Raw genomic sequence first — 57,671 nt, forward strand, 5'->3', positions numbered from 1 at the left:
GCGCGCTCGAAGTGCCGCTGTTCCTGCTCGCCGAACGCAAGCCCGGCGGCGCGGCGATCGGCGCGCAACTCTCCCGCGTGACCGAACCGCGCGACGACGACACCGCGCCCCATCGAGAACCCGCCGCGTCGCCGGGCTTGCGTTCGGCGAGCAGGAACAGCGGCCCTTCGAGCGCGCCGAGTTCCGCGAGCGCGCGCCGCCGCGTGGCGAGCCACGAACCGGCCGGCCGCACCCACGACGGTTCGTAGTGGACCAGCCCGAGCTCCTGCGTGATCGCGCCGTGGCGGGCAAACGCGTCAGCCGCGAGCGCGCGCCGCTCGGCCGGCTGCGCGACCTGCACGAGGCGCCGCCACTGGTCGATCAGCGCGGCGAGCCCCGCGTCGATCTGCTTGCCGATGCTGACGGGCCAGATGCGCGTGAACACGAGATACACGACGACGTTGCCGAGCAGGATGCCGATCGTGCGATCGCGCGCGATCGTCAGGTCGAAGCCGGGGCCGGCGCCCTGGATCACGCACAGGAAAAACGCGAACGCGATCTGGAAGCCGGCATACGCGATGCGCGGCGAGCCGAACGCGACCCACGCGGCGAGCCACCCGCCGGCGAACACCAGCGCCATCAGGTGCCCGACCGACGACAGCGACGGCACGACGAAGACCAGCGCCGCCGTGCCGAGCAGCGCGCCGACGATGCAGCCGAAGATCCGCAGCGTGAGCTTCTCGACCGTCTCGGCCGTCGAGCCGAGCGACACGATGTAGCAGGTGACGACGCAGGTATGGATGCCCGACCAGTCGAGCTGCGAATACAGCAGGTAGCAGAAGATCGCCGCGGCGGTCGTCTTCAGCGCGTAGCGGATGTGGTCGGGATTGGTGCGCGCGTCGGGCAGGAAGAAGCCGCCGCGCGGTGCGGCTGCGGGGGCGTCGGGGGTAGTTGCCGAAGCCGTCGAAGCGACATCGGTCGTTGCGGCTGGTTCCGCGAAATGCGTGATCGCCGCCTGGAGATCCGTTGCAGCAACGCGCGCGAGCGGCGGTAGCGTCTCGGTCGGCGGGAGCGCGAGCGTCACGTCGACCGGGTAGCCGCCCTGGTCGAGGATGTCGGCCATCTCGTCGAGCGTCGCGGCGATCGGCGTGGTGTACGCGTCGGGCAGCCGCGCGCCTGGTTCGCGATCGGCCAGTGCGACGCCGACGAGCAGCGCGGTGCTCGAAGCCACGGCCTGCCGCAACGCCGCGAAGTCGGCGGCGGACGACGAGCCTTCGAGTTTCGACAGCTTGAGCCACGTGAGCAGCTGCTTGTCGCCTTCGTGCAGGCTGGCGTTGAATGCGTCGCGCGCCGCATCGTCACCGCGCAGCCGCTGCGCGGCGAGCCGCAAGCGCTTCGCGAGTTGCGCGTGCGCGAGTTTGCGCGGCGACGGCGCGATCAGCAGGTTGACGACGATCGCGACACCGACCGGGATCGCGATCGTCAGCCAGATGTACAGCAGCGCGCGCGTTGCAGCTTCGCCGAACGGCGCGAGGCCGAGCTGGTCGAGCCCGAAGCCGACGATCATCGCGAGGATCGCGCCCACCGGGCGCAGCTTGCTGGCCGACGTCAGATAGAGGAGGCCGACCGACAGCACGGCCATGCACGCGACCCGCAGGATCGAATAGTCGATGCTGAAGATCGCGATGCCGAGCACGAGCCCGATCACGATCGTGACGATCACCAGCAACGCGGCCGCGAGCACGACGCTCGTCACGCGGTCGGCGCGGATCATGAAGAACACGACGTACGCGGACAGCGCGGCTTCGGGCGTGCCGTAGGCGGCCGTCACGAGCGCGGTCAGCGCGCAGATCAGTGCGACCCGCACGGCAATCGACATGCGCCCCGGAAACGGCGCGAGCAGTCGCAGGACTTCGCGCGGGCCCGGCGAGCGAACCTCAGCGGCAGGCAGTGCCATGCCGGACCTCGACGATCGCGCTGGCGCCGACGCGCACGAGCTTGCCGTCGGGTTCGTCGAGCTTCACGCGCACCGGGAAGCGCTGCGCGACGTGTACCCAGTTCACCGAGTTCTGCACGATCGGGAGCGTGCGCGGCAAGTTGATGCGGGCGCTGTCGGCGATGCCTGCGCCGACGCCGACGACCTTGCCGGTCAGCGGGCGGCTGCGGTCGATCATCGAATAGACGGTCGCGCAGTCGCCGACCTCGATGCGGCTCAGTGACGTCTCGCGGAAGTTGCCGACGGCGAACCATTCGCTCGCGTCGATCAGCGTGAAGATCGACTGGTTCGGCGCAAGGGTTTCGCCGGCGAGCACGCTCAGGCCCGTGACGAGGCCGTCGTGCGGCGCGCGCACGACGGTGTCTTCGAGCGCGTGCTGCGCGCGGGCCAGCGCGGCTTCGCGCGCATGCAGCGTCGCGATCGCGTCGGCTTCGTCGCCGATCGTCTGTGAGGACGCGCGCTGCTGTTCCTGCGCCTGCGTGAGCGACACGGCCGCGTCGCGCTGGCGGACCTTCGCCTGGTCGAACTGCTGCGCGCTGACGTAGCCCTGGGCGGCGAGCGGCGCGAGGCGGTTCACGTCGCGGGTCGCGAGGTCGGCGTTTTGCGTCGCGCGCTTGACCTGCTCGGCGGCCACGGCCGCGTTCGAGCGCTCGCCGATCAGCGAACGGCGGCGCGTGTCGAGCGATGCGCGCGCGAGTTCGAGGTCGGCCTGCGCCTGCGCAACCGTCAGCCGGTACGGCACGGGATCGATGACGTACAGCAGGTCGCCCTTCGCGACGCGCTGGTTTTCATGCACCGCGAGCTGCACGATGCGGCCGCCGACCGGCGACGCGACGTGCACGACGTCCGCGTCGATCGACGCGTCGTCGGTGGACGGGTAGGCCGTCGTGCGGTAGTACGCGTACACGAGTGCCGCGATGCCGAGCGCGACGATCGCCAGTGCGATCACGCGGCCTTTGATGGAGGGGCGGGCGATACCGGCGGCCTTCATGCGAACGGCCCCGTGCCGGTGAGCCACACGATCACCGCGACCACGAGCCCGATCGCCGTGCAGACGGCCAGCTGGTAAGGGACCGTCGCGGCCCAGCCGGTCGCGACGAATACGCGGTGCGCGACGATCGCGCCGACGACGCCGACGATCGCGCTGACGAGCCAAAGCGGGAAATATGCGCCGAACAGGACGTACGACGGTGCGCCGCGCGATGCGCAGCCCGCGAGCGGCAGGGCTGGCACCAGGACGGCGGCGACGCGCAAGGGCGCGCGCGGCGTTGTTGTTCTCATGGTGTGACGAGCTCGACGTTGGGGGTGGGTGCCGGGCGCGGCGCAATGCGGATCGTCGCGACCGGCCGGGCCGCGACGACGATTCCGGGATATGGAGCCGATAATAAATCAGCGCGATGCGGACCGCCAGCCACCCGCCCCATGCACCTTGGGGGATTGCCGGTCGAGGGGCGTGTCCGCACGTTCGGCACCGCGTTTCTGCAATGATGGTCGGACCGTCGTGATTCTGCCAGCGCAAGCTCAAGTAGGGTTGCTAACGGACTGTAAAGGATCGTCAGACGAACGAAGGGCGGCCGATTTGTCCTGTCGACAGTGCGGAATCGGGCCGGAAACGATCGATTGCTGTGCGAACGCAGAGGAATACGGGGCCGGCGGATCGGCGGGGCGATGTTGAAGAGTGGGCCGACCGGATTGCGCGTGAAGCGCGGCAGCGTGTCGCGATCGGTGACGCAGATCCACCACCGGCGTTCGGCCTGAGCGGTCTGCTCGTTTGCTCGCCCGCGAGCGCGACGACGCGCGGTGCCGTCAGGCAAGACGCGGACGTTCCCATCGATCATCCGACCGCCGTTCTCGACGTGGCTGACCTGGATGTGCAAGCGCAGCGTGCGCTGCACGTCGGGAACGAGGCGTTTCAGGAAAGCATCGACGGCGCTCGTGTCGGACAGGTCGATGAAGCCGCGGTAGAGCGTCGCGCCGGGCGGCGTCGAAGCCCGGCCGGCGACCGGTCGTCACAGCCGCGATCTGTGTACCATCGTACGTACGGCGCGACGCGCGGCACGGAGCCTCACGGCCTCGTGCAACACGCAACGCGGACGCGGTATCGGTATCGCAACGAAGGTGAGCGTTCCATGCGAAGTTTCTTTGTCCGGTTCATTGCAATCGGCGTGCTGTTCCATCTGTACGTCGGGATTCGAATCATTCCCGATGCATTCACGTCGCCGGTCGCGCGGACGATCGCGGCGCTCGTGCTGGCGAGCTTCGTCGTGCTGATCCCGGTCGGGATGTTCTCGCGCCGCTTCGACGAAGGCTGGGCCGCGACGCTGGCCGGCTGGGCCGGCTCGCTCGTGATGGGCTTCTTCTCGTCGCTGCTCCTGCTGACGTTCCTCCGCGAATTCGTGCTGCTCGGCGTGTCCGGATGGCGGCATCTCGGGCACGACGGTGCGTGGCCCGGCGCGGCGACCGACACGGCGATCGGCGTGCTGGCCGGTGCGGTGTTCGTCACCGTGATCGGGTTCGTCGGTGCGCGCCGCACGGCGGCGGTCAAGCGCGTGTCGATCCCGGTCGCGGAGCTGCCGGCCGGGCTCGACGGGCTGACGATCGTGCAACTGTCCGACATCCACGTCGGGCCGACGATCAAGCGGCCGTACGTCGAACGGATCGTGCGCGCGGTCAACGCGCTCGATGCCGACCTCGTCGTCGTGACGGGCGACGTGGTCGACGGCTCGGTCAAGCGCCTGCGCGACCATACGGCGCCGCTCGGCCGCATGCAGTCGCGGCACGGCAGCTTCCTGGTGACGGGCAACCACGAGTATTACGCGGGCGCGCATGCGTGGATCGACGAGTTCCGGCGCATCGGGCTCACGGTGCTGCTCAACGAGCACGTGCTGATAGAACACGACGGTGCGCATGCGGTGCTCGCGGGTGTCACCGATTTCACGGCGGGCGGGTTCGATCCCGCCCATCGCAGCGACCCCGAGCAGGCGCTGGCCGGTGCGCCGCGCGACGTCGGTACGAAGATCCTGCTCGCGCACCAGCCGCGCAGCGCGGAAGCGGCGAACCGCGCCGGCTTTACCGTGCAGTTGTCGGGACATACGCACGGCGGCCAGTTTCTGCCATGGCCTCCGTTCGTGCGGCTGCAACAGCCCGTGATCGGCGGGCTGAGCCGCATCGGCAATCTGTGGCTCTATACGAGCCGCGGCACCGGATACTGGGGGCCGCCGAACCGCTTCGGCGTGCCGTCCGAGATCACGCTGATCCGGCTGACGCGCGGCGGGTAGCGCACGTTCCCCCCGTTCGGGAAAGGCCGGCGCCGGCCCGTCATTGGCGGCACCGGCCCTGGCTCGCGGCCATCACTCGATGCGGGCGATGTCGTCGAAATCGAAGCGCGGGCCGAGCGGGAACAGGCCGGCCGGATCGCCGTGGCCGAGATTCACGAGGAAATTGCTTTGGATCGCGGTGCCGGCGAAGAACGCGGCGTCGACCAGCGTGCCGTCGAAGCCGGACATCCGGCCCGCGTCGAGGCCGGGTACGCGCGGCTACCGCTCATCTGCGGATGACAGCGCATGGCAGTGTGCGACGCCGTTGGCTAGTATGCAGGCATGCCTCCGTTCGCTCCGTTCATCGCCCGTTGCTCCCGACATGTCGACACCCGATCTCTTCGCTGACACGCCCGCACCCGACGTGGACTGGTACCCGGACTGGCTGGCGCCGTCCGATGCCGATCGCGTGCTGGCCGCGTTGATCGGGGAAGTCGCGTGGCAGCAGGACACGATCCGCACGCCGCGCGGGCGCATACCGTTGCCGCGGCTGACCGCATGGCAGGGCGAGCCGGATGCCGTCTACGTGTATTCCGGGATCCGCAACGTGCCGGCGCCGTGGACGCCGGCCGTGCTCGACTTGAAGCGCGCGGTCGAGGCGACGTCCGGCGCGCGTTTCAACAGCGTGTTGCTCAATCGCTACCGCAACGGGCAGGACAGCCTCGGCTGGCATGCGGACAACGAACCCGAACTCGGCGATGCGCCGGTGATCGCATCGGTGAGCCTCGGCGCGATGCGCGTGTTCGACCTTCGCCATCGCCAGACCGGTGTCACGCATGCGTATCGCCTCGGGCATGGCAGCCTCCTCGTGATGCGGGGCCGCACGCAGGCCGAATGGCAGCATCGCGTGCCGAAGGCGCCGGGTGTACAGGGCGAGCGCGTGAACCTGACGTTTCGGCGCGTGATGCCGGTCGGTATGGGCCGGTAACAACCGGCGTCGCCGAGGTGCCCGGATCGCCGGGCGATTCGCGCCCCGTTTTCGCGATTCATGCGCGATCGATACGGGCAAGCGGTCGCATGTGCGGCACGTTGCCGCACGAGTGGTGAGCCGTGCGCGTTGAAACGGCGCAGAGGCCCGTGCCATATGGGTTTCAGGAAAATTTGATCGACCGACCGGTTCCGATAGATGAGTGAAACCTCTGATGGTGCGTCGCAACAATCCTTGACTAGACTGTCGAATGGCAGAAGCGCGTCGCATCCCGGCGCGATCCTTTCGACATGCCCCAAGCGTTGCCGATGCGGTGCGCAAGGGGGCAGGAGCAAAACGCGTGACCGTATTCGACCCTTCCTTCGAACCCTCGCTGCACGTCTTTGAACAAGACGGCGGATGGCAATGGGCGCTGACGGTGAAGCGGGCGACCGGCGTGGGCGTGAAAGTCGTTGCGTTCAGCCGGGAAGGCTTTCGCGGCGAATCCGAGGCCTACGCCGCCGGCCAGCTTGCCCGCGCCGAGTATGACGCCGCCGTGACGGCCTGACGCCGTCGCGGCGATCCCGCCGCCCGAGGTTCGTCTTCATCGCTTGCCGCCCGCCGCCGGGTGGGGCTTCCCGATCGTTTTCAGTTTTCCGTCGCCTGTCGCGCTTCGCGCGACCGTGCGTGCGGCGCGCTTGCGCGCCCGTCCGCCCGAACTCGCCGCGCCAAATGGTCCGTACCATTCGACACGTGTGTGCCATACGCCCCGCTTAACGTCGTTGCACGGCGTCGGTCGCGCCGGCGATGCGGCTTCGCGCCGTGATTTGAATGCCGGACGCCGGACGCCGACCCATCGACAAGAATGCAGGTCATGTGCTACGACAGAACCGACTACAACCGCCATGCGCGCGGTGGATCGCGCACGGCGCGGGCGCCGGAACGGGGATTCACGCTGATCGAGGTGCTGATCGCGCTGGCGATCGTCGCCGTGGCGCTGGGCGCCGTGATGCGCGCGATCGGCGCGCTCGCGTCGGATACCGACATGGCGCGCATGCGCCTGCTCGCGTTATGGAGCGCCGACAACGCGCTCGGCGAGATCCGCATCGCCTCGACCTGGCCGTCCGTCGGCACCAATACGTTTGCCTGCCCGCAGGGGCGCTACCGGTTCGTGTGCCGCCAGTCGGTGGCCGCGCTGCCGAGCCCGCTCGTGCGTCGCGTGACGGTGAGCGTGTATCCGTCCGCGTCGAGCCGCAGCGTGCTCGCCGAAGTCGTCACGGTGATCCAGAATGAAGCGCGCCACTGACCCGCGCGCGGCGGCGCGTGCCCGTGCCCGCGGCTTCACGCTGATCGAGATGCTGGTCGCGATCGCGCTGCTCGCCGTGATCGCGCTGCTGTCGTGGCGCGGCCTCGACGCGACGATCCGCGGCCGCGACGATATCGCGTCGAATCTGGCGCAAACGCGTCTGCTGGGCCGCTACTTCTCTCAACTCCAGTTCGACCTGATGAACCTCGTCACGCCCGACGAAGTGTTCGGGCCGCCGCTGCGGATCCGTCCGGGCGAGCTCGTGATGGTGCGCCATCTCGGCGTCGGCGGCGGGCCGACGCAGATGCAGGTCGTGCGCTACCAGCTCAAGGGGCGCGAGCTCGTGCGCAGCGCGTCGCAGCCGCTCGCGTCGCTGGCCGAGGTGGACGACGCGCTGCATCACATGGATGCGTTCGCGCGTGTGGTGGTCAGCAACGATGCGCGCTCGATGCAGCTTTCCGTGTGGATTCCGCCCGGCGGATGGACGACGAGCCAGGCCGACATCGAACAGTCCTATGCGCAGTTTCTCGCGCAGCACGGCATCAGCAACTTCACGTCGATCGGCGTGCCGGTGCCGCGCGGGGTTCGCTTCTCGGTGACGATGGGCGCGCCGGCGGTCGAATACGTGCGGACGATTCCGATCGGCCAATGACGGCGGCGTGCGCGACGCCGGCTCGGCGGGTGTTCCGTCCCCCGGACAAAATGGTCCGTAACTTTCGTCATACGTCTGTTATTGGCCGTCCGTTAGTCTCGTGACGAGCATGGCTGCCGCGACCGGTTCCATCGAACCGGATCAGCGGCGGCATCGGCAAACGGGAAGGGGGCGAACGTGACGGTCGAGCACCGGCATGATGCACACGCGGGCACGTCGGGAATCGACGCGCGCGGAGAACGGCAATCGGCGGCGATCCTGAGCCGCGCACAAAACTGGCACAGCGCCGGGCGATTCGACGACGCCGCGCGCGAATATCTCGCGGTGCTCGAGAAGGAGCCGGACAATCCCCAGGCATTGCACCTGTACGGCATCCTGCAGTTCCAGCGCGGTGCGGCGGACGATGCCGAAGCGTTGCTGCGCCAGTCGATCGCGATCGCACCCGGCACGCGCGTGCTATCGGATCTCGGCGCGATCGCCGGCGAGCGCGGCCGCATCGGCGAGGCGCTCGAGCATTTCGCGGCCGCGCTGCGAACGACGCCCGACGACGTGCAGACGCTCGTGCGCCGCGGCAACACGCTGCTCGGGCTGCGCCGCCATGACGACGCGCTGGCGTCGTTCGACCGCGCGCTCGCGGTATCGCCGCTGGTGCTCGATGCGCTATGCAATCGCGGCAGCGCGCTGCGTGCGCTGCGTCGCTTCGACGAGGCGCTCGATACCTACGATCGCGCGCTGATGGTCGACCCGCGTTCGTTCGAATCGTGGTTCAACCGCGGCCTCGTACTGCGCGAGATGCAGCGGCCGGCCGATGCGCTGCAGTGCTTCGAGCGCGCCAACGCGATCCGGCCCGGCATGGCCGCGATCATGGCCGAGCGCGGCCGCACGCTGATCGATCTCGATCGGCCGGGCGAGGCGCTCGACGCATTCAACGAAGCGATCGCGGCCGATCCCGGGCGGATCGACGTGCTGTACAACAGCGCGGTCGCGCTCGAGCGGCTCGGCCGCGCGGACGAAGCGCTCGCCCGCTGCGAGCGCGTGCTGGGTTTCGATCCGGATCATGTCCGCGCCCATGCGAGCCGCGGCAACGCATTGCTGCAGCTCAAGCGCCACGACGACGCGCTGGCTGCCTATGCGCGTGCGCTGGCGCTCGATCCGCACTCGGCGGAGACCTTGTGCAATCGCGGCACCGCGTTGCGTTACCTGAAGCGTTACGACGACGCGCTGGCCAGCTACGACGCCGCGCTTGCGCGCGACGCGCGGTTCGCCGAAGCGTGGACCAACCGCAGCAGCGTGCTGCAGGACCTGCATCGCTACGACGAAGCGATGGCGTCGCTCGACCGCGCGCTTGCGCTGCGCCCCGATCACGCGACGAACTGGCTCAACCGCGGCAACCTCCATTTCGAAACGGCGCGCACGGACGATGCGCTTGCCGCGTACGACCGCGCGATCGCGCTGCAACCCGACTACGCCGAAGCGCATTTCGCGCGCGCGTCGCTGTATCTGATCGACGGCGATTTCGTGCGCGGCTGGCCCGAGTACGAATGGCGGATGCGCGATGCGCAGCTTGCGCGGCACTACCGGCCGTTCACGCAGCCGGCGTGGCAGGGCGACACGCCGCTCGACGGCCGGACCGTGCTGATTCATGCGGAGCAGGGGTTCGGCGACACGCTGCAGTTCTGCCGCTATGTGCCCCTGGTGGCGGAACGTGGCGCGCGGGTCGTGTTCGAGGTGCAGCCGCAGTTGCGCGCGCTGATGGCGTCGCTGCCTGGCACGGCCCACGTGATCGCGCGCGGCGACCCGTTGCCGGCGTTCGACTGCCAGACGCCGTTGTTGAGCCTGCCGCATGCGTTTCGCACGGAAGAAGCGACGATTCCGCAACCGGGCGCCTATCTGCATGCCGACCCGCAGCGCACGCGCCAGTGGGACGCGCTGCTCGGCGCGCGTCGGCGGCCACGGATCGGGATTGCCTGGGCCGGCAATCCGGAGCACCGGAACGATCACAACCGGTCGATCGATTTCTCGCGGCTCGCGCCGCTGTTCGATCTCGACGTCGACTGGATCAGCCTGCAAAAGCCTGTGCGCGAACGCGACGCGGCGCTGCTCGCGGCCGCGCCGGTGCGCCGCGTCGACGACGAACTCGGCGACTTCGCGGACACGGCCGCGCTGATCGGCGCACTGGATCTCGTGATCGCAGTCGATTCCGCCGTCGCGCATCTGGCGGGTGCGCTGGGCCACGCGGTCTGGGTGCTGCTGCCCGATCCGGCGGAGTGGCGCTGGATGCGCACGCGCGGCGACAGCCCGTGGTATCCGTCCGCGCGGCTGTTCCGGCAGGCGGCGCCGGGTGACTGGACGGGCGCGATCGATGCGGTGCGTGCCGCGATCGAGACGATGACACGTTAGACACGACACGCGATACCAACAGCGACAAGTGGGGGCCACACGATGACACCGAACGGGGAAGGGACGACACTCGCGAGCGCGCCGGTCGCGCCGGATCGCCGTCCGCCCGATACCGCGCAACTCGAACGGCTGCTCTTGCGCGCGCGCAAGGCGCACCACGAGGGCGCGCTGCAGCATGCGGAACACGCGTATACGGAATTGCTGACGCTCGATCCCGAGCATCCGGAGGCGCTGCACCTGCTCGGCGCGGTGCGCTTTCAGCAAGGGCGGCTCGGCGATGCCGAGCCGCTGATGCGGCGCTCGATCGAGCACCGGCCGGTGCCGCTCGCGCTCGCGAATTACGCGGCGGTGCTGACCGGGCTCGGGCGCGAGCACGACGCGCTCGCGCGTCTCGATGAAGCACTTGCGATCAACCCGGTTCATCAGCGCGTGCTGTTTCAGCGCGCGGGCCTGCTGGGGCAACTCGCCCGGTACGACGACGCATGCGCGGTCTACGATCGGCTGCTCGAGCTGACGCCCGGTTTTGCCGACGGCTATGTGAAGCGCAGCGACATGCTGCGCGCGCTCGGCCGTCATGACGAAGCGCTTGCCGATTGCGATCGATCGATCGCGCTGGCCGGGCGTTCGTTCGATGCGATGCGCGGGCGCGGCCTCGCGTTGCGCGAACTCGGCCGCTTCCGCGATGCGGTCGACAGCTATGGCCATGCGCTCGCGCAGACGCCCGGCAGCGCCGAAGTGCTGTTCCTGCGCGGTGTCGCGTATCTCGATCTGCACGACCCCGAGCGCGCGCTCGCGGATTTCAATGCGGCGATCGCGGCGAGCCCGACGTTCATCGATGCGATCTTCAACAGCTCGATCGCGCTCGAGCAGCTCGGCCGGCACGACGAAGCGCTCGTGCGCTGCGACCGCGTGCTCGCTATCGATCCGCGCCATGCGCGGGCACTGGCGAACCGCGGCAACGCGGCCAGCCACCTGGAACGCTATCGCGACGCGGCCGACAGCTATGCGCGTGCACTCGATGCGGAGCCGCGCAGCACCGGCGTGCTGTGCAACTACGCGAGCGCGCTGATGCGCATCGAACGTCACGACGATGCGCGCGACATGTGCGACCGTGCGCTCGCGCTCGATGCGGGCTACGTGCCTGCGTGGTTCACGCGCGGCCGCGTGCAGCTCGAGACGCACCGCTACGAGGCCGCGCTCGACGATTTCGCACGGGTGATCGACGCGACGCCGCGCGACAAGCTCGCGCATTTTCATAAAGCCAACGCCCTGCGTGCGCTGCGGCGGCACGACGCCGCGCGGCAGGCCTATGCGGACGCGATCGAGATCGATCCCGATTACGTGCTCGCGCACTGCATGCGTGCGTTCCTGTGCCTGTCGATCGGCGATTTCGAAGCGGGGTGGGCCGAGTATGAATGGCGTTGGCGCGATACGCAGCTCGATGCAAGCCGGCGCATGTTCGCGCAGCCGCGCTGGACACACGGGATGCCGCTCGACGGCAAGACGATCCTGCTGTACCCGGAACAGGGGCTCGGCGACACGCTGCAGTTCTGCCGCTATGTCCCCCTCGTGAAAGCGCTCGGCGCACGCGTCGTGCTCGAAGCGCCGGTCGAACTGAAGGCGCTGTTCGCGACGCTCGACGGCGTCGATACGCTCGTCGCGCGCGGCGAGCCGCTGCCGCCGTTCGACCTGCATTGCCCGCTGCTGAGCCTGCCGCTCGAATTCCGCACGGATCTCGCATCGATTCCGGCCGGCGTGCCGTATCTCGCCGCCGACCCCGAGCGTGTCGCGCAGTGGCGCGAGCGGCTCGGCGCGGCCACGCGGCCGCGCATCGGCCTCGTGTGGTCCGGCAACCCGCTGCACCTGAACGACCGCAACCGCTCGATGACGCTCGCGGATCTGCTGCCGCTGTTCGACGACCGTTACGAGTGGATCAGCCTGCAGAAGGTGGTTCGCGACGAGGATCGCCCGGTGCTCGACGCGAGCGCGGTGCGCTTCGTCGGCGACGATCTTGCGGACTTCGCCGATACGGCGGCGCTGACTGCGCTGATGGACGGCATCGTCAGCGTCGATACGTCCGTCGCGCACCTCGCTGGCGCGCTCGGCCGCCCGCTCGCGCTGATGATCCCGCATACGCCCGATTTCCGCTGGTTGCTCGAACGGGACGACAGCCCGTGGTATCCGTCAGCGCGCCTGTTCCGCCAGCCGGCGGGCGGGCAGTGGGCACCTGTCGTCGAGCGGATCGCGGCCGAGTTGCCGACGCTCGTCGGCGGAGGCGCGCGATGAGTGCGCGCCGCGAGGCCGCGTCGATGGCGAGCGCCGTACCGGGCGCCGCGGCCATGCCGCTGCATGCGGTGCTCGCCGATGCGTTGCGCCAGGCGCGCGCGCGTCTCGAACAGCGCGACTTCGCAGGGGCCGGGCGACTCTACGAAGGCGTGCTGACGATGGCGCCCGATCATGTCGAGGCGCTGCACCTGCTGGGCCTCGTGCACCTGGAGCTCGGCAATCCCGCGCGGGCCGAGCCGCTGATCGCGCGGTCGATGAAGTTCGGATTGAGCCAGCCGTGGAATCTGGCGAACCACGCGGCGGCGCTGACCGGTGTCGGCCGCCATCGCGACGCGCTCGCGCTGGCCGATCGCGCACTCGGGGCCGACCCGGACCATGCGCCGTCGCATGCGGCGCGCGGCGATGCGCTGCTCGCGCTCGGGCAATACGACGCGGCGCTCGCCGCCTACGATCGGGCGCTCGTGCGCGAACCGGCACACGTAACGGCGTGGCGCAAGCGCGGTGAAACGTTGCGCCTGCTCGAACGGCCCGCCGATGCGCTGATCAGCGTCGAGCGCGCGTTGCGGCTCGACCCGGGCGATGCGGCCGCGAACATCGAACGCGGGCATGCATTGCGTGCACTCGGTCATCGCGAGCAGGCGTTGCACAGCTATCAGCTCGCGATGGTCGTGCGCGGCAAGACGCCCGAGCTCGTCTACGCGTGCGGCGTCGTGATGACCGAACTCGGCCGCCCAGCCGACGCGCTCGCGTGTCTCGACGAAGGCCTCGCACGACAGCCGAAAGACGAGCAGTTGCTGTACGCGAGTTGCGTCGCGCTGGATCTGCTGCACGCGCGCGACGAATTGCTGAAGCGCTGCGACCGGCTCCTTGCGCTGAATCGCGGCAACGTCGCGGCGTGGGTGGGGCGCGGCAATGCTCTGCTCGGGCTCGAACGTCACGCGGACGCTGCGGACGCCTACGCGCAAGCGCTGGCGCGCAATCCCGACGATATCGACGCGCGCCGCAACCGCGCGGCTGCACTGCGTGCGCTCGGCCGGTTCGACGACGCGCTCGCCGATTACGACGCGGCGCTGGCGCTGACGGGCCCGCATGCGGAGCTGCATTACAACCGCGCGCTCGCGCTGCAGCAGCTCGGCCGCTACGACGAGGCGCTCGCGAGCCATGCGGCAGCGGCGGCCGCGCCGGCGGAGACCGCGCAGGCATTGTTCACGCGTGCGGTCGCGCGCCAGCACCTCGGGAACGACGATGCGGCGCTGGCGGATTATGCCGATGCATGCCGGCGCGAGCCGAACCACGGCGCCGCGCGCCGTTCGGAGGCGTTCTGCCGGCTGCTGACGGGCGATTTCGACGCGGGCTGGCGGCTGCACGAGGCGCGCTGGGATGCGGCCGACGTGATGCTGCACCGGCGTCATGCGGACCGGCCGCTGTGGACCGGCGACGAGCCGCTCGCCGGCCGCACGCTGCTGCTGCATGCGGAGCAGGGATACGGCGACACGCTGCAGTTCTGCCGTTACGCGAACCTCGCGCACGACGCCGGCGCGACCGTGATCGTCGAGGCGCCGGCCGCGCTGGGCGAATTGCTCGGCACGCTGCGCGGCGTGAGCCGGGTCGTCACCGAAGGGCAGCCCATGCCGGCGTTCGACCTGCAGTGTCCGCTGATGAGCCTGCCGTATGCATTCCGCACGACGCTCGAAACGGTGCCGGCCGACGTACCGTACCTGCGTGCCGATGCGCGACGGCGCGACGCGTGGGCACAACGTCTCGACGCGATGTCGCCGCCCGGCCGGTTGCGAATCGGGCTCGTCTGGTCGGGCAACCCGCGCCACGCGAACGACGAAAACCGTTCGATACCGTTTGCCGCGCTCCTGCCGCTCGTTGCAGCGCACGACGCGACGTTCGTGAGCCTGCAACCGCAGATACGCGCACGCGACGCCGACGCGTTTGCCGCGAGCGGCGTGTTGTCGTTTGCGGACACGCTCACGGATTTCTCCGAAACGGCTGCGCTGGTCGGCACGCTGGATCTCGTGATCAGTGTCGACACGTCGGTTGCGCACCTGGCCGGCGCGCTCGGGCGACCCGTCTGGCTGCTGCTGCCGCGCGTACCGGACTGGCGCTGGTTGCTCGGGCGCGACGACTGTCCGTGGTATCCGTCCGCGCGGCTGTTCCGGCAAGCGCGGCCCGGCGACTGGCCGGCCGTGATCGGTCGGGTGGCCGACGCGCTCGGCACGGTGCGCCGTGCGCCCCCTGTGGCGGCGTGACGGGCCTTCCATGACAAAAGCTACGGACCTTTTCACGGCGGCCGGAATGGTCCGTAACAGTCGCCATGTCGCTGCCATGCGCGCTTCGTATGGTCTTCGGATTCCAGCGGCCTGCTTCAGGCGCAACGACATGTACGGTGCCGGACCGGCGCCACACGCAAATTCCTAGCATCGGGGTGGCAAGAATGGCAGCACGCGCACGTACGGAACGACAACTTCGCGCAACGGCCTCGCGGTCGGTCCTGAAATCGGAGCTGAGCCCGCTTTACCGGGCGGTCGTGCTGATGCTCGCGGCAGGCGTGTCCGCCCACGCGCATGCGGCGGGCATCATGAACCTCGGCCACGTGGCCGCGAGCCCGACGGGCGGCGGCGCGGGCGGTGCCGGCGGCGTGCCGGGCATGCCGAATCTCGGCGTGTCGCCGCAGCAGGCGCTGCAGGCGAGCCAGCCGTCGATCCGCAACCTCGGGAATGCGGCACATGCGATAGCCGCGCAGATCGCGGCGCAGCAGAATGCGGCGGCCGCGGCGGCGAAGCTGCCGTCGACCGTGCCGAACGGGCTGGCGCCGGGCGGGCTGCAGGTGGCGGCGGGTGCCACGGCCGATACGAACAATCCGGTGCTGTGGTTCAACGCGAACGCGCCGACGCAGAACGTCGACGCGAGCGGCCACGTGAACGTCGACGTCAAGCAGACCGGGCAGAACGCGGTGCTGACGTGGGAGACGATGAACGTCGGCCGGCAGACGACGCTGAACTTCGATCAGTCGGGCGGCACGCAGACGAACGGCGCGAACAACTGGGCCGTGCTGAACCGGATCAACGATCCGAGCGGCAGGCCGAGCCAGATTCTGGGGAACATCACCGCGCAGGGGGCCGTGTACGTGATCAACCGGAACGGGGTGCTGTTCGGCGCCGGGTCGCAGGTGAACGTGCATTCGCTGGTGGCGTCGTCGCTCGACGTGCTGAACATGAACAACTACAACCAGACCCTGCAGAACCGGGTGCCGGTTGTGACGGACAACAGTCTCGCGCAGGATGCGGCGGGGATCGTCGCGAGCAACAAACAGTTCCTGAGCCTGCCGGCCGGGACGACGGGCGGGCTCGCGTATCCGGAGTCGGGCAGCTCGGGCGGGTTGAACGGCAACAGCCGGCTTCCGAACGAGGTGCTCGGTCTGGGCAACCAGGTCAACCTTATCTCCGCGAGCCAGTATCAACCGTGGGGTGACGTCACGATCGAACAGGGCGCGTCGATTACCACGCACGCGAACGGCAACGCGAGCGATGGCGGCTTCGTGATGATCGCCGCACCGAACGTGACGAACGCAGGGCATATCAAGGCGACGGACGGGCAGGTGGTGCTGGCGGCCGGCGTCGGGGTAAGCCTGCGGCCCAACAGCGGCGCCACGACGAATCCGCAGGTGCTGCTGCCGGAGCTGAGCGGAAAGATCACGCTGCTCGGCCCGAATGGCCAGATGACCGACATCACGCCGGCCGGTACGCTGACCAATACCGGCATCGTCGAGGCCGCGCGCGGCAATGTGAATCTGCTCGGCAGCCGCGTCGCGCAGAATGGCGTGGTGGGCGTGACGACGAGCGTCAATTCGCCCGGCACGATCACGATTTCCACGGTCGACGAATATTTTTCCAACAATCCAACCGGGGCGGCCTATCTCGGTCAATCTCTTCAGACGACGGACGGTACCGGTGGCGCCAACGACACGCACCGCGCCGGCCTGTTGAGCTTCGGCCCGGATTCGGTGACCACGGTAATGCCGGACGGCAATGGCCAGACGACGCCGTCGACGCCCGGCGCGACCTTCACGCCGGGCAGCATCGGCATGACGGCCGGCTCGGTGTGGTTCCAGGGCGGTTCGCTGATCGAGGCGCCCGGTTCGAAAGTATCTGTTGCGGCGCTGACGCCTTCGGCATCGGGCGCGCAAGCGCCGGCCGGCCAGACCGCCGTGCCAGGCCGGATTTATGTCGACACCGGCGCGACGATCGACGTGTCGGGCCTCGCGAACGTCGAGGTGCCGATCGGGCAGACGCTCGTGACGGTCGACCGCATCGGCCAGAACGAACTCGCCGATTCGCCGCTGCTGCGCAACGGCTTCCTGCTCGGGTACAAGAATCTCGTGTTCGACAGCACGCTGACGGGCACGCGCAGCGACGGCGTGCAATGGGTCGGCAGCCCGATCCTGAATCTGTCGGGTTATGTGAACCTGATTCCGCGCACGGTCGACCAGTTGTTGACCAATGGCGGCTCGATCACGCTGTCGGGCAACGAGGTGATGACCGCGACCGGTTCGTCGATGAACCTGAACGGCGGCTACGTGCATTACGACGGCGGGATCGTCAACACGACGCGGCTCGTCGACGCCAACGGCGCGCTCGTGCCGATCGGACAGGCGAGCCCGTACGACACGTACGTCGGCATCGCGGGGCAGTTCGTCGAATCGCATCCGCGCTGGGGCGTGACGAAGACGTGGTACAACCCGCTGCTGACGATGGGCGGCTATCAGGGCGACTACATCGTCGGCGGGAACGCAGGCACGCTCGATATCTACGGGCTGCAGTCCACGGTGCTCGACGGCGACATCAGCGCGCAGGCGTTCGGTGGTGCGAAGCAGATGCAGGGCAACAGCCTGCCGAGCGGCGGGACGTTCAACCTCGGCGCCGATCCGAAGCTTGACGGCGCCGCATTGGTGCACCTGACGTCGAACAACAGTGACGTCGCGTCTGGCACGGCGGGCCTGGTTGTGCTGCAGGACAATGCGCCGAAGCTCGCCGACATCGCGCCGGGATTCTCGATCGATACGCCGCTCGACAAGACGGCACTCCAGGCGCTGCCCGCGAACGATCCGCGTAACGTGCTCACGACCACCGTGGTACCGGTCGCGACGCTGAATAACGGCGGTTTCGCGAACCTGAACGTCACCGAGGACAAGGTCGGCGGCAAGGGGGTAGTGGTTCCGCAGGGCACGCAGCTGAACCTGCAACCGGGTGGGTCCATTACCTTGAACAGCCCGGTGCCGGGTACCGACGTCAACGTGGCCGGGCGGTTGTCCGTGCCGTCGGGATCGATCTCGATCACGAGCGGTGGCAACGTGATCGTCGGCCCGCAGGGCGGGATCAGCGCGGCAGGGCAGTGGGTGAACAACGATGTGCAAGCGGCACCGGGCACGACACCCGGAAACAGCCAGTTCATCAACGGCGGCAGCATTACGCTGTCTGCGCTGCTTGGATCGAACGTCGTCGGCGGCGGGTTGTTCGGCGATACCTCGGGTTCGGTGCTGCTGCAGCCCGGTAGCGTACTGGACGTGTCAAGCGGCGGCGACCTGCTGTCGAACGGGCAGATGCTGATGCAGAACGGCGTGCCTGCCGGACGAGGCGGGAACGTGACGTTGCAGGCGTATTCCGCGACACCTCTGAAGCAGTTTGGCGCGTCGGACGGCGCGCCGACCCTGCCGACCGCACAGCCGACGGCCGGCACGATCGCACTGGGCGGCACGATCCTGAGCGAAGGGTTTTCGGGGGGAGGAACGCTGACGCTGCAGGCGCTCGGATTCCGGATCGGCGGTGCAGAGGCCGCAGCGTCGCCGTGGGATATCTATCTCCCGGAAACCTTCTTCGCGAGGCAGGGCTTTGGCAAGTATGTGCTGAATGCGTTCTACGACACGACGGTCGCACCCGGCGCGTCGGTTGCCGTCACGCAATTGAACCGTATTCCAGACATGCTCGCGCTTCAGCAGGCGGGCACGGGTGCGAACCTGTCGGCGGGGGGGCTGACCACGATTGGCCAGCTCGATGCCTATCACAGGCAGGCAACGAATCTTGTCCTGACGGCCGGCAACGATACGTCGTGGCGCAGCCCGGCCGGCGCGGCGCCCACCTATCCGGGCGTCACCGGCGCGGTCACGCTGTCGGAAGGAGCGTCGATTCACACGGACGCCGGTGCAAGCGTTGGCCTTGGCTCGCCGGCGCAGGTCACGGTACTCGGCTCGATCATTGCACCGGGCGGGTCGATCACGCTGAGCGCGGACGGGAACGGCACGTATGCACAGGCGGGCCAGTTCAACAGTGGTTTCAGAAGCTCGAGCCAATCGGTGTGGCTCGGCGCGGATGCTTCACTGGACGTGTCGGGTACGGCATTGGCCAATCCGCTCGCGGCGCCGGTCAAGATGGGTGGGACGACGGTCGTGCCGAACGCGGGAAAGGTGCTGCCAGGCGGTTCGGTGACGATGTCGAGCGATACGGGCTACGTGGTTGCGCAGGCAGGCTCGAAAATCGATGTGTCCGGTACCTCGGCGAATTTCGACCAGTTGCAGGCAAATGGGGGATACGCGTCGCAACCGGTATGGAGCGATGCGGGATCGATCACACTTTCGGCGGCGAACGGATTGTTTGCCGACGCAACGCTGGTGGGGCGTCCGGGCGCGACCCAGGCGCGCGGCGGCACGCTGACGATACTGCCGCATCAGAATGACGGCGCGAGCGGTACGGCGTTGGTCGTGCGGCAAGGCGGAACACTCGTGCCCACGGGGTTGACGCCCGGACAGGATTTCACGTCGGCGATCGATCCGACGACCGGGTTGCCGATCGGCCAGCCGAACGGTGTGCTGCAGTTTGCGGCGGACAGGTTGACCGGGTCCGGCATTGCGAACCTGGTGCTCGGTACGGCCACGCCGCCTGATCTGAACGGCGTGTCGCCGACACCGATCCTGTTCGCGGGCAACGTGACATTGTCGCTTCCGGAGTCGGTGACTTTGAATGCGGGGCGACTTGCAGCCGTCGACATGGGACAGTTGTCGACGCTGCTGTCGACGCCGGTGCGCAAGCCTGACGGCACGATCGTGCCGGTCGTCAATACCGTGCTGGCACAGGCGCCGCAAGCGCCGCTCGGCGCGGCAGTGGAAATCAACGCGCCGTACGTCGCGTTGTCGGGGCCGATGATTCGGCCGTCGGCGCCAAAATTCACGCCGGTCCCGGCGATGTCGAATGCGACGCTAACCGTGAACGCGTCGTTCATCGACCTGATGAATCAGGTTCAGCTCAACAATTTTGGCCGAGCGAACTTCACGAGCAGCGGCGACATCCGCTTGAGTTCGACGAACGTCAGCCAGACGCAGACACCGGGCCTGACGCCCGGCATGCTTTATACGCCGGGCGACCTGACCTTCAAGGCGGCCGATCTGTACCCGTCGACCGGCAGTACGTTCGTCGTCGATGCAGTTGGCCCGATCGATCCGGCAAACGGCAAACCGGCACCCACGACGGTTACGTTCTCGTCGAACGGCGCATCGGGCACGCCGCTGTCCGCGGGCGGGACGTTGTTCGTGGACGCAACGCACATCGTGCAAGGCGGCACGGTGCGTGCGCCGTCCGGCACGCTCGTGTTCGGCGTCGGCGATCCGTCGAATGCGGCGACGCAGGCGCAATTCGGCGGGCTGCCGCTCGTTGCGACGGAATCGGTCAAGCTGGCAAGCGGGAGCGTGACGTCGGTCTCAAACCAGGGCACCGTGATTCCGTATGGCACGACGGTCGACGGGGTCGAGTGGCAGTTCAATCCTGTCGCCGGCAACACGACGCCCGACTTGACCGCGCCGCCTGCGAAATACGTGGGGGTGAACGACGGCAACGTCGCGCTCGACAAGGGGGCGACGATCGACCTGTCGGGTGGGGGCGACCTGCAGGCGGCCGAATGGGTGCCGGGCACGGGCGGTACGCGTGATGTGCTGTCGCAATACAACGTGAGCTACGCGGGCGGCAAGGGCGGGACGGCGGTGCCGGTCAATGCCGGAGCCGGCAACGTCTATGCGATTCTGCCGGGCAAGCAATCGCCGGTCGCGGCTTATGACCCGACGTTCGCGCAAACGGTGCAGCCTTCGACCAATGCGAACGGCACGGCAACGACCGCCACGGCGGCGCTCGGCGTCGCCCAGGCCGGTATGAACGATGCGGTCGGCAAGGCCGTGTATCTGTCGGGCGTACCGGGGCTGCCGGCCGGCTATTACACGCTGCTGCCGGGAAAGTACGCGACAGTGCCGGGCGCGTATCGCGTCACGGTGTCGCACATCGCAGGCAATGTCGCGCCGGGCGCGAGCCAGGTGTTGCCGGATGGCACGGTCGTGACGGCCGGCTACTTTGCCGATGCGCTGACGGGCGGCCGCAGCGCGACACCGACGCTGTTCAACGTGCAATCGAACAGCGTGTGGCAGCAATATTCGCAGTACACGCTGACCGGCGCGAATGCGTATTTCACGAAACTCGCTTCGACCAAGGGCAACGTGACACCGCCGTTGCCGGTAGACGGTGGCCAACTGGTGCTGGCCGCAACCAAGGCGCTGACGCTCGGCGCGACACTGAATGCGTCCGCCGGCGCGGGCGGTGCGCCGGCCGAGGTCGACATCGCGTCGCAGGACATCCAGATCACCGGCAACGGTGCTGCGGCGCTGCCAGGTTATCTGCAGATCGGTAGCGATGCGCTTGATTCGCTGACCGCAGGCAGCCTGCTGATCGGCGGCACGCGTTCGGCGACGTCGAGCGGTGTCATGATCACGCCGATCGCGAATAGCGTCGTCGTGTCGAACGACGGGAGCACGCCGCTGAAGGGTCCCGAGATTCTGCTGGTCACAAAGACGGACGCCAGCAACGGCGATCCGAACGCAGCGAACGGATTGCGCGTCGACGCCGGTGCATCGATTGCCGCGCAGGGCGATTACCCGGCAGCCAAGGATCAGCCGATCACGATCGCCGGCGATGGCGCGCTGCTGCGCGTGTCCAACGGCGCGATGGTACCGCTCGCACGCACGGGTGGCACTGGCATGGGCCTGCTGACGGTTGGCGCGGGCGCGACGCTCGCGGGTGGCCAGGCGTTGCTGCTCGACTCGTCCGGCAACCTGAAGGTCGATCCATCTGCGGCGCTCTCCGCCAAGGCGATTACCGCCGACGGCTCGGCAATTACGTTCACGAACGCGAGCGGTAGCGCGGCGGCCGGCCTGCCGGGCTTCGTGGTCGATCCGGCCGGTCTCGCCCAGTTCGCGAACGCTCAGCAGGTGACGCTGCGCAGCTACGGCGCAATCGGTTTCATCGGCGACGTGAACGCGACATTCGGCAACAGCATCGATCTGAGCGCGGGCATGTTCACGAGCGATGGCGGGCACGTGACGCTGAATGCGCAGAAGGTCGCGTTCACGAACGAGATGGGTGCCACGCCCGGCACGACGACGGTCGGGAGCGGCACGCTGACGGTCAATGCGCAGGAGATCGACTTTGGCAGCGGCACGAAGACGGCGAGCGGTTTCGGCTCGGCGGCGATGAATGCGACCGGTGGCGTAGTCGGGCAAGGAACCGGAACATTCGACTTCGGTGCGCTGCCGGTGACGCTGAATGCGCCAGTCTACCTGGCGGATACGAGCTCGGCTGCCGCGGTGAAGACGACGGGCACGTTGACGCTCAATGGTGCGTCGGGTACGCCGCTGACGCGCGGCGCGGTTGGCGGCGCTTTGATCTTCATCGGCGGCACGGTTGCCGACAACGGCGCGACGATCAGTGCGCCGGCGGGCAACGTGACGCTCGAAGCGACGAGCGGCAACCTGACGATCGGCAATGGATCGACGGTCAGTTCGGCGGGCGTATCGAAGCAGTTCTTCGACGTGATGCGTTACGCGCCGGCCGGGTCGATTACGCTGACGGCCGATGCCGGCACCGTTGACGTACAGGCCGGCTCAACGCTTGATTTCTCGGGGGCCAGCGGCGGTGGCGCGGCAGGCAGCTTGTCGCTCTCGGCGCCGCAGCAGGTCGTGAACCTGAACGGCACGATCAAGGGCGCTGCGGCGAGCGGCATTGCGGGCGGCTCGTTCTCGCTGAATACCGGTGGCGCGGCCGACCTCGACGCGTTGTCGAAGACGCTCGCTTCTAGCGGCGTGAACCAGTCGATCGCGATCCGTACGAAGACGGGCAACCTGACGCTGTCGCAGGGCAACACGCTGAGCGCGAATTCAGTGCTGCTGACGGCCGACGGCGGATCGGGTAGCTCGGCCGATACGGCGAACGGCAACGTGAATGTGCTTGGGACGATCGACGCATCCGGCAAGGCAGGCGGTGCGATCGATTTGTATGGCCGCAACGGCGTGGATGTCGAAGGTGCGTTGCTGGCGCGCGGTTCGGACCCGCACCAGCGAGGCGGCAAAGTCAACATTGGCACAGCAGCGCTATTCGACCCGACGATCGTCGATGCAAATGGCGATTCGATCGCATACAACACGACTTACGGCTACGAGAATGTTTTGCGCGCGAATGCCGGCACGATTACGCTCGGCGCGAATGCGCTGATCGACGTGTCGGGTGGGACCGCCGGCGGTTTGTCGGGTGGCACGGTGAATTTCCGTGCGCCGCTGCTGATCGACAGCGGTGTGAAGATCAACCTACCCGAAGCATTCAACGACGGCAAAGGAATTGTCGGCTCGCGTGCGACTTCGCTCGAGGCATATGCCGTATGGAGCACGACGGATGCGACGACGGGCGCGAAGCACTTCGATGGCGTTATCGATCCGGCTGGATGGTATGACCGTAGCGGATATTTGCTGGCAGGCACGTTTACCGCGCAGGGCACGTCCGGCACGCCGGCGACGTTTTCGTTCGCGCCGGACGGTTCAGGCGGTGGCACGCTGACGAACCAGGCGACGGGTGCAACGGCGACCGTCACGCAGGCGCAGCTTCAGGGGGGCAATAGCGCGATCGGGTTCGGCGGACTGAACAACATGTATTTCGCACCGGCGAGCAACGGTGCGAATACGGATCACCAGACTTTCTACGGATATCAGAACGGCGATGCCTCGACGGCGGCGCCGGGTACGCTGATGGGGTTCGTGCAGCACGGACTCGATACGCTGGTCGATCCGTTTGCCGGCAAGAACATTGCGAATACGCGCATCGTGCCCGGAATCGAGCTCGACAACCCGAGTTCCGCAATCAATGGCGGTGACATCCAGGTGCTGACGAACTGGAACCTTGGCGCGGGTGCATCGCCGACGAATCTCGCGTTCCGCTTCGACGGGCAGGCGCCGGTCGTGACGCTGCGCGCCGAGAACAATGTCAAGGTGAACGCGAGCCTGTCGGACGGGTTCTTCCAGATCGCGAATCCGCTGGGCGGTGGGGGGACGATTGCGGTGCCGCCGTTGTCGACCTCGGGTGAAGCCGATGCCATCTTCAAGCTGCCGTCGGGTTACAACGCTTTCCCGTACGAGTACGGAATTTGGTACTACGCGCAGAAGGGAGTGGCGTTTGCCCCTGGGCAGCCTGTCGGCGGAAAGCCGGATGAGATCGCGGAATACTACGCGCTCTATATGGCGTATGCGAATTTTCTCGATCAGACTGCGACGAGCCTTTCGTCTATGATGAACTGGGCTCCGACTTACAACAATATTGGTATCGTCTACAAGCTGAGATTCAACGCCGTCGGAGCGGTTGCGCCTGGTCAGCCGAAGGGGCCGATCGCCCCTTCGGCGGCAGAGCAAGCGGCGGATCCCGGGTCATATCTGATTTATCTGAATCAGTATCAGAAATATCTGACCGACTCGGTTCGCTTCCTGAATCAAAACGGAAAGTTTCCGCTGGTGGATATTCCCGCAGCGCCTGCGGTTCAACCCGTTGCGGTGATCACGACGCCGACGATCAGCCTACCGGCCGTGGCCGACAATTCACCATCACCGACACCCGTCGCCAACAATCCGATTCCTCTTCAATCCGCATCGCTCGCGGGCGGGACGAGCAGTTCGTTCCGAGTGGTCGCGGGCGCGGATCTCGGCAGTACCAATCCGCTTGCACTGCAGCCGTTGACGATGGAGGGAGCGACGAGAGGCAAAAGCGTCATTTTCGACGGGCACACCGCGTATGTCGACAGCAGCGGCTTCGCCGTGCTCGCGCCCACGATGCTTCGTACCGGTACTGGAGCCATCGACGTGGCAGCGGGTAACGGTATTGCATTGTTCAATGTTGCCGCGGCACAAGCGAACGATGCGGATGTGACCGTGCCGGGCGTGATTTACACGGCGGGGGCGCCGGTGGCGTCCGCGCCTTCGGGGGGCCCGACGTTGGCGATCGTACATGCCGGAACCGGCTATCAGGACATTCTCGTTACGCCGGCCGTCAACCCCGATTCAGCCGGTGACATCACGATTCGCGCGCAGGGCGACATCACTGGCGCTGAATACCTGACCGACACAAACGGCGCGGTGACCGGGCAGAAGGGCGCCAATATCAGTCAGTTCTGGTGGCAGTGGATGCAGATCGGCAATCCAACAGGGCTGGTCGGTGCCACCAATCCCGTAATGCAGACCGTCCAGACGTCGATCAACTTCGGCGCATTCGATCAAGGTGTATTGAGTGCGGGCGGGAATGTGTCCGTGTCGGCTGGAGGAAATATTTCGGACCTGTCGGTGTCGTTGCCGACCACATGGTGGCTGACCGGAACTCGGACAGACACGCCGACCGTCAATACGGTTGGCGGCGGCAACCTGTCGGTGCGGGCTGGCGGAGACATTCTGAGCGGCGGCTTTTTCGTCGCCAAAGGAACCGGAACCATTGCGGCCGGCGGGAAGATCGGATCGGACGTTACCGCGCCCGCGCAACTTGACGGTCAACCGCCCGTCACGGTGGATACGTTGCTGGCGACGCAGGACGGCGTACTCAACGTGAATGCGCGACAAGGCGCCAGCATTGGGCGCGTATTCGATCCGTCATATGTGCAGAACAACACGTTGCTTGCCGCATACGGCCAGCAATCCGACATGCAGGGGTATTCGTCGACATCTGCCGTCAATATCTCGTCGACGACAGGTGACGTGGCGATCGGCACGCTCTCGGCGGTCGACCTGATTGGCGGCGGTGCCACCGCAACGCAGACACCCGGCAGGGTCGACCTGTCGTCCATTCTGCCAGCCTCGGTGGAGCTGACCGCATTCACCGGTGGCATTACGGTAGCGGCGAGCGGTGAGCTGTATCCATCGGCGTCGGGCAATCTGAGTCTGATCGCGGACCAGTCGGTCAATCTGTCGAGCATCAATGGATTGGTTTCCGATGGGCGGCCGGTGTTCGGTATGCTCGATGTCGATCCTTCCGCGATGCCTTCACCCGTCGAGCCGAATGTCTTCGTCGTGAATCCGGCGCTCGCAACCGCGGCAGCGCATGATCCGATTGCCCTGCACGGCGGCGATGTCGTACCCGCACGGATCTACAGTTTGAACGGCGATATTGTCGATGGCATGCTGCAGACGACCGGCGCCTATGCCGGCTTGTACAGCGGCCTGGTGCCCGTCGCGATCGACAAGGCCGCATTGATCCAGGCTGGCCGTGACATCGTCAATCTCTCGTTCATGGGGCAGAACCTGCGCAAGTCGGACGTGACCCGCATCGTGGCAGGGCGGGATATTTACGATACACCGCTCATTCGTTCGACGAGCGCCGTCATACCCGCGTTGGTGCTGGGCGGTCCGGGCACGTTCGATGTCGAAGCCGGCAGGAACATCGGACCGTTGACGAGTCAGGCTCAAGCTTATGCGAGCCTGGGCAGCGGGAGTTATGTCTCCGGGCTTCCAACCGGCATCGACGCAATCGGCAACGCAAACAATCCGTATCTGCCACATGAAAGCGCAAGCGTCAATGTGTTGTTCGGTGTGGGGCCGGGCATCGACACTGCGTCGTTCATCTCGACGTATGTCGATCCGGCGAAGTCGGTCGCCGGTGTTTCCAGTGCGACGCCGGCGCTCATCACGTTCATGGAGCAATACGAGGCCGGACTCTCGGTCGATTCGGGGCTGGTCAACGATCAGCCGGCGGTCAAGCCGTTGAGCGCTGACGAAGCATGGTCGAAATTCAGGGCGCTACCGCAATATGTCCAGCAACTGTTTGCCGAGCAGGTGCTGTTCAAGGTGCTGACTGCGGTCGGCGAGGACTACAACAATCCCGCCAGTCCTTACTATCAGAAATATGCGCGCGGATACGAGGCCCTCAATACGATGTTCCCCGCCTCGATGGGATACACGGCCAATAATCTCGGCGGAGGCAGCAACGGTTCGAACAAGATGCTCGACACGGGCGATCTGGACATTCGCAGCACGACCATCCAGACGCAGCAGGGCGGCAACGTCACGATCCTCGGCCCTGGTGGGCAGGCGTTGATCGGCAGCACTTCTGCGCCGCCGCAGATCATCGATGCCAGCGGCAAAGTGATCGCCGGGCCCGGGACGATGGGGATTCTCACGCTCGAACAGGGGGATATCGATATCTTCACGGATCGCAGTGTGCTGCTCGCGCAGAGCCGGATCTTCACCGAGCAGGGCGGGGACATGACGATCTGGAGCTCTAACGGCGATATCAACGCAGGCAAGGGTGCGAAATCGTCAGCCGATACGCCGGCGCCGCAATATGTTTGCGATGCGAACCACTACTGCACGGTCGATGCACGCGGGCAAGTCACCGGCGCGGGTATCGCGACACTGCAGAGCGTGCCGGGCGTACCGCTCGGCACGATCAACCTGATTGCACCGCGCGGTACGGTCGATGCGGGCGATGCGGGTATTCGTGCCGGTAACCTGAACGTCGCGGCACTGCGCGTCGTGAACGCGGACAATATCCAGGTAACCGGCAAGGCGAGTGGCATTCCGCTCGTGCAGGCGGTGAATACCGGCGCGCTCACGGCTGCGAGTGCAGCCGCATCGGCTGCGACCCAGGTCGCCCAGGATATGGCCAAGAACAACGCATCCGGTGTGTCGTCACGTCGCTGGACGATCTCGGTGCAGGTCGAGGGGTTCGGCGATGCGGGGGGGGACGGCGGGAAGAAGCACAATCAGCAGGTAGGCTACGACGCGTCAAGTTCGGTGTCGATTCTCGGGTTTGGTCAGGCGGGGCCGTCGCAGAGGGCGGTACTCACGGCCGAGGAGCGTGCACGGTTGGGCAAGATTTGACAAGTGAAGACGAAGCGAGCCGCCAGATGGGCTGATGGCTCGTTTTCATATCGGCAGGAAACGGGGTGAGTAACGCTAACGCGGATCACCGGGGGGGCGAAGCGTTCGACGCGTCGAGTTCCAAGAACCGAGTCATAACGTCAAAAGGTTTTCCGAAGACAGCTTAGCGACCGGTCACCTGGCCAGAACAGACACTCGCATTACCAATGTCAAGGTTATAGCCGTTGACGTTACTAAGGAATGTGTTCGAAATGGCCGACTGAAAATTCGACGGGATCGTGCCGAAACCATTGCCTTGAATAAGCGACGCAAAATTGACATTCGTGTAGTGACTGCTCAGGAAATCGCGCATCGCTAATATAACGGTCGGATTTGAGTAACATTGACTCACAATGATCTGGCTCGTGAACGAAAGCGGATATCCGGCGGGCGGGTTGCCGATGTTGGGCACCCAGGCTGCCGGATTGGTTGCAGTGACTTTATTGTCCGGTGCAGCCGCCGTACCGAACGCCACCGTCGCATTTGCATGGGTCGGGGCGTAGTATTTTCCATCGATTGAATTCAGAAGGCTCGCCACTGGTAATTGCGCTGCGCCTGATTCAGTTACGACCGAGCTAGAAGCAGCAAGGAACGTATTCGCATAGGCAGGACTCAGGTAACCGATCGCGGCACCTTGGGATGACAAGAGAGCACGGCGTAGGTCGCCGCTTCCCGCCGCACTGACGAAGTTGTTCGGGACATGGGCGTTCGGGAATGAAGCAGCGAACATGATCGACTCGACGAACGTGACACCTACGGCCGTATTGGACGGTGTACAAACAGATGCCAGATGGCGGCTCAACATCTTGTTCGTGCCTTCGTCCCCTCTCGGAAGATAGACGACCGTGATAGGCGCATTGAGAGTGTACGGCGAACCTGTTTCGGGATTGGTCACCTGATTCCAGTTCGAGAGTTTGCCCGAGAAAATACCGCAGATGTCATCGTCGTTCAGCGCGACGCTGTGGGCTTGGTTGGGCGTTGTTTGCGGCGTCGTCGTGCTGGTCACGATTGGTCCATTAACTATCGGGATCGTGATAGGGGCAACGACGTACGGAATCTGAATCCGTGGTCCGTTGGTCGCACCGAGTCCGGTTGAATATGCTTTGATATCCGCGTCGAGTAGCGTTATGTCGACATTCGCAAAATCAACCGTTCCCGTGAGATTTGCGGCGAGGTAGGTCGGCTGGTTGGCGACAAACGCGTTCCCGCCAATACCCGGACCGGCCGAGTAATACGTGAATGTATCTTCTGCAGTGCCAAACAGTCCAATTTCAGACGAAGCGTTGCCAATCATACCGATGAGCGGCGCGACGAGCCACCACCTTGGAGATTCGGTGTGGCCATCGCGGTTGTGGCACCAACGCCGGAAAGCGCCAGGGTGATGATTTGGCAAAGTTTGCATTGAAAAAGCCGCATGATGAGATTCTCTCTGCGGGCAGGGCGACGATGTCCGTAGGCAGCCAGACGCCAAGGAGCCGGACATTTCGGGCATGTCCTGAATACAAAAGAAAACTGCGCCCGCGGTTACCCGGGGGCGCAGTCTGGTCGGCGACGGACCTTGCGGTCCGCCAACCGCTTAACGACCGGTCACCGAGCCCGTGCAGACGCCCGTGTTGCCGATGTCGAGGTTATAGCCGCTCGTGTTGCTCAGGAAGTCGGCCGAAATCGCGTTCTGGAAGTTCGACGACACGGTATCGAAGCCGTTGCCGTGAACGATCGACGCAAAGCTGGCATTCGTGAAGTGAGCGTTCAGGAAGTCGTGCACGGCGGTCTTGACCGACGAATCCGCATAGCACTGGCTCAGGATGATCTGGCTGGTGCCCGAAACCGGATAGCCCGAACCCGGATTGCCGACGTTCGGCACCCAGTTGGCCTGATTGGCGGCGCGAGCTTGGCTGCTCGGCACGGTAGCCGTGCTGAGCGCCGTCGTTGCGTTCGCATACGTCGGTGCGTAGTACACGCCGTTCGTCGCGTTCACGAGGCTAGCAACCGGGATCTGGAATGCGCTGGCCGGCGTCACGACCGTGCTTTGCGGAGCCAGGAACGTGTTCGTGTAGTCCGGGCTCAGGTAAGCGACAGCAGCCGTACCGGCCGACTGATAGCTCACCAGTTGCGAACGGACGCCACCGCTACCCGAAGCGGGCGTGAAGTTTGCCGGTACGCCGCCCGGGAAAGAAGCCGTGAACGTCAGCGAATCGACGAACGTTACGCCCGTGGCCGTATTGGCGCTCGAGCAGACAGCTGCCAGGTGGCGGGTCAGCAGTTCGGTCGTGCCGCTGCCGTCCGAACGGTAGACGACCTTGATCGGCGAGCTGGTCGTCGTGTACGCCGAGCCCGTTTGCGGGTTGATGACCTGGTTCCAGTCGGTCAGCTTGCCCGAGAAGATGCCGCACAGGTCGTTGTCGTTCAGCGCGATGCTGTGCGCTTGACCCGGCGTCGTTTGCGGCGTCGTCGTGCTCGTGACGGCCGGGCCGTTGACGACCGGCACCGTGATCGGCGTGACGATGTACGGGATCTGGATCAGCGGGCCGTTGGTCGCGCCAAGGCCGGCCTTGTACGACGTGAGCTGGGCGGTCGACAGCGCCGCATCGCTGTTCGCGAAGTGGACCGTGCCCGTGACCGTCGAGCCGAAGAACGTCGGCTGGTTGTTCAGGAATGCGTTCTGGCCGGCACCCGAGCCAACCGAGTAGTACGTGAACGAGCCTTCGGCGGTGCCGAACAGGCCGATTTCGGTCGCGGTGTTGCCGATCGCGCCGATGGTCGGGGCGACGAGCGACGAACCGCCGCCGTGGATGTCCGCGGCCATTGCGGCCGTGGCGCCCAGACCGGAAACAACGAGAGCGAGGACTTGACAGATCTTGCGCTTGCTGGATTTCATGAGAAATTTCCTTGAACGAAGATAAACGGGAACCCCTGCTACTGCGGTTGGAATGCTTATGGACCGCTGGGTAAATGTAGGGGGAAATACGAATGACGCGTGTGAATTTTTCATAACGAATGGTACGTAACATTTTTATCGAATGAGCCATTGCGTTATTCGGATGAGTAAAGCGTCGAATGAAGCGTTATTCGGCGCCGGCCGGTGCGTCCAGATATTGGGACGCAGCCGGAATCGTTCGGCGGGTCGTGCGCGGGAACCCTTATCACGCTTGACGGAGGCCGTCGAAGTAGCATGCGAGCTCGCGCACGGCTACCCCAACTTCAAGACGGTTGTGTGGCGGGTGTTACGGAACATTTTGCGCGTCGGTGAATATCTTCCGGTTCGATGTATTTCTTCCGATTTCCGCGAAAATATGCAAATTGAAGATTGGCGAGGGTCGCGTGTATTTAATGTGTGACCGATTAATTGATTCGGTGAGGGTGTAATCGTTTTTACGTTATAAGAATAACGACGAGACGTAATAAACCCCGCCCAAAAAGGTAGCCCAACATCCGTCACAAATCTGCGCTGGTTCGCTCCGTAGTCTTCCCCGGCGACTCCGTCCGGCACATTGCGCGCCGTCGCCGAAAAAGTCGCACGCGTGACACGAGGGCACTGACATGTCGGCATTCCGCTACGAAGCGATCGATCCCACCGGCCGCACGCTGAAAGGCGTGCTCGAGGCCGACAGCGCACGCGCGGGCCGCAGCCATCTGCGCACGCAAGGTCTCACGCCGCTGATCGTCGAGCTGGCCGCGCAGCGCCTGCACGGCGAACGTCATCAACGCCTGTCGCTCGGCCGCAAGCTGTCGCAGCGCGAGCAGGCGATCATCACACGCCAGCTCGCGAGCCTGCTGGTCGCAGGGCTGCCGCTCGACGAATCGCTGTCGGTGCTGAGCGAGCAGGCCGAGCGCGACTACGTGCGCGAGCTGATGGCGTCGATCCGCGCGGAAGTCGTCGGCGGCCATTCGTTCGCGAACGCGCTGAGCCAGCATCCGCGCGATTTTCCGGAAATCTACCGCGCGCTCGTCGCGGCCGGCGAGCACACCGGCAAGCTCGGCATCGTGCTGTCGCGCCTGGCCGACTACATCGAACAAAGCAACGCGCTGAAACAAAAGATCCTGCTCGCGTTCACGTATCCGGGCATTGTCACGCTGATCGCGTTCGGCATTGTCACGTTCCTTCTGAGCTACGTCGTGCCGCAGGTCGCGAACGTGTTCACCAGCACGAAGCAGCAGCTGCCGACGCTGACGGTCGTGATGCTCGCGCTGTCTGACTTCGTGCGGCACTGGTGGTGGGCGTCGCTCGCGGCGATGGTCGCGATCGTCTATGCGATCCGCAAGGTGCTGTCGCGCGATGCGCCGCGGCTCAGGTTCGACACGTGGGTGCTGACCGCGCCGCTGGCGGGCAAGCTCGTACGCGGCTACAACACGGTGCGCTTCGCCAGCACGCTCGGCATTCTCACCGCGGCGGGCGTGCCGATCCTGCGCGCGCTGCAGGCGGCCGGCGAGACGTTGTCGAACCGTGCGATGCGCGCGAACGTCGACGATGCGATCGTCCGCGTGCGCGAGGGCTCGGCACTGTCACGCGCGCTGGCGCATACGAAGACGTTTCCGCCGGTACTCGTGCACCTGATTCGCTCGGGCGAGGCGACGGGCGACGTGACGACGATGCTCGATCGCGCCTCCGAAGGTGAATCGCGCGAGCTGGAGCGCCGCACGATGTTCCTGACGAGCCTGCTCGAACCGCTGCTGATTCTCGCGATGGGCGGCGTGGTGCTCGTGATCGTGCTGGCGGTGATGATGCCGATCATCGAGCTGAACAACATGGTGCAGTAATGCGCCGCTCAGCGCACGTATGCGTTGGCCTTCTCCGCGGCGGGCAGCGCGATCTCGCGATGCAGCCCGTTGCGGTCGACGACGATCGAGCGTGCGCGAACCTCGGCCAGTTTCGCGGCTTCGCCGATTGCCGCGCCGAGTGACACGACGCGCGACGCGTCGCCGCCGACGCTGACGATCGCGGCCGCACGGCGCGCATCGAAGGCGAGCACGCCGAGCAGCTGGATGGCATCGCGGCCGTCGTCGGGTTTTGCACCGAACAGCCGCGTGCCGGCGGCAACGTCGATCGGCGCGGGCGGCGGTGCAAGCGTCGCGACCGGCGCATCGGCAGCGCTCAGCACGCGCACGGCCCACAGCGACACGGTCACGAGTGCGGCCGCGGCAGCGAGCGTCGCGGCGAGTGGAACGAGATCGGCGCGCGACGGCGCGATGCGAAGCAGGTCGAACGGTTTCATGGCGACAGGTCGGTGCGATGAACAGAAGAGGTTTTCCATTCTTTGTTGCGAGGGTGAATGCATGATGACGGGGCCCAACGAAACCCGAACGCGATACGCCGGCCACGCGGGAGGACACACGCAACGCGGCTTCACGCTGATCGAGATCATGGTGGTGGTCGCGATCCTCGGGATTCTCGCGGCGCTGATCGTGCCGAAGATCATGAGCCGTCCGGACGAGGCACGCCGCATCGCGGCGAAGCAGGACATCGGCACGATGATGCAGTCGCTGAACCTGTATCGCCTCGACAACGGCCGCTATCCGTCGCAGGAGCAGCGGCTGACCGCGCTGGTCCAGAAGCCGGCAACCGATCCGGTGCCGAACAACTGGAAGGACGGCGGCTATCTGGAGCGGTTGCCGAAGGATCCGTGGGGCAACGCGTATCAATACCTGAACCCGGGCGCGCACGGCGCGATCGACGTGTTCAGCTACGGCGCGGACGGCAAACCGGGTGGCGAGGGGAACGATGCGGACATCGGCTCGTGGCAGTGACGAAATAATGCGCATCCTGAACAGTCGCGGACGGCGCGCGCTCACCGCGCATCGCACGGCGGCGGGTTTCACGCTGCTGGAGATGCTCGTCGTGCTCGTGATCGTGGGGTTGCTGGTCGCGGTCGTGACGCTCGCGCCGTCGCGCAATCGACGCACCGATCTGGCGGAGGAGGCCCAGCGCCTGGCGAACCTGCTCGAATCGGCCGGCGACGAAGCGCAGGTGCGGTCGATCCCGATCGCGTGGCAGACGGTGGGCGGCGGCTATCGCTTCGTGCAGCGCACCGAAAGCGGCACGTGGGCGCCGATGACCGACGACCTGTATCGCGCACGCCGCTGGGGCGCGGAAGTGACGGGCGTGTCGGTGCGGTACACCGGCGGCGGCGAAGTGCCGTCGCGCGTCGTGCTCGGCAGTGAAGGCATCGACGTGCCCGTGACGATCACGCTGTGGTCCGGCGACGTGCGGATGGCCGTGGTCGGCACGGGCATCGGCAACTTCGTCGTGCGCCGGCCGTGAGCGACGTTCGGCGCCTGGCATGCCCGCAATGTGGGAACACGCCGCGATTGAATCGCATCGCTGCACGCTTCACCGGACTGTCATAGTGCCCGCTCACAATCTGACGTTCGTTTGCTGCGGAACCGCTCACGGGGGGGCGCGTTTCGCCGGCAACGTGCAACTCCACTTCCGTCCAGGGATTCATGACTCGTTCACGGGCGCCGACCGGTGTCCTGGCGCTCGTCGCGTGGCTGGCGTTCGTCGTGCCGTGCATGCACGGCATACACGCGCAGGAGACCGGTTCCATCGTCCGCCAGCCGGGTAGCGTGGTGCATTTCGATCTGCCCGCGCAGCCGCTCGCGAAGACGTTGCAGGACTTCGCGCGGCTCACCGAGCTGATCGTGCTGGCGCCCGCGCCGCTGCTCGACGGGCGCACGAGTGCGCCTGTCCAGGGCGAATTCGTGCCGCGCGCCGCGCTCGAGCGGATGCTGGCCGGAACGGGGTTGCGTGCGGAATTCTCGCGTCCGGACGAAGCGATCATCGTCGCGCAGCCGGCCGCCGAGCAGGCGCCCGCGACGGCCGACACGCCGGCGGATGCGGCCTTGCCGATCGACGGGGTCGGCGATTCCGGCGATCGGCGCGCGTTCGCGGGCTTGCTGCAGGCGCATCTGATCGATGCGCTGTGTGCGCAGCCGGGAGCGGTGCCGGGCAGCTATCGACTCGTCGCGCAGGTGCGCATCGACAACAGGGGGGCGGTGGTGGCGGTCAACATGGTGGCATCGAGCGGTTCGGCCGCCCGCGACGCGGCGGTGATGCGCGCGCTGCGCGCATTGAAGCTGGACGACGCGCCGCCGGCGGACCTGCCGCAGCCGGTCACGATCCTGCTGCGGCCGGCCGGCAACGGCGTGCATTTCCGCTGTCCGGCGCCGCAGCCGGCCGTCCGGGGCTAGGCCGTCATGTCCGACAGCAACCGCTCCGGGCTCCGGAATCTGCTGGCGACGCGCTACGCGTACCTCGTCAGGCGCCTCGAGCGCGTGACCGGGTCGAAGGACGGCGCCGCCGACGCGCTGCACGAGACGTGGCTGCGTCTCGAGAACGCGAACGTCTCCACGCAGGTGACGAACGCGGACGCCTATATACTCGGGATGGCGAACAATGTCGCGATCGACCAGCATCGCCGCGAACGCCGGCATCTGCACGACGACGATGTCGAGACGCTGCTCGAGATGCCCGACGAACTGGCCGATCCCGAGCGCATCGTCGCGGCGCGCCGCAAGGTCGAGACGTTGAAGGACGTGCTGCGCGGCCTGCCGCCGCGGCGCCGCGCGATCCTGCTGGCCGCCCGTGTGGACGGCCTGCTGAACCGCGAGATCGCCGAGCAATTCGGCATTTCGCTGCGGCTCGTGGAAAGCGAGCTGAGTGCGGCAATGAAGTACTGCCTGCAGCGCATGCAGGAAGACGGCGATCCGTACTCGGGCACGCGAGGCGGCCCGCGTAAATTTTGAGCATCAGGACGATGACGAAAGCCCAGGCCGAACCTGCCCACGACGAACTCGACGAAGCGAGTGCGTGGCTGCTGCGTCTGCGCTCGGGAGACGCGAGCCAGGCCGAAGCCGATGCGTTCGAGCGCTGGTGCGCCGATCGTCCGCAAGCCGCCGATCTGCTGCGTGATACCTGGAGCTCGCTGCGCACGGCGGCGACCGAGCTTGCACACGAGGAACGCGCGGCCGCTGCCTGGGCAAACGTGGCAAGGCGCGAGCGCACGATGCGCACCGGGCGGCGCGCGTTCATCGGCTTCGCGGTGGCGGCCGGCGCATCGTGGCTCGCCGTGCGCCCGCCGATGCAGCTGTGGCCGTCGCTCGGCGATCTCGCGGCCGATTACCACACGGGCACCGGCGAGCAGCGCAGCGTCGCGCTGTCGTCGCGCGTGACGGTCGCGCTGAATACGCAGACGCGTCTCGACGTGCTGGCCGCGGGCGATGTCGCGCGCGGCGTCGAAGTCGTCGCCGGAGAGGCGGAGATCGACGCGGCCGCGCCGCCGGCCGACCGCGCGACGCCGATCCAGCCCGTCACCGTGGTGGCCGGCGGCGGCCGCATGCAGGCGACGGTCGCGCGCTTCAACGTGCGGCGCACCGGTTCGCAGGTCTGCGTGACCTGCCTCTCCGGCACGGTCGCGCTCGAGCATCCGCGCGGTGCGCGCACGCTGACGGCCGACGATCAGGTCGTCTACGACGATCGCGGCGTGCAGCCCGTGTCGCGGATCGATCCGGGCGCGGTCAGCGCATGGCGGCGCGGGATGCTGGTGTTCAACGGCGTGCCGCTCGCCGATGTCGTCGACGAGATCAACCGCTACCGGCGCGGCAAGGTCATCCTGCGCAGCGCGTCACTCGGGGAAAACCGGATGCAGGCGCAGTTCCCGATCACGCGGCTCGACGACGTGATCGACATGGTCGGCCGCCTGTACGGCGCGCATATCACGCGCCTGCCCGGCAACATCGTGCTGCTGAGCTGACCGGCTCCCCACGCTTTACTTCCCGTTCTCCTTTCCGCCGGCGATGCGTTCGCGGCGCTTGCGGCTGTCCGCGCACTGCGGGTTACGGCCGTCCGATACGACTTGATCAATGAGGGCCGGCAAACGCCGGGCCGTCCGTCATGGCGGCCCGGTGTGACGTCGTCGGACCCGAGGCGTGGGTGGCAAGCGCCCCGGCCGTGCAGCGATGCGCGGTGCGGGGGATGTGTGTCGATGGAGCTTCGGGCGGTGGCGTGATCATGAACGAATCGCAACGGGACAAGGATCCCGGCGACGCGAATACGCGCGCCGATGCGATCCGCGAGGGCGCGGTGCGCTGGTTGCTGTGGCTGCGCACCGGCGACACGACGCAACAGGAACTGGACGCTTTTGCATGCTGGCGCGCGCAGAGCGACGAGCATGCGCGCACGGTCCGCGAGCTGATCTGGATGTGGGCCGTGCTGGAGACGGTCGGCCGCCCGGAGCCGGGCGGGTCGACGCGTACGCATTGATGAGGCCGCTTTGCGCGCGCACTGCACTGCCATGGTGCGCATTCGCGTTCGCGCGGCGGCGCACCGGCGTTGCAAGAAAGTCTGCGGGTTATGCGGGCCCGCTTCGACCTTGTATATGAGAGAGCGAGGGGGCTGTGCGGAGGGGCTGTAGTGCGGAGACCGGGGAACGGGGGCCTGAACGGGCCCCCGGATCACCGTGCACGCACGGCAGCGGGCGTGTGGCGCCGATGTGCCGGCCGCGTCATGCAGGCCCGGATTCACGACCCGGGATTCAGGATGGCGCCCCGGGCTGCAGGCCGGCGCGTGCGCCGTTCCAGGCGGCGTCGAGCGGATCGCCGGCATCGCGCAGCGGCTCGCGCAGAAAGGGAAAGCGTTCGACGAACGGTGCGGATTCTTGCAGGGCCACGATATGGTTGACCATCCATTGCAGCAGATCGCCGCCGTGCCGGACCTGTTCCGGCCGCCAGTCCGGCATCGACGAGAAGAGGGCCGAGAAGCCGCTCCAGCGCGACGGACGGTCGTTGTCGCCGGGCCGGAAATAGGTGTTCATCGCGACGTCGTGCGCGTCGGTCAGCGCGCCGACGAACAGCCCGAGCGGCGTCGGCACGCCGATCTGCTGCCAGCCTTCCGCGAGGGCCAGCGAGCGCATCACGCGCGCCGCGACGAACGCGATGCGCGTTTCATGCTCGATTTCCGCGAGCGACATCACGCCGTTGCGCTGCATGCAGCGTGCGACCGCGTGCGGCCGGATCACGTTCGACGCGAAGCTGCGCAGCACGAGGTCGGGCACCGTCAGCTGAAGCTGGAATTCGCGCAGGCCGTGCTCGGCGCTCATCGTCGAGAAGTTGACGAACAACCCTTCGGCATGACCGAGCGCACCGACGTACGGCTCGAGGCCGAGGCGCGCGAGCTTCGGCGCGATCTGGCGTTCGAGCAGGCGCATCAGGCTGCGGCGGTTGCGCACGCCGGTGAAATCGTCGAGGCCGCGCGTGACGACGTCGCTGATTTCCCAGCGGCGCTCGTCGGCGACGAGCCGCGGCGAGCCGCTCAGGTCGAACCGGGCGCGGCCATGGGCCACGCGGGGATCTACGTACATGCCGGTGCCTCGTGCATCGATTGCGGGCGGACCGCCGCGGCGGCGCGCCGTCGCGCGGGTCCGGTCGCCCACGATGCTGCGGCGTCGCGGGCAACCCGTCAAGTGCGAACGTATCGCGACGCACGCGTGCGCATGCCGTTGCGGCGGCGCGTGCGATCAACCAGACAGTGTGGGGTAATCCGATGATGCGCACGATCGTGGAACGCTTTGTCGAGCAGAGCCCGATGACGATCATGGCGCGGCTCGTGCTGCAATGCGCGCTGCACGACGACTGGATCGGCGCCGCGGCGGACGCCGGCGACGAGCCCGACGGAGAGTCGATCCGCGAGGCGCTGTTTGCGCTCGCCGTCGACGCGATCGCGTCGATTGCCGCGTGGCAGCGGATGCCGGATGCCGGCGTGGCCGCTACGCCCGGGTTCGGCGCGGCCGTGACGGCACTGCACGATTGCATGAGCCGCTGGCGTGCCGGCTGGGGGCGTGCGCTGGCAAAGGACAGTGTCGAACTGCTGCTGCCGGTCGCGTCGGCGCACAACGCCGACGGCGCGCATGCAGTCGACGGGATGCGGCTGCGCGTGCTGGACGGTACCGGCGAGGCTTGCTCGCCCCAGGCCGGCGGATGCGACTGCGGGCGCGCGTGCGACGACCCCGCGCGTGATGCGGCGGCGGGCGGTGCGCGCGTCCTGCCGGTCTACGATCCGGAGCTCGGGATGATCGTCGACTTGCTGCCTTGCGAGCGTGGCTGGACGCACGAGCGTGCGTTCGTCGGCGCGCTGCTCGAAACGGTGCGGCCCGGCGAGCTGTGGATCGTCGATGGGCGCTTCGATACGGACGCGCTCCTTTCCGGCTGGCCGCGCCGCGGCGGCGCGTTCGTGCTGCGTGAATACGGCCGCTCGGCCGCGTGCCGGCCGCTTGGCGGCTGGCAGGAGGGCGGCGTGTTCGGCGACGGGCGCGTGCGCGAACAATCCGTCGGGATGGTCGGCGAAGGCGGCGTGTCGGGCGCGTTTCGGCGCATCGAATGGCACCGCGCGGAGGCGCCCGGCGAAGTCGTCACGCTGTTGACCGATCTGCCGGCCGAGCGGTTCGACGCACCGCAGGTCGTGGCGCTGTCTTGCCGGCGCTGGCGCGACGCGCTGCCGCTGGCGCTCGAGCCCGTCACGGGCGGCGCGCCGCTCGGCGCCGTGCCCGCGCGCGCGGCGCTGCTGGCGAGCGGGATCGCCGCGTTTGCCTACAACGCGTTCAGCGTGATGACGCGCGTCGTCGGCGGTGCGCTCGATCTCGACGCGCGTGACGTCGACCGCTTGCCGTCGCTGATCGCCGGCGGCGTGACGGCGACCTACGCGGGCATGATGATCGCGCTGCCGCCCGACTGGTGGCAGCGTTACGACCAGCTGCCCGCGACGACGCTCGGCCAGATCGTGCGGATGCTCGCCGTGCACGTCGACCCGCGCAGCGAGCGGCGTCGGCGCCGCGACAACCGGCTGTCCGCGAAGCCGCAGGCGCTGCTGCGCGCGGCGACGCTCGAGCGCCTGATGCACGACGACGGCGACGATCCGGCCGCCAACGTGTTCAGCCTGCGCACGATCGCGATGGCGACGCGCGACTTCAGCAGCAACCCGTCGAAGGCGCTGCGGCATGCGGGCGAGGCGCTCGTGATGGTGACCAAGTACAACCGGCCGATCGCGCTGCTCGTGTCGATCGACGACTGGAACCGGCTGCTCGGCGAAGTGCGCGAGACGAGCTTCACGCGGCTGTCGTTCGATGCGGCGGTGACGCCGCAGGGCGTGCGTGCGGTCGGGTTGGGCGAGTTGTCGCGGGTCTAGCGTGCCGCCGGCCCGTCGGCTTCAACTCGCGAGCCGTCGCACCCAGATGACCGACGTCCACGCGAAATTGCCGCTGCCGTAGCGCGCGATCAGCGTGTCGATGCGCGTGTTGATCCGCGCCGAGTGCACGCGGCAATGCACGAGGAAATAGCCGCTGTTCACGCCGACGGCCGAGCCGTCCGGCAGCGTCGGGTTGCCGCCCTGCGCCGGCAGCAGGTATTCGGCGATGTCGCCGGTACTGACGAAATAGGCTGTCGTGCGCCGGTCGACGAGCCGCTTGGCCTGGCTCGGCGACAGCCTCGGAATCGCGGCGATGAGCACGGGTTCGGCCGCGGTGTTCGCGTTGACGACGGTCAGGTCGGGCAGGATCGTCACGAATGGCGCGATCGCTTCGATCACGCGTGCGTCGTAGCCGGGAATGCGCGCGAGATCGTCGACGGACACGAGCTGCAGCGGCCAGCCGTCAGGGCCGTTCGCGTCGCGCAGCGAGCGCAGCATGTAGTCGGCCGTCGATTGCGCGAGCGCGGGATCGAGCGACAGCTGGCCGAGCAGGCGCCGGTACGCCAGCACGCCTTCGCCGCTGGACTGCCACGGCTTGCCGGGCGCCACGCGCGACACGAGGTTCGTCAGGTTGAAGCGCGCCTGCGCGTCCTCGACGCTGCCCGAGATCCACGCGCGCGACAGCTCGGCGTTGACCGCCAGCGCGTCGGACGGCAGCAGGTCCGAGAGCTGTACGTCGGCGACCGGCGCGGACCACGGCTGGCCGACGAACGTGACGTTCGACGTCGCGCTTTGCGCGCGCAGCGTCGCGCGCGCCCATTCGACCGCGGCGCGCTCGATCCACATCGTCTGCGTGGCGAGCCGCTGGTTCTCGACGTCGCGCGTCGCGACCTGCTGGCGCCACAGCACACTGGCGGCCAGCGTGGCCGCCAGCGCGACGACGAGCAGCACCGTCACGATCGCGATACCGCGTTCGCGCCGCGCGCGCGCCGTCCTTCCCGTCCCGTATCGATGCATCCGCGTGCCTCCGCAGTGTCTGTCCGCGCGGTGCGCTCACACCTCGAACGCCAGCCACGCATGCGCGATGCTCGCATGCGCAGATGACGTGACGCCGAACAGCGCGGCGAGCCCCGCGACCCAGCACGCGAGCGTCGCGGGACGCATGCCGTCGTTTGCCAGCGGGCCGACCAGGCTGGCGATCGCGTGCGAGCGCCACAGCAGCAGCACGAACAGCACACAGCCGACGGCCATCGCGATGCCGAACATGTGTGCCGCGACGACCGGGCGCCGCGTGAACGGCATGCGGTGATGCCGCTGGTTCGTCGCGACGATCGCGACCCCGTTTGCGACGGGCACGATCGCCATCGCGAGTCCCCAGAACAGCGGCTGGTCGCTCGCCGGATTGATCAGCAGCAGCGTGCCGATCATCCAGATCGGCGGCGCGAGCAAGGTGAGGACGGACCACGAAAGCAGTTGCCACGCGAGCCACGGCGCGCGCCAGCGCAGCGGCGGAATCGGCGCGGCATGAGCGGCGGGCGGAAGCGGCCGGCCCGGCATTCCGGCGGCGCCGGACAATCGCCCGGCGAGCCACCGTACGAGCATCGTGGCGAATGACATGGAGGGTCCTGTCGATGACGTGTTCTGGTCTCAATAGCTAGGACGAAGCGGGCAGCCGCAAGCCGCAGGATTTCGCGCGTGCCGGCGGTTTGCCGCGCCGCACATCGCGATTGCGCGGCGCCGCGTAAACGGTCTCGACGATCGCTTGCCGTGTTTCGCGAGCGTTTCGTGAATATCTTCAGCGGAATGTCACAAAAACTTCCCGGTTGAAACCCGAGGATTGTCGGGCTGCTCGCCGGCACGTCGCGCTATTGCGCGTCGGCCGGCCAGACGGCGACACGTTTGCCGGCCGTCCGCGCGCAACGGCGGACCGCCGGGCGCCGCACGCCGGCGACGCGACGACACGTACACGAAACGGGGGCCACGCAAGGTCATGCGCCGCTTCTCGCCAGTCTTGCGCGAGGGGCGGCTGCGCGCGCATTGCAGGCCGCGTGCGTCGATCGTTTGCCGGTGCCGGCGGATCGATCGACGTCACGCAAAAAACATTGCGGCAATGCGCGCTTCGTTCCGTCTAGGTAGGTGGGAGCTGCGACTCGGTGCGCCGCAAGCGGCCCCGATGCGCCGTGCCGGCGCGCGGGGGCACGCGGATACGCGCATTTTTTCTCATCAGGCGGCATGAAGCCGACAGGTGCATGACAGTGGAACAGTTCGAGGAAACCAGGGCGACCGGCGATAGCGGCGCGCCGGTGCACGACGCATCGGCACGGCAGGCGGAAGCGTTGTCGCCGGTCATCAACCTGCGCGACACGGGGCGCTTCCTGCAGGTGCTCGAGGCGCTCAAGTGTTCGCTGGCCGTGAGCCGCCGTCCGTCCGGCGTCGCCGTGATCGGTGTTGACGATGGCGTTCCCACGCTGTCCGCGTGCCTGTTGCCGCGCTCGATGGGGATGGCCGTGTCCGGCAACCGGCTCGCGGTCGCGACGATGCACGAGCTGATGGTGTTCGCGAACGTGTCGACGCTTGCGCCGCGCTATCCGGTTCGCCCCGATCATTACGACGCGATGTTCGTGCCGCGCATGTCCTACTACACCGGCGATCTCGACCTGCACGACATGGCGTTCGACAAGCACGTCCTGCTCGCGGTCAACACGCGCTATTCGTGCATCAGCGTGATCGACGGCTATTTCAACTTCACGCCGATCTGGCAGCCGCCGTTCGTGACGGAAACCGCACCGGACGATCGGTGCCACCTGAACGGCATGGCGTTTGCCGAGGGCAAGGTGCGCTTCGTGACCGCGCTCGGCATGAGCAACGAGCCGTTCGGCTGGCGCAGCGGGATGGCCGGCGGCGGCATCGTGATGGAGGTGCCGTCGGGCCGGGTCGTCGCATCGGGGCTGTCGATGCCGCATTCGCCGCGCGTGATCGGCGGGCGGCTGCATGTGCTCGAAGGCGGCCGCGGCCACGTGCTGCAGATCGATCCGCAGTCCGGTGCGCGGCGTGTGCTCGCGAAGCTGCCCGGCTTTACGCACGGTCTCGCCGAGTACGGCGGCGTGTTGTTCGTCGGCCTGTCGAAGCTGCGTGACAAACGCGGCCCGCAGGGGTTGCCGATCGAAAGCGAATCGGATGTGCTGGTCGCCGGGGTGGCCGCGCTCGACGCGAACACCGGCGACGTGCTCGGCATCCTTCAGTTCTTCAACGGCGTCGACGAGATCTTCGACGTGCAGGTGCTTCCGAACGTGCGGCGCGCCGAAATCCTGAGCCCGCATCAATGGGCCGAGACACCGTCGATCGTGACGATGCAGGGCGGCTTCTGGCAGACGCGTCCGCGTGAGGACGACGAACCCGCGAATACGGTGGAGAACGCGTGATGAAGATCGCTGGTTGCGGGTTTCCCGGTGTCGTTTCGTCCTTATCGATAGATGGGGCTCGCTCAGGGTGGGATGCCTCGCCGCGGCGGGCCGGCGGGGTGCTGTGGCTCACGGGGCTGTCGGGCGCGGGCAAGACGACGCTGGCCGACGCAGTGGCCGCGCGACTGGGCGACCAATGGATGCTTCCGGTGGTGCTCGATGGCGACCGGTTGCGGAAGGGGCTGAATCGGGATCTCGGCTTTACGGTGCAGGATCGTTTCGAGAACGTGCGGCGCATCGCCGAAGTCGCGGCACTGTTGAGCGAACCCGGCGCGCTTGCGATCGTCGCGGTCATTTCACCGCTTGCGGCGATGCGCGACGAAGCGAAAGCGATCGTGGGGCCGAGATTCCGTGAGGTGTATGTGAGCACGGCGCTGGACTGCTGCGAGGCGCGGGATCCGAAGGGGCTGTATGCGAAGGCGCGGCGTGGCGCGCTGCCGGAGTTCACGGGTGTTTCGGCACCGTACGAACCGCCGGTGGCAGCCGACCTCGAGATCGATGCGGGTCGTGCTTCGCTTGCGATGTGCGTCGATACGCTGGTGAAGTTCGCGTGTGCGCAGTTTGGCGGTGCGATCGATGCGGGGGCGGCGCGGATGCATCACGGATAAGGTCGGTGCGGTGATCGGAACAGCATTGCGCAGGTCATGCTAAGGATGACGAATAAATCGTCATCAAAGTGAAACAGGCATTTGATAGCGGAGCGAACGGCTGGCGCGGTGCGCTTTGCGTCGATCCGGAACAACAAAGGGGAATGGCGCATGCCGCCGAGAGTAGACCGCAAGTCACGCGAACGATGGCGGCTGAACTGCCGATGCCTGGCGGGCGTCGTGCTGGCCGGTGGGCTGGGCGTCGCGCCGGGGATTCATGCGCAGGAAGCCGCGCCGGCCGCGAAGGCGGCGCCGGCCGCGCCGCAGTCGTTCGACGTGAATGCCTTCGTGGTGCGCGGCAACACGACGTTGCCGACGCTCGAGATCGAGAAGGCCGTGTATCCGTTCGAAGGGCCGGGCCGCACGCTCGCCGACGTGAACGCGGCGCGTGACGCATTGCAGAAGGCGTACCAGGATCGCGGCTACCAGTCGGTCGTCGTCGAGCTGCCGCAGCAGCAGGTGAAGAACGGCGTGATCCTGCTGCAGGTGACGGAAGCGAAGGTCGGGCGCTTGCGCGTCGACGGCGCGCAATACAACTCGCCTCAGAACATCCGCGATGCGGTGCCCGCGCTGGCCGAGGGCCAGGTGCCCGATTTCAACCAGGCACAGCAGCAGCTCACCGACCTGAACCGCTCGGCGGACCGGCAGGTGATTCCGATCCTCAAGCCGGGTGCGCTGCCGCAGACGGTCGACGTCGACCTGAAGGTCGACGATCACAGCCCGCTGCACGGCTCGCTCGAGCTGAACAACGACAACAGCCCCGGCACGTCGACGCTGCGCACGACCGCGAACGTCAGCTACTCGAATCTGTGGCAGCTCGGCCACGTGATTTCCGGCACCTACGTGCTCGCGCCGCAGCATCCGAACGACGCGCGCGTCTACGCATTCTCGTATCTCGCACCGATCAAGGATTCGCACTGGAGCTTCCTCGCGACGGTCGTGCATTCGGACAGCAACGTCGCGTCGGTCGCGAACACCAACGTGCTCGGCAAGGGCACCACGTACGGCTTCACCGCGATCTACGCGTTGCCGGCGACGGAAACCTACGCGCATTCGGTCAGCGTCGAGATCGACCGCAAGCACTTCGACGAAAACGTGTCGATACCGGGCCAGACCGGCTCGACCGCGCCGCTCACGTACGTGCCGGTGACGCTGTCGTACAACGGCCAGTTGAGCCTGAAGAACTCGCAGACGTCGTTCTCCGCGTCGCTGACGACGAACATCCGCGGCTTCGGCAGCGACTGGGGCGCGTGGGACAACAAGCGCTACAACGCGACGCCCGATTTCGTGTACGGCAAGTTCGACGTCAACCACACGCAGCGCTTCGCGAACGACATGCAGGCCAATGCGCACGTGAATGCGCAGATCTCGAACTCGCCGCTCGTGTCGAGCGAGCAGTTCGCCGCGGGCGGGATGAACAGCGTGCGCGGCTACATGCAGGCCGAGGACACGGCCGACAGCGGCGTGATCGCGTCGGTCGAGCTGCGCAGCCCGTCGCTCGCGAAGTGGCTCGGCGGCGCGATCGGCAGCCGCGTGAACGAGTGGCGTTTCCACGCGTTCTTCGATGCGGCGCACCTGTGGCTGCTGAGCCCGCTGCCGGAGCAGACGTCGCGCTTCAACCTGATGAGTGTCGGCGTCGGCACACGGGTGCAGATCATGAAGTACGCGAGCGCGGATTTCGAGGCCGGCTGGCCGTTGAAGGCGGGCGTCTATACGCGGCAGTACAGCCCGCGGTTCGATTTCTACGTAAGGCTGGGGTTCTGACGGATTTTTTTTGATCGTGCCGGGGCGATGCGACGAGCGCGGCGCCCGCACATTCGGGGAGTGGATCGTGAAGCGAGTCTTGTTTTTCCTGTTGGCGGTGATGCTCGGCGTGCTGCCCGGCATCGCGAACGCATGGTGGCAGAACGACTGGTCGTACCGGAAGGCGATCACGATCGACGCGAGCGCGAAAGGCGCGAACCTCGCGGAATCGGCCGGCCGCGTGCCGCTGCTGATTCGCCTGCACTCCGGCAACTTCCAGTTCGACGGGCTGGCCGACAACGGCGCGGACATCCGCTTCGTCGCCGCCGACGACAAGACGCCGCTGAACTACCACGTCGAGCAATACGACCCGGTACTCGGCGTCGCGCTGATCTGGGTCGACATTCCGAAGATGCCGGCCGGCGCCGCCGAGTCGATCTGGATGTACTACGGCAACAAAAAGGCGCCGGACGGCAGCAAGCCGGCCGAGACGTTCGATGCCGACTACACGCTCGTGTACCACTTCAGCGGCGCGGCGGGTGCGCCGCCGAAGGACCTGACCGCGTATGGCAACCACGCGCAGAACGCGTCGTTCAAGACGGTCGAGGATGGCATCGTCGGCAAGGGCGCGCGGTTCGACGGCAGCGGGTCGCTGACGCTGCCGGCGAGCCCGTCGCTGAATGTGCCGGCCGGCGGCAGCTTCACCTTCAGCGCATGGGTGAAGCCGTCGGCGCTCGCGCCGAACACGCTGCTGTACAGCCGTCGCGACGGCGCGAACGCGCTGCTGATCGGCCTCGACAACGGCGTGCCGTTCGCGGAAGTCGCGGGTGGTGCCGCACCGGTACGCACGCCGGCCGCATCGCCGGTCGCCGCGAACCAGTGGACGTATCTCGCGGTCACGGCCGACGGCAAGAACCTCACCGTCTACGTGAACGGCAAGCAGGCCGCGCAGGTCGCGGCGACGCTGCCCGCGCTGAACAGCGCCGCAACCGTCGGTGCGGATGCCACCGGCGCACCGGCGGGCTTCGCCGGTTACGCCGGCGCGCTCGACGAACTGCGCCTGTCGAAGATCGCGCGCTCGCCGGCCACGATCGCGGTCGATGCGCTCGCACAAGGTTCGGAATCGAAGCTCGTCGCCTACGGCGCCGATGAAAAGCAGTCGGGCTTCGGCTTCGGCTACTTCGGCGTGATCGTGCAGTCGGTGACCGTCGACGCGTGGGTCGTGATCACGATCCTGCTCGGCATGGCGCTCGTGTCGTGGATCGTGATGTGGACGAAGGCGCGCTACGTCGGCACCGTCGACAAGGCGAACCAGTATTTCGTGCAGCGCTTCCGCGAAGTGGCCGGGCGCCACCTGGTCGGTCTCGCGCATGTCGACGAAGCGAGCGCCGACGGCCGCCGCCTGTACCAGTCGTCGCTGTACCGGCTGTACAAGGCCGGCGTGCATGAAATCCACAGCCGCGTCGACAGCAACGGCCGCACGGTGATCACGTCGGAATCGATCGAGGCGATCCGCGCGTCGATGGACGCGACGCTCGTGCGCGAGAACCAGCGGCTGTCGAAGTCGATGGTGCTGCTGACGATCGCGATCTCGGGCGGCCCGTTCCTCGGGCTGCTGGGCACGGTGGTGGGCGTGATGATCACGTTCGCGGCGATCGCCGCGGCCGGCGACGTGAACGTGAACGCGATCGCACCGGGTATCGCTGCCGCGCTGCTCGCCACCGTCACGGGCCTGTTCGTCGCGATCCCCGCGCTGTTTGGCTACAACTACCTGCTGATCCGCAACAAGAACGTGACCGCGAACATGCAGGTGTTCGTCGACGAATTCGTCACGCGCCTCGCCGAAGCCCACCGCGCGCCCGATCACGCGGTGCTGGCCGACTGACGCACGCAGGAGACCACCATGCAGGTTCAGGACGACGACAAGCCGTACGACGACATCAACATCACGCCGATGCTCGACCTCGCGTACGTGCTGCTGATCATCTTCATCATCATGACGACCGCGTCGGTGCAGGGCATCAAGGTCGATCTGCCGAAGGCGAGCTCGTCCGCGAGCCTCGCGAAACCGAAGACGAAGGCGATCACGGTCGCCGATTCGGGGCAGGTGTTCCTCGACGCGTACCCGGTGACGATGGACGAGCTCGAGAGCCGGCTGCGCACCGAGAAGGCGACCAGCCCGGATTTTCCGATCGTGCTGAAGGGCGACGCGGGCGTGCAGTACCAGAAGGTGATGGACGTGCTCGACCTGCTGCGCCGCCTCGACCTCTCGCAGGTCGGCCTGGTGACCGGCAAGGCGAAGCAGGGCGGCTGACGCGATGGAGATGACCTACAACGGCGGCCCGCCGGACAAGGGCCCCGGCCGCTACGTGAAGCCCGTCGCGATCGCGCTGGCGCTCGCGGGCGTGGCCGCGCTGATCTGGCATTTCGCGGGCGATACCGCGGGCGTGAAGCGCGTGAGCGCGCCGCAGGTGACGACGGTGATTCCATTGCCGCCGCCGCCCCCGCCGCCGCCGCCGAAACAGAAGCCGCCGCCCGAGAAGATCAAGGAAGAGGTCAAGACGCCGCTCGAGCGGCCGACGATCGCGCCGAAGCCGTCCGAGGCGCCGAAGCCGTCGGACAACCAGCCGAAGCAGATGACGATGAATGCCGATGCGCAGGCCGGGACCGACAACTTCGGCATCGGCGCGGGCGATGGCTCGGGGATGGTCGGCAGCGGCGGGGGCGGCAAGTTCGGCAACGCGAGCTATGCGCAATACATGGTGTACGTGTTGCAGCGCGCGATCGAGCAGGACAAGGGCGTGCAGGAGGCCGGCGGCGCGCGGTTCGCGGGCAGCCTGAACCTGTGGATGGATACGTCGGGGCGAATCACGAAGGTGACGATCGCGCAGTCCACCGGCGACGCGAAGATCGATGCGGCCGTCGTCGCGGCGGTCGAAGCGCTCGGCCGGGTCGACGAGGTGCCGCCGCCGGCGACCTCGTATCCGGTGCTCGTCAAGCTTCAGGGGCGCAAGCCGGCATGACGATGCGCGCGCGAAACGACGAAAGAATCATGGGGCGGCGCCGAGGTACGGATGCTGCCGGAAAAGAAACGACAATTGTTCGGAGTGCTTCGATGATTCGGAATTTGAACGGACGGGGTGGGGTGCCTCGCAACGGCGCGCTACCCGCGCGCCTGTCGCGCGTCGGCGCGGCGGTGCTGACGCTCGGGCTGACCTGCGCGTCCGCCGCGCACGGGCAGTCGCTCGAGGCGCAGGCTGCATCGGGGAAAGCCGCGCCGACGGAAAGCGTGGTGATCAACCTGATCAACCTGCTCGTGAAGCGCGGCGTGCTCACGCAGCAGAACGCGAACGAGCTGATCAGCGAGGCGCGCACCGAGGCCGTGCAGGCGCGGTCGGCCCGCGCATCGGGCGCGCCGGTCGTGGCGGGCGGGGTGGTCAACCCGCCGACGCAGCCGGGCGACGTCGCGGTGCCGTACGTGCCGCAACTCGTGCGCGACCAGATCCGCGACCAGGTGAAGCAGGAAGTGATCGCGCAGGCGAAGGCCGAGAACTGGGCGCAGCCGAACACGTTCCCCGACTGGGTGTCGCGCATCAAGCTCGACGGCGACCTGCGCGTGCGCGACGAGTATCACTTCTACGGCGGCAACAACACGAACGGCGTGACGAACTTCGCGGCGATCAACCAGGGCGGCGGCTTCGACGTCAACTCGAACACGAACAACACGCAGATCCCCACGCAGAACACGCGGGAGAACCGCAACAACCTGCTGCGCTACCGCGCGCGACTCGGCGTGACGGCCACACTGTCCGACGAGATGATCGCCGGCATCCAGCTCGCGAGCGGCAACGACAACGGGCCCGTATCGACCACGGCCACCGCGGGCGGCGGTTTCGCGAAGAAGAACATCTGGCTGAACAAGGCGTTCTTCGCGTACAAGCCGACGTCGTGGCTGAACCTGACGGCCGGCCGTTTCGACAATCCGTTCTTCAAGTCGGATCTCGTGTTCTCCGACGACCTGATGATGGACGGGCTCGCCGCGAACCTGCGCCATGCGCTGCCGTGGAATCCGGACGTCACGCTGTTCGGCACGCTCGGCGTGTTCCCGATCCAGTACACGAGCGAGAACTTCCCGTCGAACAGCACCGAGAAGGCCGGTAGCGACACGAAGTGGATGTTCGGCGCGCAGTTCGGCGCCGACTGGAAGATCGACGCGAAGAACCGGCTGCGCGGCGCGCTCGCGTACTACGACTTCCAGAACATGCGCGGCACGCTGTCGTCGCCGTGCGCGCTGTATCTCGGCGCGACGAGCTGCAGCACCGACAACGAGGCGCCGGCGTTCATGCAGGGCGGCAACACGCTGATCGCGCTGCGCAACATCGTGCAGAACCCGAACCTCGCGCCGGGCATGACGCCGCAGCCGCAGCTGTTCGGCCTGGCCTACAACTACCGGCTGCTCGACCTGAAGGCGCAGTGGGACACGGTGGTGGCCGATCGCTTCAAGCTGCGTCTCGACGGCGAATACGTGCGCAACCTCGCGTACAACGACAACAAGGCGTTCGCGGCGGCGTCGCTGCCGGTCAACAACTACGATTCGACGTCGGTGAACGCGACGCGCGCCGACTATCGCAGCGGCCCGAACGGCTTCCTCGCGAAGGCGACGTTCGGCGAGCCGGAGCCGCGCGAGAAGGGCCAGTGGAACTTCTCGATCGCGTACAAGTACCTGCAGCCGGACGCCGTGCTCGATGCATTCAACGATCCCGACTTCCACCTTGGCGGCACCAACGCGCGCGGCTATGTGCTCGGCGCCGCGTATGCGGTCGCACGCGATACGTGGGTGTCGGCCCGTTACCTGAGCTCGAAGGAAGTGTACGGGCCGCCGGTATCGATCGACGTGCTGCAGATCGAGCTCAATGCTCGCTTCTGACCGGAGCCGCGGATGAACACGATCAAACGCACGATGCTCGCTGCCGCCCTGACCGGCACGCTGCTGCTCGCGGCCGGCGGCGCGCATGCGCAGAGCATCGAGGACAAGCTGCGCAGCCAGTTGCGCTCGACCGTGCAGGAGCTGCGCCAGCTGCAGGACAACCAGGCGCAGTTGCAGAGCGACAAGGCGGCGGCCGAGAAGCAGCGCGACGACGCGCTCGCGCAACTGAAGGCGATGCAGGGGCAACTGGCGGCCGCGCGCGGCGATTCGGGCGCCGAGGCGGCCGCGAAGCGCGCGCTCGCGCAGGAGCGCGCGGGCCGCGAGCAGGACGCGAAGTCGCTGGCGAAATACAAGTCGTCCTACGAGGACTTGCTCGCCGTGTCGCGTGCCCGCGACGCGCAGCAGACGCAGCTGCAGAAGGACGTCGCCGCCCGTGACACGCAACTGAAAACCTGCCAGGCACACAATGCGGAGCTGTATCGCGTGGGGCACGAGATTCTCGACGCGTACGAGCATGTCGGGCTCGGCACGCTGTTCTCGTCGCGTCAGCCGTTCGCGCAGTCGGCGCGCGTGAAGTACGACGACATCGCGCAACGCTACGGCGATCCGCTGTATGCGGGCAAGTACGACCCGGCCGCGCGGCCGGCCGCGCGGCCGGTTGCGGCAACGCCGGCGCCGGCATCGGCGCCGGCTGCCGTGACGAACGCGCAGTGAGCGTGCGGGCCCGAACCGGGAATGAACCGATCGATTCGTTGAATACGGGGAAGACAGACATGCAAGACAAGCAACAGCAACCGAACGCCGGCGACGAACGCGCGGCACACGACGCGCCGATCGAAGCGATCAGCGCCGATCATCTCGCCGACGTGCTGCGCCGCGCGGGCTACCGCGTGACGGCGGCCGAACAGAACGGCGCGGTGCAGCTGATGAGCGCGAGCCAGGGCATCGGTTTCGCGGTGCGCTTCGGCAACCCGGCCGCCGCGCTCGCGCCGCAGGGCGCGGATGCGCAGCTTGCCGCGCAGTTGTTCATCGACTACACGCTGTCGTGCGTGCTGCAGGTGCAGGGCGAATTGCCGGCCGAGCTCGTCGCGGACTGGAACCGGACCAAGCGCTTCGCGCGCCTGGCGAGCCACGGACAGTTTCTCGCGCTGGAGATGGACGTGGTCGTCGCGGGCGGCGTGTCCGAGCGCTACCTGCGCTCGACGATCGAGCTGTGGGATCGCCTGATCCAGGAATTCCTGCTGCACCTGCGCAACCGTCCCGCGATGGCCGAGCAGGAAGCGGCAGCACGCGCGGCGGCCGGCGGCCAGGCCGGCGCATCGTCGGTCGGTGCGACCACGGGCGCAGTCGAGGCCGCCGCGAAGTGAGGATCGGCGCCGCCCTGCGGGCGCTGCTGCCGGGCCGCGCGCGGCGCGAGGCGGATGCGATGGCCGCGGGCGACGCACCCGCCGCATGGGGCGCGTATGCCCGGCGCATCGCGCAGTGGTTGCAGGCGACGCTCGACGGCGACGACGCGGCGGTTTGCCGCCTGCGCGCCGGCATCGAGCACTGGGCCGGCGAACGGGCCGATGCCGGCGACGACGGTCCCGTGCTGCCGGTGCGCGCGTGGCTCGACCGGTACGGGCACGTGACGCGCGTCGACAGCGGCGCGGCCGGGCCACCGGCGCTCGACGCCGCGCTGCACGCCGCGCTCGTCGGCCGGGCGGTCGGCGCGGCGCCGCCACGCGGGATGGCGCAGCCGCTCGTCCTGCGCATGACGCTGACGGACGCGCGCTGATGCAGCGTCCGCATTTCAAGAGCAATCGAGAGGGCAGTCGAACGATGATGACGAAGATGAAGAGGCTGGCGATCGTGGCAGGCAGTCTCCTGCTGGGCGCGCCGTTCGTGGCGCACGCACAGGACGACGTGATCGCGAACGCCGCGCAGGCGTCGGTCACGCAGGACGATATCGCGGGGCTGCTGAAGGCGGTGAGCCCGGAAGGACGCGAACGTCTCGCGGCCGATCCCGCGGCGCTCGACCAGGTCGTGCGTTCGACGCTCGCGCAGAAGGCCGTGCTGGCCGAGGCGAAAGCGAAGGGCTGGGACAAGCAGGCGCAGGTGCAGGCCGCCGTCGAACAGGCACGGCGCGATATCGTCGTGCGCAGCTATCTGGCGTCGGTGAATGCACCGCCGGCCGACTATCCGTCGGACGCGGAGTTGCAGTCCGCCTATGACAAGAACCGGGCGGCGTTCACCGCGCCGCGCGCGCTGCACGTCGCGCAGATCTACATCGCGGTGCCGCCGAACGCGGATGCCGCGACGCTCGACAAGGCGCGCAAGCAGGCGGCCGATCTCGCGAACCGCGCGCGCGGCGGCGATTTTGCGGCGCTCGCGAAGGCGAATTCGCAGGACAAGGCGAGTGCCGCGAACGGCGGCGATCTCGGTTTCGTGCCCGATCCATTGATGGTGCCGGCGGTCCGTCAGGCGGCCGATGCACTGAAGCCGGGCCAGGTCTCGGCGCCGATCCAGACGCCGACGGGTTTTCACGTCGTGAAGCTGATCGACATCCGCGCGGCCGCGCCGCGTCCGCTGGACGACGTGAAGGAGCAACTGCGCGCGATGCTGCGTGCGCAGCGCACCCAGCAGAACGCGCAGGCCTATCTCGCGAAGCTCGCCGGGAACGCACCGATCAACGAAGACGCGCTGAAGAAAGCGCTCGCGTCTGCCCGGTAGGCGCGCTCATGGCAACCGTCCGTTCGACGCCGCGCGTCGACGCACCCGAAGCACGCACGCCGGGGCGACGCCGCCCGGCCGCGGCCGCCGACCGCCCGCGCATGCCGAAGGCGAACCCGTGGCCGGGCCGGCCCGGCGAGTGGCCCACGCATTGCCCGCTGTGCTTCGGTGCGCTGGAGCCGTTGCCCGGTGCGGGCGGCTATGCGCGGCACCGGAGCGCGCGGTGTTCCGCGCAGTGCGTGCTCACGACTCGCCAGTATCAGCCCGAGGAACTGACGATTCGCGGCTCGCGCGACGTGCAGGTCGCCGCCCTGCACCGCGAGCGCTTCGTGGCGCACTGGGCGCGCCATTACACGCTGATGCGGCGCGCGTGGCCCACGCTCACGATTGCCCGTTTCATCGCGGTGATCTCCTGTGTCGACGTCGCGGATCTCTGGTCGTACCGGATGTTGCGCGACGACGATCTGGCGGCCGTGCTGCTCGTGCTCGCCGGCTTCCTGCGCGTGCCGGACGCGTTGGGCGCCGACGCGCCGGGCACCGACCCGCGTGCGCCGACGGTGCGCTGGGTGCGATTCTGGTTCGACGCGAGCGTGCGCGACGTCGGCGATCTGTGGACGGCGGGCGGCAGCGCGCCGCCGCTGTTTCGCGTCGACTATCGCGAACCGCTTTCCACGCCGTATCCGACCGGCGCACAGGTGCAGGCGTGGCAGCCGGTCGACGGCATGCGCGACGCGTGGGCACGACAGGTCGATGAACAGGAGCCGGCCGTTGACGCGTCTGACCGCGCGGCGTTCGCGCGCTTCCTGGCGCGCACGTCGGCGCCGGCGGCGAACCTGTGACGGCGGCAGCGTGCGTGCCACGGCGCTATTTCTGAAGGAGGCGCGCATGAAGATGCGACGAAGCGGCATCGCGACGATCGTCTGCCTGCTGCTGGCAACCGGCGCACACGCGCAGGGTGGCCGCGCGGCGGCGGGTGCGGCCGCGCCTGCGGCGCCCAGCCCGGGTTCGGCCACGAAGCCGGTGTGCGTCGATGCGGAAGTCGACGGCAAGCGTGCGCTGTCGTACGACTGTCTCAGCCAGCAACTGAAGCCGAAGGCCGACCCGCAGGCGGGCGCATCGCAAGCGGATTCGGAGCGGTTGTCGAAACAGCCGTCGAACCGTCTCGGCACGTTCAACCTGTCGACCGAGCGGAACCGTTTCGGCTCGAACTGGGGCAGGTCGACGACGCCGCAGCGGCCCGATGTGCCGGTCGCGGTGCCGCCGAAGTAATGCAGGCGGCCCCGGGCATGGGGGCAGGTATCGATGAGCCGGCGGCGTTCCGGCGCGAACCGACGAGGAACAGCGACATGAAAGCGGGCACGCACACGAACCTGGCAGCGGCGCTGCGAGCGATGGCCGGCGGACTGGCGTTGGCCTGCGCGTGCGCATGCGGCTGTTCGACGGCAACGGCTGCCGAGCGGCCCGCGCAGCCGGGTGCCGCATCGCCGACGCCAACCCCGACGCCGACCGTCGCGCTACCGAACTTCGCCGCGTTGGTCCGGCGCGTCGGCCCGGCCGTCGTCAACATCAGCGTCACGCGCGAAGTCACGCAGATGGGCATCCAGTTGCCGCCGGGCATCGCGCCCGATCATCCGCTCGCACCGTTTCTTGCGCGGCGCGTGATCGGCAACCGCGAGGAAGTGAGCCTCGGCTCCGGCTTCATCGTCAGCGAGGACGGCGTGATCCTGACCAACCGGCACGTGGTCGGCGATGCGGTCGCGATCGACGTGAAGCTGACCGACAAGCGGCAGTTCAAGGGGCGCGTGATCGGCAGCGATCCGGTGTCGGACGTGGCGGTGATCCGCATCGACGCGCACAACCTGCCGGTCGTCGCGACCGGCGACCCGGCGCGCACCGAAGTGGGTGACTGGGTGATGGCGATCGGTTCGCCGTACGGGTTCGCGAATACGGTCACGCAGGGCATCGTTAGCGCGAAGTCGCGTTCGTTGCCCGGCGAGCGCGCGATTCCGTTCATCCAGACCGACGTGCCGATCAACCCCGGCAATTCGGGCGGCCCGCTGTTCGACCTGAGTGGCCGCGTGATCGCGATCAACTCGATGATCTTCTCGAAGACGGGCGGCTATCAGGGGCTCGCGTTCGCGATCCCGATCGACATCGCGCTCGACGTGAAGGACCAGTTGCTGCGCACCGGCAAGGTCACGCGCGGCCGGCTCGGCGTGGCCTTGCAGGAAGTGAGCCAGGCGCTGGCGCGTTCGTTCGGCCTCGCGAGCCCCGACGGCGCGCTGATCACGATGGTCGAGCCGGATGGCCCGGCCGCGCACGCGGGCCTGCAGCCGGGCGACGTCGTGCTCGCGGTCGACGGCAAGCCCGTCGCCGAATCGGCGGACCTGCTCGGCACCGTTGCGGGCATGCGGGCCGGGCGGCAAGCCGACCTGCTCGTGTGGCGCGCGGGACGGGCGATGCACGTGAGCGCGACGGTCGGCGCATTCGACAGCGGCACGGCGGTGGCGAGCGGCGAGCAAGGGCCTGCGCGGTTCGGGCTCGCGCTGCGCGCAGCGACGGAGCAGGAGCGCCAGCGGCTCGGCGTCGGCCAGGCGCTCGTCGTCGAGCAGGCGAGCGGCCAGGCCGCGCGCGCGGGGTTGCAGCCCGGCGATGTCGTGCTGTCGGTCAACGGCACGCCGGTTGCGAACATCGGCGCGTTGATGACCGAGATCGACGCCGCGCACGGCAACGTCGCGCTGCTCATTCAGCGCGGCGGCGCGCGTCTGTATGTGCCGATCGAGATCGGTTGAGGATCGAAGGACGAGCGGACGACGCGACGCAGCACGACCGCGCATCGTCGAAACGGGAGGCGGAATGAAGCGAATGCAGCAGTGGGGCGTGTCCGGAGGATGGCGGGCGATCGTCGTCGCATGGGCGCTTGCCGTGGGCGTCGTGCCTTCGGCCGTCGCGCAGGCGGCCGACGTGCCGCCATCGTGGATCCGCTACGGACAGCTCGCCGGGCAGCAGTTCCAGGCATGGCTCGAAGCCGACGGCGACGCGGCCGATCGCCTGCACCGCTATCTCGAGGCGCGTGTGCTGAACGCGAGCGCCGATGCGCCGCCTCCCGCGATCGTCGTGCGCGCATGGATCGGCACGAACGGCGCCGTCACGCGCGTCGAGTTCGCGTCGCTCGGCAATCCCGACGCGGACGCGACGCTGCGGCAACTGCTCACGGCCGGCCCGCTGGCGGAGCCGCCGCCGCCCGACATGCTGCAGCCGTTGCGCGTACGCCTGAGGCTCGCGCCGAATCCCGATGCGGCCGCCGCGGCACCGGCTTCGGCGGCGCGCATCCCGTGACGTCCGGAGGCGTGCGCGGATCGGTCCGGATATCGTAATAAGATATGAGGTTATTGCGTTGGCGGGACGATGACGCCCCGCTTCTTCAACAGGAGCCCCCATGCAATTGACCCCGTTGGGCGCGCAGGTCGCCCAGTTCGGTTTCCCCGAGCGGCAGCGACACGTGCAGGCGCTGCTGTCCGGCACGGCCGACATCAACACGTATGTCTCCGCCGGCGTCTGCTACGACGCTGCGGCCTATGTGCGATACCTGATGCGTGCTGACGCGATGATCACGCCCAACACGCTGCTCGACACGATCGGCCAGCATTGGCGGCCGCGGTTCAACTTCGAGAACGGCGGCGAATGGGACGGGCGCGCGAACATTCCGGCCGGGACCGCGGTCGGCTTCTCGCGTGGCGGCGCGGTCTTTCATGCGGCGATCGCCGTCGGCGGCACCTCGATCCGGGCCGTGAACGGCGGGCTCCTCGGCAGCGGATGGCGGTTTGCGGTCGACCTCGCACGCGTGCTCCAACCGGACGCGGCCGGTGGCTTTACGTACGACCGCGCGAACATCCGGGTTCACCTG

General features: G+C 67.5%; 43 protein-coding genes and 1 pseudogene (1 of these 44 running past the window's edge). 33 read left to right on the forward strand and 11 right to left on the reverse strand.

The window, feature by feature from the left end:
• From FFS49_RS13500 to FFS49_RS41970, 4 genes are all read right to left on the reverse strand, one after another.
• The coding region (locus tag FFS49_RS13500; RefSeq protein ID WP_249362358.1) for an FUSC family protein at nucleotides 1-1,936 on the reverse strand (1,936 nt) is incomplete at its 3' end.
• Nucleotides 1,917-2,966 carry a multidrug transporter subunit MdtN gene (mdtN, locus tag FFS49_RS13505; RefSeq protein WP_039344028.1) on the reverse strand — a complete coding sequence of 350 codons (1,050 nt, stop codon included), beginning with the start codon at nucleotides 2,964-2,966 and terminating at the stop codon, nucleotides 1,917-1,919. The genes mdtN and FFS49_RS13500, both read right to left, overlap by 20 nt.
• Nucleotides 2,963-3,256, reverse strand: coding sequence for a hypothetical protein (locus FFS49_RS13510; RefSeq protein WP_039344030.1), 294 nt, complete (start codon nucleotides 3,254-3,256; stop codon nucleotides 2,963-2,965). The genes mdtN and FFS49_RS13510 overlap by 4 nt, the downstream gene beginning before the upstream one ends.
• On the reverse strand, nucleotides 3,253-3,870 hold the full coding sequence (locus FFS49_RS41970; protein ID WP_171026761.1) for a hypothetical protein: 618 nt from the start codon (nucleotides 3,868-3,870) through the stop codon (nucleotides 3,253-3,255). Before FFS49_RS41970 ends, FFS49_RS13510 begins: the two co-directional genes overlap by 4 nt.
• 234 nt (nucleotides 3,871-4,104) lie before the next feature.
• On the opposite strand from FFS49_RS41970, the gene FFS49_RS13520 reads away from it, so the two are divergent.
• Nucleotides 4,105-5,253 carry a metallophosphoesterase gene (locus tag FFS49_RS13520; protein ID WP_071332324.1) on the forward strand — a complete coding sequence of 383 codons (1,149 nt, stop codon included), beginning with the start codon at nucleotides 4,105-4,107 and terminating at the stop codon, nucleotides 5,251-5,253.
• Nucleotides 5,254-5,325: 72 nt separating this feature from the next.
• On the opposite strand, the pseudogene FFS49_RS13525 reads toward FFS49_RS13520, so the two are convergent.
• Nucleotides 5,326-5,499, reverse strand: a pseudogene (locus tag FFS49_RS13525) (nitroreductase family protein); the annotation flags it as partial.
• 115 nt (nucleotides 5,500-5,614) lie between these two features.
• On the opposite strand from FFS49_RS13525, the gene FFS49_RS13530 reads away from it, so the two are divergent.
• The 8 genes from FFS49_RS13530 to FFS49_RS13565 all read left to right on the forward strand — a co-directional run bounded on the left by FFS49_RS13530 (nucleotide 5,615) and on the right by FFS49_RS13565 (nucleotide 28,060).
• Nucleotides 5,615-6,220: an alpha-ketoglutarate-dependent dioxygenase AlkB gene (locus FFS49_RS13530; protein ID WP_039344036.1), complete on the forward strand. Its 606-nt coding sequence runs from the start codon at nucleotides 5,615-5,617 to the stop codon at nucleotides 6,218-6,220.
• Between the two features lie 340 nt (nucleotides 6,221-6,560).
• A complete protein-coding gene (locus FFS49_RS13535) occupies nucleotides 6,561-6,767 on the forward strand; it encodes a hypothetical protein (RefSeq protein ID WP_039344038.1) in 207 nt (68 codons plus the stop codon).
• Between the two features lie 306 nt (nucleotides 6,768-7,073).
• Nucleotides 7,074-7,505: a type II secretion system minor pseudopilin GspI gene (gene gspI, locus FFS49_RS13540; RefSeq protein ID WP_105818372.1), complete on the forward strand. Its 432-nt coding sequence runs from the start codon at nucleotides 7,074-7,076 to the stop codon at nucleotides 7,503-7,505.
• The gene (locus tag FFS49_RS13545; protein WP_071332325.1) at nucleotides 7,489-8,157 is read left to right on the forward strand and encodes a prepilin-type N-terminal cleavage/methylation domain-containing protein; all 669 of its coding nucleotides are present in this window, start codon (nucleotides 7,489-7,491) and stop codon (nucleotides 8,155-8,157) included. The genes gspI and FFS49_RS13545 overlap by 17 nt, the downstream gene beginning before the upstream one ends.
• A 177-nt stretch (nucleotides 8,158-8,334) precedes the next feature.
• The gene (locus FFS49_RS13550) at nucleotides 8,335-10,557 is read left to right on the forward strand and encodes a tetratricopeptide repeat protein (RefSeq protein ID WP_105818025.1); all 2,223 of its coding nucleotides are present in this window, start codon (nucleotides 8,335-8,337) and stop codon (nucleotides 10,555-10,557) included.
• Nucleotides 10,558-10,599: 42 nt separating this feature from the next.
• Nucleotides 10,600-12,843, forward strand: a complete 2,244-nt coding sequence (locus tag FFS49_RS13555; RefSeq protein ID WP_105818024.1) for a tetratricopeptide repeat protein — start codon at nucleotides 10,600-10,602, stop codon at nucleotides 12,841-12,843.
• The gene (locus tag FFS49_RS13560) at nucleotides 12,840-15,101 is read left to right on the forward strand and encodes a tetratricopeptide repeat protein (protein WP_105818023.1); all 2,262 of its coding nucleotides are present in this window, start codon (nucleotides 12,840-12,842) and stop codon (nucleotides 15,099-15,101) included. Before FFS49_RS13555 ends, FFS49_RS13560 begins: the two co-directional genes overlap by 4 nt.
• Before the next feature lie 185 nt (nucleotides 15,102-15,286).
• The gene (locus FFS49_RS13565; RefSeq protein WP_105818022.1) at nucleotides 15,287-28,060 is read left to right on the forward strand and encodes a filamentous haemagglutinin family protein; all 12,774 of its coding nucleotides are present in this window, start codon (nucleotides 15,287-15,289) and stop codon (nucleotides 28,058-28,060) included.
• Nucleotides 28,061-28,223: 163 nt separating this feature from the next.
• Here FFS49_RS13565 and FFS49_RS13570 read toward each other — a convergent pair whose 3' ends face one another.
• Together FFS49_RS13570 and FFS49_RS13575 are read right to left on the reverse strand one after the other, a co-directional pair.
• Complete coding sequence (locus tag FFS49_RS13570; protein WP_317634231.1) at nucleotides 28,224-29,501, reverse strand: substrate-binding domain-containing protein; 1,278 nt, start codon at nucleotides 29,499-29,501, stop codon at nucleotides 28,224-28,226.
• Nucleotides 29,502-29,675: 174 nt separating this feature from the next.
• Entirely contained in the window at nucleotides 29,676-30,977 is a 1,302-nt protein-coding gene (locus FFS49_RS13575) for a substrate-binding domain-containing protein (RefSeq protein ID WP_039344045.1), read from the reverse strand.
• A 662-nt stretch (nucleotides 30,978-31,639) separates the two neighbouring features.
• Here FFS49_RS13575 and gspF point away from each other — a divergent pair.
• On the forward strand, nucleotides 31,640-32,857 hold the full coding sequence (gene gspF, locus FFS49_RS13580; protein WP_039344047.1) for a type II secretion system inner membrane protein GspF: 1,218 nt from the start codon (nucleotides 31,640-31,642) through the stop codon (nucleotides 32,855-32,857).
• Nucleotides 32,858-32,865: 8 nt separating this feature from the next.
• Here gspF and FFS49_RS13585 read toward each other — a convergent pair whose 3' ends face one another.
• Nucleotides 32,866-33,312, reverse strand: coding sequence for a general secretion pathway protein GspC (locus FFS49_RS13585; RefSeq protein WP_105818021.1), 447 nt, complete (start codon nucleotides 33,310-33,312; stop codon nucleotides 32,866-32,868).
• Nucleotides 33,313-33,376: 64 nt separating this feature from the next.
• Between FFS49_RS13585 and gspG the strand changes: the two genes are divergently transcribed.
• The 6 genes from gspG (at nucleotide 33,377) to FFS49_RS13615 (ending at nucleotide 37,358) form a co-directional block, all read left to right on the forward strand.
• Complete coding sequence (gene gspG / locus FFS49_RS13590; RefSeq protein WP_105818020.1) at nucleotides 33,377-33,844, forward strand: type II secretion system major pseudopilin GspG; 468 nt, start codon at nucleotides 33,377-33,379, stop codon at nucleotides 33,842-33,844.
• A gap of 7 nt (nucleotides 33,845-33,851) precedes the next feature.
• Nucleotides 33,852-34,358 (forward strand): GspH/FimT family pseudopilin, encoded by a 507-nt coding sequence (locus FFS49_RS13595; protein WP_046196534.1) that lies wholly within the window; start codon nucleotides 33,852-33,854, stop codon nucleotides 34,356-34,358.
• Between the two features lie 182 nt (nucleotides 34,359-34,540).
• On the forward strand, nucleotides 34,541-35,287 hold the full coding sequence (locus FFS49_RS13600; protein ID WP_105818019.1) for a TonB C-terminal domain-containing protein: 747 nt from the start codon (nucleotides 34,541-34,543) through the stop codon (nucleotides 35,285-35,287).
• A 6-nt stretch (nucleotides 35,288-35,293) separates the two neighbouring features.
• Entirely contained in the window at nucleotides 35,294-35,842 is a 549-nt protein-coding gene (locus FFS49_RS13605) for an RNA polymerase sigma factor (RefSeq protein WP_039344052.1), read from the forward strand.
• A gap of 11 nt (nucleotides 35,843-35,853) precedes the next feature.
• Nucleotides 35,854-36,849 (forward strand): FecR domain-containing protein, encoded by a 996-nt coding sequence (locus FFS49_RS13610; protein ID WP_105818018.1) that lies wholly within the window; start codon nucleotides 35,854-35,856, stop codon nucleotides 36,847-36,849.
• A 257-nt stretch (nucleotides 36,850-37,106) separates the two neighbouring features.
• Nucleotides 37,107-37,358, forward strand: coding sequence for a DUF4880 domain-containing protein (locus FFS49_RS13615; protein WP_223274306.1), 252 nt, complete (start codon nucleotides 37,107-37,109; stop codon nucleotides 37,356-37,358).
• Between the two features lie 271 nt (nucleotides 37,359-37,629).
• Here the strand turns inward: FFS49_RS13615 and FFS49_RS13620 are convergent, their stop codons facing one another.
• On the reverse strand, nucleotides 37,630-38,454 hold the full coding sequence (locus tag FFS49_RS13620; protein ID WP_039344187.1) for a hypothetical protein: 825 nt from the start codon (nucleotides 38,452-38,454) through the stop codon (nucleotides 37,630-37,632).
• Nucleotides 38,455-38,636: 182 nt separating this feature from the next.
• Between FFS49_RS13620 and FFS49_RS13625 the strand changes: the two genes are divergently transcribed.
• The gene (locus FFS49_RS13625) at nucleotides 38,637-40,274 is read left to right on the forward strand and encodes a type II toxin-antitoxin system Phd/YefM family antitoxin (RefSeq protein ID WP_105818017.1); all 1,638 of its coding nucleotides are present in this window, start codon (nucleotides 38,637-38,639) and stop codon (nucleotides 40,272-40,274) included.
• Between the two features lie 21 nt (nucleotides 40,275-40,295).
• Here FFS49_RS13625 and gspK read toward each other — a convergent pair whose 3' ends face one another.
• Nucleotides 40,296-41,291, reverse strand: coding sequence for a type II secretion system minor pseudopilin GspK (gene gspK / locus FFS49_RS13630; RefSeq protein ID WP_105818016.1), 996 nt, complete (start codon nucleotides 41,289-41,291; stop codon nucleotides 40,296-40,298).
• A gap of 36 nt (nucleotides 41,292-41,327) precedes the next feature.
• Nucleotides 41,328-41,891 (reverse strand): hypothetical protein, encoded by a 564-nt coding sequence (locus tag FFS49_RS13635; protein ID WP_105818015.1) that lies wholly within the window; start codon nucleotides 41,889-41,891, stop codon nucleotides 41,328-41,330.
• Nucleotides 41,892-42,523: 632 nt separating this feature from the next.
• Here FFS49_RS13635 and FFS49_RS13640 point away from each other — a divergent pair.
• The 16 genes from FFS49_RS13640 to tecA form a co-directional block, all read left to right on the forward strand.
• On the forward strand, nucleotides 42,524-43,696 hold the full coding sequence (locus tag FFS49_RS13640; RefSeq protein ID WP_105818014.1) for a TIGR03032 family protein: 1,173 nt from the start codon (nucleotides 42,524-42,526) through the stop codon (nucleotides 43,694-43,696).
• The gene (gene cysC, locus FFS49_RS13645) at nucleotides 43,696-44,343 is read left to right on the forward strand and encodes an adenylyl-sulfate kinase (RefSeq protein WP_224755827.1); all 648 of its coding nucleotides are present in this window, start codon (nucleotides 43,696-43,698) and stop codon (nucleotides 44,341-44,343) included. Before FFS49_RS13640 ends, cysC begins: the two co-directional genes overlap by 1 nt.
• A gap of 150 nt (nucleotides 44,344-44,493) precedes the next feature.
• Nucleotides 44,494-46,146, forward strand: coding sequence for a ShlB/FhaC/HecB family hemolysin secretion/activation protein (locus FFS49_RS13650; protein WP_224755826.1), 1,653 nt, complete (start codon nucleotides 44,494-44,496; stop codon nucleotides 46,144-46,146).
• A 67-nt stretch (nucleotides 46,147-46,213) separates the two neighbouring features.
• A complete protein-coding gene (locus FFS49_RS13655; protein WP_105818370.1) occupies nucleotides 46,214-48,010 on the forward strand; it encodes a MotA/TolQ/ExbB proton channel family protein in 1,797 nt (598 codons plus the stop codon).
• Between the two features lie 18 nt (nucleotides 48,011-48,028).
• Nucleotides 48,029-48,439, forward strand: coding sequence for a biopolymer transporter ExbD (locus tag FFS49_RS13660; protein ID WP_021161942.1), 411 nt, complete (start codon nucleotides 48,029-48,031; stop codon nucleotides 48,437-48,439).
• A 4-nt stretch (nucleotides 48,440-48,443) separates the two neighbouring features.
• Nucleotides 48,444-49,148, forward strand: coding sequence for a TonB family protein (locus FFS49_RS13665; protein WP_105818012.1), 705 nt, complete (start codon nucleotides 48,444-48,446; stop codon nucleotides 49,146-49,148).
• 92 nt (nucleotides 49,149-49,240) lie between these two features.
• Nucleotides 49,241-51,052, forward strand: coding sequence for a putative porin (locus FFS49_RS13670; protein WP_105818011.1), 1,812 nt, complete (start codon nucleotides 49,241-49,243; stop codon nucleotides 51,050-51,052).
• Nucleotides 51,053-51,064: 12 nt separating this feature from the next.
• Complete coding sequence (locus FFS49_RS13675) at nucleotides 51,065-51,766, forward strand: hypothetical protein (RefSeq protein ID WP_105818010.1); 702 nt, start codon at nucleotides 51,065-51,067, stop codon at nucleotides 51,764-51,766.
• Between the two features lie 59 nt (nucleotides 51,767-51,825).
• On the forward strand, nucleotides 51,826-52,419 hold the full coding sequence (locus FFS49_RS13680; RefSeq protein ID WP_105818009.1) for a YbjN domain-containing protein: 594 nt from the start codon (nucleotides 51,826-51,828) through the stop codon (nucleotides 52,417-52,419).
• Nucleotides 52,416-52,829 carry a hypothetical protein gene (locus FFS49_RS13685; RefSeq protein ID WP_105818008.1) on the forward strand — a complete coding sequence of 138 codons (414 nt, stop codon included), beginning with the start codon at nucleotides 52,416-52,418 and terminating at the stop codon, nucleotides 52,827-52,829. Before FFS49_RS13680 ends, FFS49_RS13685 begins: the two co-directional genes overlap by 4 nt.
• Nucleotides 52,830-52,873: 44 nt before the next feature.
• Complete coding sequence (locus tag FFS49_RS13690) at nucleotides 52,874-53,764, forward strand: peptidylprolyl isomerase (protein WP_105818007.1); 891 nt, start codon at nucleotides 52,874-52,876, stop codon at nucleotides 53,762-53,764.
• A gap of 8 nt (nucleotides 53,765-53,772) precedes the next feature.
• Nucleotides 53,773-54,603, forward strand: a complete 831-nt coding sequence (locus FFS49_RS13695) for a hypothetical protein (RefSeq protein WP_105818006.1) — start codon at nucleotides 53,773-53,775, stop codon at nucleotides 54,601-54,603.
• 46 nt (nucleotides 54,604-54,649) lie between these two features.
• Nucleotides 54,650-55,033 carry a hypothetical protein gene (locus FFS49_RS13700; RefSeq protein WP_071332342.1) on the forward strand — a complete coding sequence of 128 codons (384 nt, stop codon included), beginning with the start codon at nucleotides 54,650-54,652 and terminating at the stop codon, nucleotides 55,031-55,033.
• A gap of 77 nt (nucleotides 55,034-55,110) precedes the next feature.
• A complete protein-coding gene (locus FFS49_RS13705) occupies nucleotides 55,111-56,556 on the forward strand; it encodes a Do family serine endopeptidase (RefSeq protein WP_105818369.1) in 1,446 nt (481 codons plus the stop codon).
• Between the two features lie 64 nt (nucleotides 56,557-56,620).
• Nucleotides 56,621-57,103, forward strand: a complete 483-nt coding sequence (locus tag FFS49_RS13710; protein WP_105818005.1) for a hypothetical protein — start codon at nucleotides 56,621-56,623, stop codon at nucleotides 57,101-57,103.
• A 100-nt stretch (nucleotides 57,104-57,203) separates the two neighbouring features.
• A protein-coding gene (gene tecA / locus FFS49_RS13715) for a type 6 secretion system effector deamidase TecA (protein WP_039344081.1) crosses the window boundary here: on the forward strand, nucleotides 57,204-57,671 show its 5' portion. Its footprint extends 12 nt past the window's final position; only the first 468 of its 480 coding nucleotides appear in the window; it begins with the start codon at nucleotides 57,204-57,206; its stop codon lies off the right edge, out of view.

The sequence above is a fragment of the Burkholderia sp. 4NA327C6 genome, from assembly GCF_005502655.1.
Taxonomy (GTDB): domain Bacteria; phylum Pseudomonadota; class Gammaproteobacteria; order Burkholderiales; family Burkholderiaceae; genus Burkholderia; species Burkholderia contaminans.

What these genes read in the sequence shown, in the direction of transcription:
- FFS49_RS13595 (WP_046196534.1), top strand. Translation starts at nt 33,852, where the DNA reads ATGCGCATCCTGAACAGTCGCGGACGGCGCGCGCTCACCGCGCATCGC.
- FFS49_RS13625 (WP_105818017.1), top strand. Translation starts at nt 38,637, where the DNA reads ATGATGCGCACGATCGTGGAACGCTTTGTCGAGCAGAGCCCGATGACG.
- FFS49_RS13675 (WP_105818010.1), top strand. Translation starts at nt 51,065, where the DNA reads ATGAACACGATCAAACGCACGATGCTCGCTGCCGCCCTGACCGGCACG.
- FFS49_RS13545 (WP_071332325.1), top strand. Translation starts at nt 7,489, where the DNA reads ATGAAGCGCGCCACTGACCCGCGCGCGGCGGCGCGTGCCCGTGCCCGC.
- FFS49_RS13570 (WP_317634231.1), bottom strand. Translation starts at nt 29,501, where the DNA reads ATGCAAACTTTGCCAAATCATCACCCTGGCGCTTTCCGGCGTTGGTGC.
- FFS49_RS13565 (WP_105818022.1), top strand. Translation starts at nt 15,287, where the DNA reads ATGGCAGCACGCGCACGTACGGAACGACAACTTCGCGCAACGGCCTCG.
- FFS49_RS13660 (WP_021161942.1), top strand. Translation starts at nt 48,029, where the DNA reads ATGCAGGTTCAGGACGACGACAAGCCGTACGACGACATCAACATCACG.
- FFS49_RS13705 (WP_105818369.1), top strand. Translation starts at nt 55,111, where the DNA reads ATGAAAGCGGGCACGCACACGAACCTGGCAGCGGCGCTGCGAGCGATG.
- FFS49_RS13530 (WP_039344036.1), top strand. Translation starts at nt 5,615, where the DNA reads ATGTCGACACCCGATCTCTTCGCTGACACGCCCGCACCCGACGTGGAC.
- FFS49_RS13620 (WP_039344187.1), bottom strand. Translation starts at nt 38,454, where the DNA reads ATGTACGTAGATCCCCGCGTGGCCCATGGCCGCGCCCGGTTCGACCTG.
- FFS49_RS13600 (WP_105818019.1), top strand. Translation starts at nt 34,541, where the DNA reads ATGACTCGTTCACGGGCGCCGACCGGTGTCCTGGCGCTCGTCGCGTGG.
- FFS49_RS13640 (WP_105818014.1), top strand. Translation starts at nt 42,524, where the DNA reads ATGACAGTGGAACAGTTCGAGGAAACCAGGGCGACCGGCGATAGCGGC.
- FFS49_RS13510 (WP_039344030.1), bottom strand. Translation starts at nt 3,256, where the DNA reads ATGAGAACAACAACGCCGCGCGCGCCCTTGCGCGTCGCCGCCGTCCTG.
- FFS49_RS13635 (WP_105818015.1), bottom strand. Translation starts at nt 41,891, where the DNA reads ATGTCATTCGCCACGATGCTCGTACGGTGGCTCGCCGGGCGATTGTCC.
- FFS49_RS13610 (WP_105818018.1), top strand. Translation starts at nt 35,854, where the DNA reads ATGACGAAAGCCCAGGCCGAACCTGCCCACGACGAACTCGACGAAGCG.
- FFS49_RS13585 (WP_105818021.1), bottom strand. Translation starts at nt 33,312, where the DNA reads ATGAAACCGTTCGACCTGCTTCGCATCGCGCCGTCGCGCGCCGATCTC.
- FFS49_RS13700 (WP_071332342.1), top strand. Translation starts at nt 54,650, where the DNA reads ATGAAGATGCGACGAAGCGGCATCGCGACGATCGTCTGCCTGCTGCTG.
- FFS49_RS13560 (WP_105818023.1), top strand. Translation starts at nt 12,840, where the DNA reads ATGAGTGCGCGCCGCGAGGCCGCGTCGATGGCGAGCGCCGTACCGGGC.
- FFS49_RS13605 (WP_039344052.1), top strand. Translation starts at nt 35,294, where the DNA reads ATGTCCGACAGCAACCGCTCCGGGCTCCGGAATCTGCTGGCGACGCGC.
- FFS49_RS13555 (WP_105818024.1), top strand. Translation starts at nt 10,600, where the DNA reads ATGACACCGAACGGGGAAGGGACGACACTCGCGAGCGCGCCGGTCGCG.
- FFS49_RS13680 (WP_105818009.1), top strand. Translation starts at nt 51,826, where the DNA reads ATGCAAGACAAGCAACAGCAACCGAACGCCGGCGACGAACGCGCGGCA.
- FFS49_RS13615 (WP_223274306.1), top strand. Translation starts at nt 37,107, where the DNA reads ATGAACGAATCGCAACGGGACAAGGATCCCGGCGACGCGAATACGCGC.
- gspK (WP_105818016.1), bottom strand. Translation starts at nt 41,291, where the DNA reads ATGCATCGATACGGGACGGGAAGGACGGCGCGCGCGCGGCGCGAACGC.
- FFS49_RS13690 (WP_105818007.1), top strand. Translation starts at nt 52,874, where the DNA reads ATGATGACGAAGATGAAGAGGCTGGCGATCGTGGCAGGCAGTCTCCTG.
- cysC (WP_224755827.1), top strand. Translation starts at nt 43,696, where the DNA reads ATGAAGATCGCTGGTTGCGGGTTTCCCGGTGTCGTTTCGTCCTTATCG.
- mdtN (WP_039344028.1), bottom strand. Translation starts at nt 2,966, where the DNA reads ATGAAGGCCGCCGGTATCGCCCGCCCCTCCATCAAAGGCCGCGTGATC.
- FFS49_RS13650 (WP_224755826.1), top strand. Translation starts at nt 44,494, where the DNA reads ATGCCGCCGAGAGTAGACCGCAAGTCACGCGAACGATGGCGGCTGAAC.
- FFS49_RS13575 (WP_039344045.1), bottom strand. Translation starts at nt 30,977, where the DNA reads ATGAAATCCAGCAAGCGCAAGATCTGTCAAGTCCTCGCTCTCGTTGTT.
- FFS49_RS13665 (WP_105818012.1), top strand. Translation starts at nt 48,444, where the DNA reads ATGGAGATGACCTACAACGGCGGCCCGCCGGACAAGGGCCCCGGCCGC.
- gspG (WP_105818020.1), top strand. Translation starts at nt 33,377, where the DNA reads ATGACGGGGCCCAACGAAACCCGAACGCGATACGCCGGCCACGCGGGA.
- gspI (WP_105818372.1), top strand. Translation starts at nt 7,074, where the DNA reads ATGTGCTACGACAGAACCGACTACAACCGCCATGCGCGCGGTGGATCG.
- FFS49_RS13670 (WP_105818011.1), top strand. Translation starts at nt 49,241, where the DNA reads ATGATTCGGAATTTGAACGGACGGGGTGGGGTGCCTCGCAACGGCGCG.
- gspF (WP_039344047.1), top strand. Translation starts at nt 31,640, where the DNA reads ATGTCGGCATTCCGCTACGAAGCGATCGATCCCACCGGCCGCACGCTG.
- FFS49_RS13520 (WP_071332324.1), top strand. Translation starts at nt 4,105, where the DNA reads ATGCGAAGTTTCTTTGTCCGGTTCATTGCAATCGGCGTGCTGTTCCAT.
- FFS49_RS13695 (WP_105818006.1), top strand. Translation starts at nt 53,773, where the DNA reads ATGGCAACCGTCCGTTCGACGCCGCGCGTCGACGCACCCGAAGCACGC.
- FFS49_RS13710 (WP_105818005.1), top strand. Translation starts at nt 56,621, where the DNA reads ATGAAGCGAATGCAGCAGTGGGGCGTGTCCGGAGGATGGCGGGCGATC.